Here is a 56000-nt window from a genome sequence, read left to right as displayed (position 1 = left end):
TGTCGGGCCTGACGTGTGTAGTAGCGGGGACAGGATTTGAACCTGCGACCTCTGGGTTATGAGCCCAGCGAGCTACCGAGCTGCTCCACCCCGCGTCGGGTGTTCACCACGCTACATGCCATCTCGGCAGTCTCCCAATCGCCAGGTCAGCCGCACGCTCTACCGTTCGGGTATGCCCATTGCGCTGTCTCCAGTCCTGACCTTCCCGCACGCCGCCGTCGCGCAGATCACGCTGAGCAACCCGCCGGTCAACGCGCTGACCCGTCCGGCGACGCGGCGACTGCGCGCCGTGCTTCTCGAGTTGGCCGACGACGCCGCGATTCGGGCGGTCGTTCTCACCGGCGACCGGGTGTTCAGCGCCGGCTCGGACATTTCCGAGATGCCCGAGATGCAGGACCGCGGTGACGTGCTCGCCCGCAAGAGCATTCTCGAGAACGCCACCCTCGAGATGCTCGACGATCTGCCGCTGCCGACGGTCGCGGCAATAGACGGATTCGCGTTGGGCGGCGGCCTCGAGCTGGCGCTGTGCTGCGACCTCGTCGTCGCCGACGCAGGGGCTCGACTCGGACTCCCGGAAATCGACCTCGGTGTGATCCCCAGCAGCGGCGGATCGATGCGTGCGCTGCGGCGGGTGGGTCAGGCGCGCGCCGCCGAACTGGTGTTGCTCGGCGAGCCGATCTCGGCCGAGACTGCACTGGAGTGGGGTCTGATCAATCGGGTCGCTCCACGCGGAGAGTCGTTGTCGGTGGCACTGGGCGTGGCGCAGGCGCTGGCGCACAAGTCCCGCTCTGCCGTTCGAGCGAACAAGCGTGCCCTCGCTCTCACGTTCGGCGAGTCCCCCGGCCTACCGGCGCAACGGGCATTGCCGGTGTTCGAGGAGGCGTTCGAGTCGGCGGACGGCAGGGAGGGCGTGCGCGCCTTTCTCGCCAAGGAGTCACCCGAGTTCGGGTAGGCGGCGCTTGACCAGAATCGTTGCGCCGGTGACGATCTCCCATCCGATGATGGTGTAGACCGAGATGCGCTCGAAGGTTCCGCCGCCGAGGATTCCGGTGTCGGCGAGAAACAGGGTCAGCCCCACCAGACCGGCCACGCCGGCAGTCGCACTGCCCACGGTGTACCAGCGCGGCGCGCCGACGCGGCCGCCGTACCGTCCTGCCGCCAGCAACACCAGGTTGCCGCCGACGATCGCCATGCCTGCACCCACCGCATGGGGCGTCGATGCCCCGTCCACCGAGGCGTGGGCGAGCCCGACGACGATGCTGCCGACACCGTGCACAACGGAGGTGCCGGCGACGATCCACCGCGCCCGGCCCTCGAAGAGCACCGACAGTCCCAGTCCCGCCAGGACGAACAACGTGCCGTCCACGACGAAGCCGGTGTTCATCACCGCGTGCAGCGGCGAGATGTCGGGGATTCCGAGATCGCTGATGTTGTTGCGGGCATAGCTGTACGGTCGGTCCGTCCAACCGAGTGCGGCGACGGCTTCGGCGGCCAGATAGGTCACCCCACCGACGAGGAAAGCCCCGGCGGCCAGGACGGTCGTTCTCTTCACAGCTGCACGTCCACTCCCGGAGCCCCGATGGGTCATTTCGCAGGCTCCACTCCCGGAGCCCCGATACACCTGGCGTGTACCGATTGGTACAGTACCGGCTCATGAGCGATCGCCACGACGTGGTGCCGATACTCGCAGGGGTGTTCCGCGACCATGGGTTCGACGGTTCCTCCCTCGCGGTCATCAGCAAACAGACCGGCCTGGGGAAAGGCAGTCTCTACCACTACTTTCCGCGCGGAAAGCAGGAGATGGCCGAAGCCGTCCTCGACGACGTGGAGCTGTGGTTCCACCACAACGTGTTCGAGCCGTTGCGACAGGGCACCGATCCCGCGTCGACGACGCATGAGATGTTCGAGCAGACCGCGCGATACTTCCGGTCCAATCGTCTGGTGTGCCTGTTCGGCGCATTCACACTCGGTCTCGAACGTGCTGTGTTCTCTGGACGCGTCGCAGCCCATTTCAGCCACTGGATCGACGCGCTCACCCCGGTACTGAGTCGCCTGGGACACGGCGAATCGGCAGCCGAACTGGCCGAGGAGATCGTGGCCGGAATTCAGGGCGCACTGGTGCTCTCACGCGCCTCGGACGATGCGACGCGGTTCGATCGATTGTTGGCGCGCCTGGAAGCCTCGGCGGCGCGCGTGCCGGTGGGGGTGCACGTATGAATCCCAAGCCCGCACCCCAGCTGAAGACGTTCGGAATACGAGAACTGCTGCGACTCATCGTCATCGGCACGGTATTGGCGTACTTCCAGATCGTCGCGGTCGGCCGCTGGGTGCGCGCGCCACGGCGCGGGTGGCCGCTGCACGCCTCGGAGGCCGTCGTCGACGCCTTCTTCGTTCTCGGCCCCACCTTCGTCAAGGTCGGGCAGCTGATGGGATCCTCGCCCGGGCTGTTCCCCAAGGTCCTCGCCGACACCTGCCTGCGCTGCCTCGACGAGGTGCCACCGTTTCCCGGGTCGCAGGCGCGAGCGGTGATCGAGGCCGATCTGGGCCGCGGAATCGACGACCTGTTCTCCTCGTTCGACGACGTGCCGCTCTCGTCCGCCTCGGTCGCTCAGGTGCATCTGTGCGTGCGCCGTGACGACGGCCGTGAAGTGGTCATGAAGGTACAGCGGCGAGGCATCTATCACCGCATGAAGATCGACCTTCGTATCGCGTACCTCATCGCCCGCGGACTGGAGAAGTTCATTCCGTTCTTCGCCACGGCCAACGCGTCGGCGATCATCGTCGACCTGCACGCCGCCACCTTCGCCGAACTCGACAGCGCCGTGGAAGCCAAGCGACAGGCCAGCTTTCGCGCGGCCATCGGCGCGTTCGGCGACAACGCCCACGTCACCGCGCCCGAGGTGTTCCTGGACTACTGCGGCGGCCGCGTCATCTGCATGGAACGCATGCACGGTTCTCCCCTCGACCGCTACGAGCCGGGAGAGCAGTCCGAGCTCATCGTCCGCCGCGCCGCCAAGGTCTGGATGGAAGCCCTTGTGCTGCATGGTCTCTTCCACGGCGACGTGCATGCGGGCAACGTGTGGGTACTCGACGACGGCAGGGTGGCGTTCCTCGACTTCGGAGTCATGGGCGAGGTGGACGAGCAGTGGCGCGCACTGCTGCTCGATCTGTTTCACGCCACCGTGATCGACGGCGACTTCACCCGACTGGCCGGTACCGTCAAGCGGCTGGGAATCGTTGCGCCGCAGATGGGTTCGGACGCCGAGGTCGGGGCGATCCTGCAGTCGGTGTTCGCTCCGATGCTCTCGGCAACGCTCGCGCACTTCAGCCTGGCCGACTTCATTCGAGCGCTGGTGAACATGGGCAAGCAGTACAAGACGTCGAGCCCGGAAGAATTGATCCTGGTGGCCAAGCAACTCGGCTACTTCGAGAGATACGCCATCGAACTGGCACCGAACTGGGCCCTGGGTACCGACCCGTTCGTGTTCAAGAACGTCTTTCCCGCCGAGATCGCGGCACTGGCCGAGGCGCGAGGCGTCGAACTGCCGGAGTGACCCGGCAGCTCGACCCAGCATCAGTGGGTGAAGTCCAGCACCACTTTGCCTGCCGCAGTACGGTTTTCCAGTGACGCAATGGCCGAGGCAGCGTCTGCGGCCGGGAACACCGACGGCTCCGGCGCACTGAGCGATCCGTCGGCGAGGAGCGGTTCGATCTCGGACCACTGGGTGGCGAGGTAACCCGGGCGCGTCATCCACCACGCACCCCAACCGACGCCGACGACGTCGACGTTGTTGAGCAGCAGTCGATTTACCTTGACCGTCGGGATCTCACCACCGGTGAAGCCCAGCACCAGGATTCGGCCCGAGGGCGCGAGCGAGCGAATGCTGTCGGTGAACCGGTCACCACCCACCGGATCGACGACGATGTCGACGCCACGGCCGCCGGTCAGTTCCTTCACCGCGTCCTTCCAGCCGTCGACGAGAACGACGTCGGTGGCTCCGGCGGATCGTGCGATGTCGGCCTTGGCCTCCGAGCTCACCACAGCGATCACGCGAGATGCCCCGAGCACCGGAGCCATTCGCAGCGCGGAGGTTCCGATGCCCCCTGCTGCGCCGTGCACCAGAACCGTCTCGCCCGGTGCCAACCGGCCACGTTCCCGGAGCGCGAAGTGCACCGTCAGGTCATTGAACAACAGCCCAGCGCCTGCGGAGAGCGACACCGACTCCGGCAGCGCGAACACCGTGTCCGGGGATACGACGGCGACCTCGGCCATACCGTCGCTCAGTCCCGTCAGGGCCGCTACTCGATCACCGGCGGAGAAGCCGGACTCCGGCGGAGCCGACCGAACGATGCCGGCGATCTCGCTGCCGGGGACGAACGGCAACTCGGGCTTGTACTGGTAGAGCCCGCGAGTGAGCAACGCATCGGGAAAGGCGACGCCGGCGGCATGGACCTCGATGACCACCGACCCGTCGCGCGCAGCAGGCTCGTCGATGTCCACCACACTCACCGAGTCGGGTCCGTCGAGGCTGGAGATCTGTACCGCGCGCATGAGTTGTCCTCTCGGTCGGGATCGTTCCCTGCACGCCACCGTACAAAACTGCAGCAATCACCGTCGCTACCGGCATGCGCGAAGTGCTGGCCTAATGGGTCGTTCCGCAGGCTCCACTCCTGCTGTGCTCCAATCGACGGATGAACACCACTCCCCTCACCGTCGTCCGTCCCGACGGGGATGCCCGCGGCGGCGTCATCGTCATCCAGGAAGCCTTCGGCGTCACCGATCACATCGTCGACGTCTGCAACCGGCTCGCCGCCGCCGGTTGGGTCGCGGTCGCACCGCACCTGTTCCACCGACAGGAGGGTGTGACCGTGTTGTCGTACTCGGACATGGATTCGGCGATGGCGGCAATCGGGCGGCTGCAGGCGGACGAGGTGGACTCCGACGTGGACGCGGCGGCGAGTGCGCTCGCCGAGCTCGGATTCGAGCCGTCGTCCGTCGCGATCGTCGGCTTCTGCATGGGCGGCACCGTCGCGTTCCACACCGCTGTTCGACGGCAACTCGGTGCGGCAGCGACGTTCTACGGCGGCGGAATCACCCAGGGCCGCTTCGGTTACCCCGCGATGGCGTCGGTGGGCGACGCACTGCAGACGCCCTGGCACGGCTTCTTCGGAGACCTGGACGAGGGCATCCCCTTCCAGGAGGTGGAAATGCTGCGCGAGATCACCGCAACGTCCCCGGTCGACACCGAGATAACCCGTTACGCCCACGGCAAGCACGGGTTCCACTGCGACGACCGCCCCGCCGTGTTCGACGCCGACGCCGCCGCCGACGCCTGGGGCAAGACGCTCGAGTGGTTCGACGCCCATGTCGCACGCTGAGCCACCCCGCTCCGACGCCGAACTCGCAGACGAGACCGAAGGCATCGTCGCTTTCTGGACCGAACTGTCGCTGCCGGGACTGTTCGACGTCCACACGCACTTCATGCCGAAGAACGTGATGGACAAGGTGTGGAGTTACTTCGACAGCGCCGGGCCGCTGACCGGCAGCGTCTGGCCCATCTCCTACCGGTTCGCCGAAGAGCAACGGCTCGAGGTCATTCGGGGGTTCGGAGTCCGGCACTTCACGTCGATGATCTACCCGCACAAGCCGGCGATGGCAGCCTGGCTCAATTCCTGGGCAGCAGATTTCGCGGCGCGCACCCCCGACTGCCTGCACACCGCGACCTTCTACCCCGAGGACGGTGCCACCGAGTACGTCGAGCAGGCGTTGACGAGCGGTGCCCGAATCTTCAAGTCGCACATTCAGGTCGGGAACTATTCGCCGAACGATTCCCTGCTCGACGGCGTCTGGGGCGCACTCTCGGACGCGCAGGTACCGGTGGTGATCCACTGCGGATCCGGACCGGCACCCGGCACCCATACCGGCCCGGAGCCCATTGCAGCACTGCTGCAACGGTTTCCCGAGCTCCCGTTGATCATCGCGCACATGGGCATGCCGGAGTACGGCGACTTCCTCGATCTGGCCGATCGCTACCGGAACGTGCGACTCGACACCACGATGTCGTTCACCGACTTCTCCGAGGCGAGCGCACCGTTTCCGAGACACGAACTGCCCCGGCTGGTCGACCTGCAGGATCGCATTCTGTTCGGCAGCGACTATCCGAACATCCCTTACCCGTATCTGCACGCCCTGCAGGCGGTGCGCCGACTGGACCTGGGAGACGACTGGGTTCGTGCAGTGTGCTGGGGTAACGGAGCTGCACTGTTCGGCTAGAGAGGTTCTCTAGACCCAGAACTCGGCAATACGCTCGGCGATGGCATTGCCCTGCGCCCGTCCGGCAACGGCCGCAGCCGATCGGACCGCGATGTCGGTGGCATCGGGGCCGATCGCGGCCGCCGAATCTGCGTCGGGGGCAATCACTTCCACCTTCGAGCCACCCTTGATCAGCCGCTCCCGTTCGATGTCGAACGGATCGTGCTCCAGGTCGAGTGCACCGACCCTGAACACCAGTACCTTCTCGAAACCGACTGCCAGATCCGCGTTTTCGCTGGCGCGGATACCACCGTCGACGTAACGATGATCACCGATCGTCACCGGCGGCCACATTCCCGGGATGGCGCAGCTCGCGGCCACCGCATCGACCAGCTGAACGCCCGAGCCACGATCGAGAACCCGATGCCGACCGCTCACCGCGTCGACCGTGACGATACGCAGATCGCGGTTCGGCCAGGAGTGCGACGGTAACCGTCGTTCGATGATGGCCCTGCGCTCACGCTCGCTGATCGTCGAGGCCGACAGCGCCTCGGTGCCGATACGCCTGCGCGTGTCGATGGCACTGCCGTCGGAGTTCTGGGCAGCCCGAGCCAACATGGAGACCAGTTCGTCGATGGTCGAGTCGGCATGCGGTTCGTGGTCCTGCTTCGCTTCGTCTGCCTGCCGCTCGAACAGCTCGGTCAAGGCGGCTCCGCTCGAGATCTGGGCTGCGACCGAGGACCCGGCCGAGGTCCCCAACAGCATCTCGGCGTCGCTGACGTCGGCTCCGGCTTCTGCCAATCCCAGTAGGACACCCGTCTGCCACGCAATGCCTGCGACTCCGCCGCCGCCCAATACGAGTGCTCGCCTGGTCATGGTCGTACCCCTTCTTCGAAAAGATCCGTCAGGAACTTACAGCGCCGGTGTGTACACGTGGACGCAGCCAGTCGATGAGATCGTCGAGTACGCGCTCCTTTTCCGGTTCGTTGAACACTTCGTGGAACAGCCCGTCGTACGTTTTCAGGGTCAGGTCGTCGGATCCGGCGAGCTCGGCGATGAGCTCACTGCCCGAGACGTCGGCCAAGCGGTCCGCCGTCCCGTGCTGGAGCAGCACGGGAATCGTCAGCGACGGCAGGCGAGCAGGGAACGCGTCCCCGACGCCCAGCATCGCCGCGGCCAGACCAGCCGAGACGCTGCCGTGGTAGCCCAACGGGTCGGCGACATAGGCGTCGACGACGTCCTTGTCGCGGGAGACGAGAGTGGGATCGAGCTTGAGCACAGGGGCGGCCGGTACGAAGCGTCCGAGGAGCTTACCGACCGCCACCAGTGCTTTCGGTTGCCCGACGCTGGGGACGACGGCAGGGCCGGACAGCATCAGACCGTCGAGATCGGCCTGATGGTCGAGGGCGTAGGACAGTGCGATGGCACCGCCCATGCTGTGGCCGAGCAGGAAGGTGCGCTGATTCGGATGCTCGGCAGCTGCGATGCCGAACAGCGTGTGCAGGTCGTCGGTGAAGTCGGACCACTTGTCCAGTGACACCCGTTTGCCACCGGATCGGCCGTGTCCGCGGTGGTCGGGCGCGTAGACGGCGAGGCCGAGCGCGCCCAGCCGTTCGATGACGTGCCGGTACCGACCCGCGTGCTCGGCCAGGCCGTGGGCGAGCACCACAATCCCGGTCGACGTGGTCTCGGGGGTCCAGACGTCGTAGACGATTCGGGTTCCGTGAACTCCGACGAACGACGACTCGACATGCTTCATCCGGTCACCGTACAAGGGCAGCGGGGCATTCGACGGCCCATCGGAGAACCTGCAAAATTTGCTTGGGTAACTATCCTGGTGGAACGGGCGATGTAGTTGTGACACGCCACTACCGTTTGTCCCCGCACCTCGGGGCACGGCACCGACCAGGACTCAGGAGTGAAGAATCCAGAATGCGTGATGAGTCCGCCACGAGCACGTCGCCGCGGTGGCGCGACCCCAAGCGCTACCTGTGGCCGCTGGGGCTGACGATTCCTCTCAGCCCGTTCCTGGCCTGGGGTCTGGTGACCCTTCTCGGCCCCGGTGCGTTCTGGACCCTCGGCCTGATGATCATGGGTGTCGCACTGCCACTGGTGGACAGGTTCGCCGGAGTGGACCGCAGCAATCCCCCGGACGAGGCGATCGCCGCGCTCGAGAAGGATCCGTACTACCGCTGGTGCGTCTATCTGTTCCTGCCGTTGCAGTACGCGGGACTCGTTGCGGCCTGCTATCTCTGGGCGCACGGCCCGCTGGGAGTTCCGGAGCGGATCGGCCTGGCCATCACCGTCGGCATCGTCGGTGGGGTCGGCATCAACGCCGCGCACGAGCTGGGCCACAAACGTGAGCGTCTGGAGCGATGGCTGTCGAAGGTGACACTGGCACAGTCCCTGTACGGCCACTTCTACGTCGAGCACAATCACGGCCACCACCTCCGCGTCGCCACCCCGGAGGATCCGGCGTCGGCGAAGTTCGGCGAGTCGTTCTGGAAGTTTTTGCCGCGCACGATCGTGCACGGCCTGCGCTCGGCCTGGGAGCTCGAGACTCGACGCCTCGCCCGCCAGGGCCTGTCTCCCTGGTCGTACCGAAACAACCTGTTCAATGCCGCGGCCATGAGCGTTGTGCTGTTCGGCGTGCTGATCGCCGTCTTCGGTGTGGTGACCGTGCCGTATCTGTTCCTGCAGGCTGCGATCGCGATCGTCCTCTACGAGGCAGCCAACTACCTCGAGCACTACGGGCTGCTGCGGCAGAAGCGCAAGAGCGGTCGATACGGCAAACCGACCCACCGCGACAGTTGGAACAGCGACCACCTGTGGAGCAACCTGTTTCTCTACCACCTGCAACGGCACAGCGACCATCACGCGAATCCGGTGCGCCGCTACCAGGCACTGCGCACCGTCGACGAGTCCCCGCAGCTACCGGCCGGCTATGCCGTGATGATCTTCTGCGCGCTGGTTCCGCCGTTGTGGCGCAAGGTGATGGATCAGCGACTGATCGACTTCTACGACGGTGACGCCGAGCTCGTCAACGTCGATCACTCCGACCCCAAGGCAGTGCGGAAACTCGAGCAACTGTGCGTCGAGCGCGCTGAGGCGTACCGATAGTTCACACCGTCGCAGGTTCGTCGGTCTGGGCCCGTAGGTAGCGACCGAAGTGCGGCACCGTGAACGCGATGGTGCCGCGCTCGGCCGAATAGATCAGACCCTTCTTGATCAGTCCGTCGCGGGCCGGGGACAGCGATGCCGGCTTGCGCTTCAGTTCGGTCGCCACGGCCGAGGTCGGCACCGAGCCGTCGTCCACGGACAGTTCGGCCATCGCACGCATGTATTCACGCTCGGCAGGCGTCGCACGTTCGTAGCGAGAACCGAAGAATCCGACGGCCAATTCCTCCTCCGCCGTCGGAGCGGCGACGCGCACGTCCTCGACGGTGATCGGGGTGTCGGCCGCGAGATCCCACGTCGCCTTGCCGTAGGCCTGCACGAAATACGGGTAGCCGTCGGCGGCCGCATACAGCGCGTCGAGGGCATCGGGGGTGAATTCGACGTCCTCGCGGTCGGCCGGAGCGATCAACGCGAGGTCGGCCGCCGCTCGTTCCAGTCGACCGATCCGGTGGTAACTGAACAGGCGCTCGGAGTAACTCTTGGATGCCGACAACACCGCAGGTAGGTGTGGCAGTCCGGCCCCGACGATGATCAGCGGCGCGGTGTCCTGACTGAGCTCGTGACAGGCCGCACACAACGCGGAGATGTCCGCGGCACCCAGATCCTGCATCTCGTCGATGAAGATGGCGATGCCCACGCCCACGTCGCCGGCCAGCGCGGAGGCGTCGAGCAGCAGTTCCACGAGGTCGATCTCGATGTCGCCGGAGTCGGCGCGGCCCGTCTTCGCCGGGACGTCGATGCCGGGCTGCCACCGCTCCCGCATGCCCTTGTCCGCGGTGGCGCGTAGGGCGAAGGCCTTGAGGACGCCGAGGAACTCGTCGACGCGTTCGGGATCGCGATGCGATGCCGCGATCCCGCGGACCGCCATGTGCAGCGCAGACGACAGCGGTCGACGCAATTCCTGGTCGGGCCGAGCCTCGATCTTGCCGGTGCCCCAGCCGCGGGCGATCGCCGCGGATCGGAGTTGGTTGAGCAATACCGTCTTCCCGACGCCTCGCAGCCCGGTGAGAACGACGCTGCGTTCCGGCCGGCCGCGGGTGATGCGTTCGAGTACGACGTCGAAGGCGTCGAGCTGCTTCTTTCGGCCTGCGAGCTCGGGTGGGCGCTGGCCGGCGCCGGGGGCGTAGGGGTTACGCACGGGGTCCATGGGGCCAAAGTTACAACGAATCGTGCGATATATGCGGACATCTAGTTCGTGTCCTAGAGATCTGTATTCACTCGATACTTGCGCGCGACTGCGACGGAGGACTACTTTCTGGGGTGTGAAGCGCATTCTCGTAGTACGCCGCCGTAGCGGGGTCTGATTCGGACCGACCCCTCGCTGCGGGTCGTTGTGCTCTCTCGGTCCTCCCTTCACATTCGCCAGGACCATCCTCATGAATGCATTTGCTTCCACTCTCGCCACAGATCCGTTCCACGCCCGTTTCGGTTGTGCCCTGCCGCGCACGATGCGCGACGAGATCACCTGGCAACACATGTCGTGGACGAACTTCACCGACCGCTTCTCGCCCAGCACCGGGCCTCTTCGGCTGGGGTCATGGACGGCCGACAGTGCAACTGGCGGGAGGACTGCTTTCGACGCGACCTTCGGCGTCGGCGATACGATCATCGCCTGTGCGGCAACGACTTACGGGCCGATCGAGGCATTGACGTCGATGCTCCACGACGCCGGATTCCGCATCGAGATCCTCTCGTTCCACCAGCAGATCATCGGCGACGAGACCGCCACCTTCGTCCTCGCCGAGCACGACGGTCGCCGCGAATGGTCGATGGGCATGGATCCCGACGCACACCTGTCGGCCGTGCGAGCCGTCGTCGCCGGAGCGAACATTCTGCATCGGTAGCGCTTTCTTCGGCGTTCTAGCGCGTATGCAAGACAGGCGAAGATCTCGCTAGCGAAACCAACACTCAGGTCGGAGGTTGCCCGTCGATCTCCGGCATGTATCGGCGCATGAATCGATCGAACTGGGGAACGGTGAACTTCGCGTAACCGTAATTCGGGGTGTACAGCAAACCCTTGTTGATCAACCGTGAGCGCAGCGGCGACACCTGTTCCGATTGCTTTTGCAGGAGGAGCGCCACGTCGACGGCCTTTTGTTCCTTCGGTCCAAGCTCGGCCATAGCCCGCAAATAGCGAAGCTCTTCCTTCGTACAGCGCTGAACACGTGTCCGGAAGAAGCTGTCGTCGAGTTCATCATCGACAAGATCGGCAGCAGCGACCGCGTCAGCTTCCGTGATCCTCGGACCCTCGGCCAAGTTCCACACTGCTCTCCCGAATTCCTGGATAAAGTAAGGATACCCTTCGGTGTAGTGCAGGATCTTGTCCATGGCTCCGACGTCGTACTCGACGCCTTCCAGCTTCGCTGGTTCGGTCAGGGCCGCGATCGCTTCCGGCCCGGGTAGCTCACCGATAGACGGGAATCGGAACAGCCGCTCAGCATAGGACTTGGCATCACCTGCCAAACCCGGAAGCTGCGGCAGACCGGCACCTGCAAAGGTGATCGGAAGCTCCCGCTGGACAGTTCTGTGGACGGCACCGATCAACGCTTCCAGCTCACCCTTCGACAGAAATTGAATCTCGTCGAAAAGGAATACCACCCCACTGTCGCTCTCCCGAGCGGCCAACCCGACTGCCTCGAAGACATCAGCGAGGTCGTCATTCAGGTTTCCCGTGTCGGCCTGTCCAGCAGCTGGATCGACGTCCAAACCAATATTCAGTGATCCATCCGGCTGGATCGACAGCGAGAACGACTTGAGCACCGCAGCCGATCTGTGAATACGGTCGTTCCACTTCGCCCTAGGTGACGTTTGCAACAAAGCGCGCCGGGCCAGGCTGGCAATCTGCGGACCGAATGCGGTGCTCTTCGATACCTCGGCTTCGACTGCAACCCAGCCCTCATCCTCAGCTATTTCGCGATACCGACCAAGCAAAACAGTCTTGCCGACGCCACGCAGGCCAGTGACGATCAGCGACTGCTCGGAATAGCCCCTCCGCAACCGATAGAGCAGGGTTCGAAAGTCATCGAGCTCCACCTCGCGACCCGCCAAATAACGCGGTGGCGCGCCAGCGTTGGGCGTATACGGGTTTCGCCGACGGTCCACTGTTCATCCCCCAAATAGACAACCTGAACCTACTTTAACAAATCTTGTTAAACTCTACATAGCTCGTAAAACTGGCCGTTTCGATCGAGAAGTCGCGCGGTTCGCTCAACCACATCGACATACGCCGCAGTCACCCACCTTCGGTGAACAGCAGTCCCTGGTCCGCGCGAACTAGGGCATCTCGATCGTCTCGGCGCGGCGCACCTCGGCCAGTGCGTACCGCAGATAGGTCTCGGCTCGGCCACGGCGCACCGCGAGCAGGTCTGCGACCACCAGCAACGCATGTGCGGGACGCGGCCTCACTCGCGACTGCTCTTCGACGTCGGACAACCCCAGCGCTCCGGTGAGCACCTCGACGAACCCGGCGATGTCCAGGTTCGGCAGCCAGTCCGCTCCTCGTACGGTTCGGCCGAGCACCTCCTGGACGTTCTCGCCGGTCAATCCATCGCTGTATACCTCTTCGAGCAACGTGCGTACCATTTCGGCATGCACGTGCCCGGCCTGCGCCGAGTCCGAGCGGCCCAACGATTCGACGGCATCGTCGAACGCGACCGAATCCTGCGAGGCGACAGCGGCCAGCGCATCGTTCGTGGCATCAGCGATGCGCCGAACTTCGGCGGGCCATTCGGCAGGCCAGGTGACGGGCATACGACTCGGGGGAGTCGACACGGGGGGGGAGTCGGTCATGACAGAAGTGTCTCATCGAATACCGTCACGGTTCCCTTTATGTGTTACCGATGTTTATACTAAGTCTCGCACTGTGGCATCGGCCACACCTGCGAACGTGGAGGAGGTGGCTCGATGAGCGAACGGAAGATCGTCGCATCGGATCCCGGTGAAGTGATGCTGCAAGCCAGAAACGTCAAGTTCGACTGGAGCGATCTGCCGATGCACTGGGTGCCGGGCGATCCGTACACCACGCACGTACTCAACGTGCTGCATCTACTGCTGCCCGCCGGCGAGCACTGGTTCGTCGACACGTTCAAAGAGGCCCTGCCGTACATCGACGACGAGAAGCTACGGGACGACGTCATCGGCTTCATCGGGCAAGAGGCAGTGCACGCCGAGGCGCATACCGGCGTCCTCGTCCACCTGCAGAACAACGGACTCGACCCAACCCCGTTCACCGATCAGATGGAATGGGCCTTCGGCAAAGTGCTCGGCTCCGATTCGGTGACGAGCCTGCGATCGAAGAACAACCTGGTCGAGCGGCTGGCATTGATCGCGGCCATCGAACACGTGACGGCATTCCTCGGCGACTGGGTGCTCAACGCCGACGGTCTCGACCGCGCGGGCATCCACCCCACCATGCTCGATCTGCTGCGCTGGCACGGTGCCGAAGAAGTCGAGCACCGCTCGGTCGCATACGACACGCTGCGCTACTTCGACAAGCGCGAGGTCCGTCGACTGCGCACATTCGTGGTGGTCGTGCCGTTGATGGCGTACATCTGGATGCGCGGGATCATCTTCCTGATGAAGAACGACCCCGAGCTGCAGAGTGCACCGAAGTCGGTGCGTAAGCCTCGGTCGGCTCTGTGGCGGAAGTCGGTCAAACGCGGCACCCTTCCCGCACTGACGCACGTCGGCCTCAGCATGTCGCGCTACCTCAAGAAGTCGTACCACCCCAGCCAGGAAGGCTCCACCGCCCAGGCGGTCCGGTACCTCGCGTCCTCGCCTGCCGCGCAGGCCGCGGCACGGTGAAGCTCAACTCACGACGCGTCCCGCGGCTGCTTCCCAAGGATGCGCCGCCCGATCTGCGCGGACGAGCACGTCCCGATCGCTCGATGCAGCTACTCGGCACGTTCCTCAACGGGTACATGCAGGCGGCGGCCGGAGCGGAATACAACGATGCCGTCGCAGGCCACAATCCCGATTCCGCGCTGAAATTGGTCGTCACCGAGCGCGAGATCGTCGCCGAGGACAACGACGTCGCCGCCCTCACCCTGGCGTCGCCGACGGGGGAGCAGTTGCCGATCTGGCATCCGGGTTGCCATCTCGACCTGCACTTGCCCTCGGGCCGCCGTCGGCAGTACTCACTGTGCGGCGATCCTTCCGACCGTAGTTGCTACCGCATCGCCGTACGCCGAATACCCACCGGCGCAGGTGGATCCATCGAGATGCACGGGCTCGAGCCAGGCACCGAGGTCACCGTTCGCGGCCCACGGAACGGCTTTCCCTTCGTCGGCGAGGGCAGTGCCCTGTTCATCGCGGGCGGGATCGGTATCACTCCCATCATCGCGATGGTCCGTGCTGCACGGATTCTCGGCATGGACTGGCAGTTCGTCTACTGCGGTCGATCCCGCGACACGATGCCCTTCCTCGAGGAGATCGAGAGCTGGGAATCGGACCGCGTGTTCGTCCGCACCGACGACGTGTACGGCTACCCGACCGAGGGGGAATTGCTCGAGCGTGCACCCGCAGGCGGTGCCGTCTACTGCTGCGGCCCCACCCCCATGCTCGACGCCGTCCGCCGCGACTTTCGCCGGTGCCCCTCCACCGCACTGCATTTCGAGCGATTCGGCCCGCCGCCGATTCTCGACGGCACGCCGTTCGAGGTGCAGTTGATCAGCACGGGCGCCGTGCTCGACGTCGCCGCCGACGCCTCCGTGCTGACAGCGGTCAAGGAGCAGAAACCCAACGTCGCGTACTCGTGCCAGCAGGGCTTCTGCGGTACCTGCAAGGTACGGGTGCTCTCCGGTGAGCCCGAGCACCTGGAAAACAGACTGACGCCGGAAGAGCAGCGCGATCACATGCTCATCTGCGTTTCGCGCGCACGCGGCGGGCGTCTCGTACTCGATCTATAGAACGGAAAATAGTTGAGCAGCAATGCGGTTCGTACGACGGTCGTCAACGAGGGCATCCGCCTGGCGGTGTTCGAGAGCGGCAATCCCGACGGCGATCCCATCGTCCTCGTGCACGGCTGGCCCGATACTCATGAGCTGTGGAGCCACATCGTGCCGCAGCTGGAGGACCGCTTCCGGGTGATCAGCTACGACTCCCGCGGCGCAGGCGAGAGCTCGGTCCCCGCCGAGCAGTCGGCGTACAAGCTGGCTCGGCTCGCCTCGGATTTCTATGCCGTCGCCGATGCCGTCAGCCCCGACGCCCCGGTTCATGTGCTCGCCCACGACTGGGGTGCCGTCGAGGTATGGGAGGCCGCAGCCCAGCCCCAGGCGAAGGACCGAATTCGTTCGTACACATCGATTTCTGGGCCGAACCTCGATCACCTCGGCAAGTGGTCGCAGTCCCGCCTGCGCAAACCTACCCTCACCGGCATCAAGCAGGTGCTCGCCCAGGTACGCGCGTCGTGGTACACCGTCACCTTCCACATCCCCGGCCTGTCCACGCTGCGCATCAAGCGGCAGTTCGCCAAGGGGTGGCCGGCGTTCCTCCAGGAGTTCTCGGGCGTCGACCCCAAGCTCGTCACCCAGAACCCCACACTGTGGTCGGATGCCACCAACGGCACCAAACTCTACCGGGCCAACATCATTCCGCTCCTCGGCAATCCACGCGAGCGGTACATCGACATCCCCGTGCACCTCATCGTCAACACCGAGGACGTCGCAGTGCGCCCGTACCACTACGACGACACCGGCAAGTGGGTGAAAGATTTGACCCGCAACGACATTCCAGCCGGACACTGGTCGCCGATCTCCCATGCCGACGACATCGCTCGATTGACAAGGGAATTCATCGACTCGTTGGACACTCGAGCCGGTCAGGGGACCAATATCAGTTTGTGACGGGTGAGTGGGGCTCGCTTCCACGCGCTCGCCACCTCGGCCAGCGGGACGTTCTCGTACTCCACGGTGATCTCGCCGGCCGCGGCCCAGTCGGTCAGGGTTCGATAGGCCTGCGAGGTGGCATCGGGCCCGTAGTGCAGCGGCATGAAACCGACGACGGTCGCCCCGAGCGATCGAAGAAGCTGCGCCAGTAGAGTGATTTCGGCACCGGCTCGATCGCCGATCTGCACCAGACGAACGAGTCGGTTTCCTGCGCGCAGTGCCGCCGAAGCGACTGTGCTCCAGGTGTAATCGAGTACGACGTCCGCGCCGGAGGATGCCTGCCGAATGGCCGAGCCGAGCTCGTCCACGCTCTTGTCTCCGATGGTGACCGTCGCCGTGGCCCCGAGTTCGCGGGTGGATTCGAGTGCGACCTCGTCGCGCCCGACCACGGTGATCGATCCCGCCCCGAGCAGCTTCGCGGCTTGCACTGCCAGGCGTCCGACGACCCCGGTGCCACCGAGGATCACAACGCTCTCCCCTTCCTTCACTCGACCACCGTGGGTCAGTGGCATCAGCGCCGCAAGGCCGGCATTGCCCAGCGTCGCGGCGGTCGAGAAGTCCAGCCCGTCGGGTAGCTCGATGAGCGACGCCGTCGGTACCAACGCCTGCTGAGCCATCGAACCGTACGGCGGGACCGGCGGGCAGAAATAGACTCGGCGACCGTCCTGCGTGGTGCCCGCGCCTTCGATACCGCTGACGGTGGGCAGCGACCGCGGGCTGAGGTAATGGGTTCCTGCGGCGATGGCTATGTCGACGGCATTGAGCGTCGCCGCCGCCACGTCGACCACCTCCATGCCATCGGCCGGTACCGGATGCCCGTGGTCGGCGTATCTCGGTATCCCGAATTCGGTCAGAACTGCTGCCTTCACAACGACTCCTTCGACGAATGAGCATTCACTGAATCGCGATTCAGTGTGTATCGTGACGGCAGAGGTGTCAACAGGCAGGAAGCAGAGATGGCCGCCACAACACGGGCGCAACAGGCCGGACGAACCCGGGTCGAACTGGAGAACGCCGCCCGCGTCGTGTTCGCCCGGTCCGGATACCTGAACACCAAGATCGTCGACATCACCCGCGAAGCCGGACGAGCGGCAGGCTCGTTCTACAACCACTACTCCAGCAAGGAGGAGCTGCTGCTCGCCCTCGCCGAGCAGATCGGTGAGGACGCCGACGTCATCGTCGCTACTCAGGACCCATCGGCGCGCGAGCACCCGACGATGCGTCCCCACGTGGAAGTGTTCTGGCAGTTGCTCACTCGGCACCGAGTGGTGATCGATGCCCTCCGCGATGCAGCTCTGGTCAATGCAGACTTCGCACTGCGAGTACAGCGATTCACGCAGGTTCAGTTCGAGCCGTGGGTCGTCCGCCTCGCGAATTTCGAGAAGGCAGGCGTCGAGCTACCGGCGTCCCCTGCCACCACCGCGATGCTGATCGGTGGTGCAGCAGAGAATTTCGCCCGGCTGTGGCAGGGCTCGCCCGACGACGGACTCGACGCTCTGGTGACGTTCGTCGATCGGGGGGTCTTCGGGCCTGCTCGGTGAGTCGGTGAATCGGTGAATCCGATCAGCGAGCCAGGTGCTCGCGCAGCGTCGACGCGGTATAGTCGGATCGAAAGACGCCGCGCTGCTGCAGGATCGGGACCAGATGGTCCACGAAGTCCTCGAGGGAGTCCGGATATCGCGGACACATCAGATTGAATCCGTCGGCACCACGGCCGATCCACGACTGCATCTCGTCTGCAATCGATTCCGGTGTGCCGATCATCGTGGCGTGGCCTCCGCCGGCCGCGAGGGTACCGAGCAATTCCCGCACGGTGGGAGCGTCCTTCTCGACGATCCGCAGGATTGTCTCGTAGCGGCCCTGCGGTCCGGTGAACTCCGATGCCGGCGGCAGTTTCGGTACCGGAGCATCGAGTTCCCAAGCAGCGCAGTCCTGCCCGGTGAACGTCGACAGCATCGCCAACGACTGCTCGGTGGGGAGCAGCCGATCCAGTTCCGCTTTCTTTCGGCGGGCTTCTTCCATGGTCGAGCCGATATAGGTCACCAGACCCGGCATGATCCCCACCGCCGCGCTGTCGCGACCCGCATGGCGGATTCGCGTCTTCACGTCCCCGTAATAGCTTTGCGCTGCAACGAGATCGTAGGCGACGGCGTAGATTGCCTCGGCGTATTTCGCCGCCAGTTGGCGACCCGGCCCCGACGCCCCGGCTTGGAACAGCACCGGCCTGCCCTGCGGCGACCGCGGTACCGTCAACGGGCCGTCGACCCGAAAATGTTTGCCGTCGTGGTCGATCGAGTGGACCTTGGCCGGGTCCGCATACTGTCCGCTTCGATCGAGCGTCAATGCGTCGGCATCCCACGAATCCCACAGCGCCAGAGCCGTATCGACGAACTCTTCGGCGCGCGCGTAGCGCTCCTCACGAGCGGGGATGACGTCCATTCCGTGATTGCGGGCCTCGGCGTCGAACATGGAGGTGACGACGTTCCAGCCTGCCCGGCCGCCGCTGATGTGATCGAGCGACGCCAGCATGCGTGCAGCATGGAACGGGGTGTAGAACGTCGACGACACCGTGGTGACCAGACCGATGTGCGTGGTCGCCCTGGCCATGGCCGACAGCGCGGTGATCGGCTCGAGGAACCACGTGCCGGCTCCGGCCGGGTCGTGCACCGAATGTCCGTCGGCGAAGAACACCGCATCGAACTTTCCCCGTTCGGCGAGCTGCGCGAGTTCCTCGTAGTAGGAGATGTCGCCGAGATCCTCCACTCGCGAACCGGGATGCCGCCACGCGGCGCTGTGGTGGCCGCAACCGTAGAGAAATGCGTTGAGGTGCATGTCAGTTCTTGACCAAGCCGCCGTCGACGACGAGATTCTGGCCGGTCACCGACCGCGCCCACGGCGAAGCGAAGAACAGCAGGGCATCGGCGAACTCCTCGGGCGTGGTGACGCGTTGCAGCGGAGTGGAGGCGGCGATGAAGTCGAACACCTCGACCGGGGTAGCGGCACTGGCGTCGGTGGTGCGCAGCAGTCCGCCCGAGACCATGTTGACGGTGATGTTGTCTGCACCGAGGTCCGCGGACAGAGTGCGGGTCAGCGAAAGCAGTGCGGCCTTGGAGGCGGTGTAGTCGTGGTACGGCACCACCGGATTCTGGAACAAGTTGGTGCCCACGTTGATGATTCGACCGAACCCGGCCTCGCGCATACCCGGCAGTGCCGCCTGGGTGGTGAGCAACGCCGCGCGGACGCTGCCACGCAATTGAGCGTCGAAGCGTTCCCAGGTGATGGTGTCGGCCTTGGGCCGGGCATCGCCGTCGAAGGAGAAATCGGCCAGCGCATTGTTGACGACGGTGGTGATCGGAGTGCCGAAATGCTCACGTGCCGAGTCGAACACCGTAGCCACTGCGCTCTCATCGGTCACGTCGCCCTGAACCGCGAAAGCATTTCCGCCGAGGCGATCAGCTAGCGCTTCGGCGGCCTCTTTGCTGTTGCGATAGTCGATCACCACGCGGGCACCCTGGCCGGCGAACGCCGCGGCGATCGCTGCTCCCAGTCCGCGTCCACCGCCGGTGACCAACACTGTCTGCTCGTCGAATTTCATGCGCCTCGCCTCTCGTTCGAGGTCGGGACCGTCACGAGGGGACAGGAATACCGCAACGCCACGACATTCCCTTCGCTGGTCCTAACCAGATCAGGTTCGACGGGTGTGTTCTCAGCCCTGACGGGCACCCCGTGTCGCGGTCGACTGTACCTGTAGCGGTTTCTCGCCGTGTCTTGTTTTCGCGCTAGAGAGGCGAATGGAACCGAATGCACGCGTTCAGCCGATGACGGCCCAGCCGTGCGGCGGGACACTAACCCGCCCGTCGTGCAGATCCGCTTCGCCTGCGAGCACCTCGTCGCCCTGAACCGGGTAGTCGATGGCGTCGTCACCGAGGTTGAGCGCGACCGTCAGCGATTCGCCGTCGGCGTGCGCACGATAGAGCAGTGCGGTGTTGGTGAGTTCGAGCGTCTCGGTGCGCGCGGAGTAGAGCCACGGGTTGCGACGCCGTAGTGCGATCAGCTCCTGATGCACTCGGTACACCGGCCAACCGTACGGGGCGAGATTCTCGGACGTGTCGGGGTACTCCGGACGCACCTCGTCGTCACCGCCGACTCGATCCTCCTTGATGCCGCGGAACGCCTGCTCGTCGCCGTAGTAGATCATCGGCATACCGCCCACGGTGAACAGAACCACCAACGCGTGCACCAGATGTCGCTCGTCCTCGATGACGCTGGCGATGCGATTGACGTCGTGATTTCCGACGAACGTGGCGGGGACGAAGGCGTCGAGCCACCCGTTGTGCCGCTCCAGCGCATGGGAGAGCTCGAAGAAATTCTTCTCGCTCAGACCGCTCCAGATTGCCTTCCACAGCTCGTACTGGGTGACCGAATCCAGCGTGGAGGCCGAGACGATTCGGTCGTAGTCGCCGTGGATGACCTCGCCGAGAAAGTATGCGTCCGGGTGCTTTTCCCGAACCTTCGGCAGCACCGCGGCCCAGAAGCGTGGCGATACCGCATAGGCCGCGTCGAGCCGCCAGCCGTCGACGCCACGTTCGAGCCAGTGCGAGAGCACGTCCACGACGTACTGCTGCACATCCGGGCTCTCGTGATTGAGTGCGACCAGTTCGTCGTGGCCCTCGAAGTTGCGATGCGTCGGCTTTTCACCGGACCAATCGAGGTGGAACCACCCCGCGGCCTCGGAGTCCGCACCCTCGGTCAGCGCTTCCTGAAACTTCGGAAAGCTCTGCGCCACATGGTTGAAGACGCCGTCGAACATGATCTTCAGGCCGCGGGAGTGCGCCGCGGCGATCAGGGAGTCGACATCTTCGTCGGTGCCGAGCCGGCCGTCGATGTGGAAGTAGTCGACAGTGTCGTAGCCGTGCTTCTCGGACTCGAAGATCGGACCGAGGGCGATGCCCGACGCACCGAGTTCGAGCGCGTAGTCGAGCCAGTTCTCGATTCTGTTCAGCCGGTGCAGATCCGCCTGGGATTCACCGTCCCAGCCGTGCACCGGCGCTCCGGTGAAGCCGAGCGGGTACAGGTGCCACCAGATGGCGTGCTTCGTCCACTCCATCAGGACTCCATGATCGAGTCGCGGCCCAGCTCGCCCGCACCGGTATGACCGGACAGGCTCGTCACCAGGTCGAATTCGGCCAGCAGACAACGCAATACGTGCGTGACGCCCTCTTGACCACCGAGCGCCAGGCCGTAGAGGAACGGGCGGCCGAGCAGCACCGCATCGGCTCCGAGAGCAAGAGCCTTGGCCATGTCGGCTCCGGTGCGTACTCCGGAGTCGAACAGGACTGTCAATTCCTCGCCCACCGCCTCGACGATGGACGGCAACGCGTCGAGTGACGCTCTGGCCCCGTCGATCTGACGGCCGCCGTGGTTGGAGACGACGATGCCGTCGACTCCGTGCGCGGCCGCCTCCCGGGCGTCGCCCACGGTGCAGATTCCCTTGAGCACGATCGGCCCACTCCAGTGCTCTCGGAGGAACGCCAGGTTCTTCCACGACAGACCGGGGTTGGGGAACATCTGCGCCCAATGCATCGCGGCGGCAACGGGATTCTCCTCGACCGACTGTCCTAGTCCGGCCTGGAACGCCGGATCGCTCAGGTAGTTCTCGATGCCGAGGTTGGCCAGGAACGGCAGGTAGCCGCGGTCCAGATCGGCAGGCCGCCAGCCCAGCAGCGTCGTGTCGAGCGTCAGTACCAGCGCGCTGAATCCGGAATCCTTCGCGCGCTGCAGGAAGCTCAGCAACACCGACTCGTCCGTCGGCCAGTAGAGCTGATACCAGCGCGGAGCGTCGCCACCCGCCTCGGCGATCTGCTCGAACGAGTGCGAGGCCTGGGTCGAATGTATGTACGGCACACCGAGTTCCGCGGCGGCGCGGACGGTGGCGAGTTCCCCCTCGGGGTGCGCGAGAGTCTGAATGCCCACGGGAGCGATCATGAGCGGTGCAGGCATATCGGTGCCGAGCACGGTGCACGCGTGATCGCGGGCAGCCGAGCTGCGCAGCATCCGCGGCGTGATGGCCCAACGGTCGAAGGCAGCCCGGTTCGCCCGAGCCGTCGAGCCACTGCCCGCGCTGGCGACGATGTAACCGAGGGCCTCGGGCGAGAGCGTCTCGGCAGCCTGGTCCTCCAACCTCGCCAGATTGGTGGTGATCGACGGTGTCTGCTGCGCGAACATCCCGGCGGCGTAGATGCCGAGTTGGTGATCGCTGAAGTTGCTGGGCCTGGCCTCGGTCATCGTTCGACCCTACCGGGGCACCGCCGAGGATCGGGCGAGAAATGCGTCGAGCAGAGCCGAGCAACGCACCCGAGCTGCAGGTTCGGCGTCGGCGATGGCTCGGCGGATCTCGTGCACATCCACCGCATGTTCGACGCCGTCGCGGTCCCACGCCGCGGCCCACGCGTCGTAGGTGTCGAGGTCGATCTCGGGGTGGAACTGCAATCCGAGGTGCGGCCCGAGTACGAAGGCCTGCTGCGCGGCTTCGTTGCGGGCGATCACTGTGGCCTGCGGGGGAGCGGTGAATGTGTCGCCGTGGAACTCCATCCACGGTCCGGGGGCGATGAGCTCGGGCTCGGACGTCTCGACGTCGACGAATCCGTACTCGGGATGCTCGGATTTGCGAACGGTGCCGCCGAGTACCCGAGCGAGCAACTGTCCGCCGAAGCAGACACCCAGGATCGGGACTCCTGTGTCGATCGCCTCCCGGACGTACGCGATCTCCGGCGCGAGCCAGGCCAGTGTGTCGTCGTACGCGGCGTCGGGCGAGCCCATGACGACCAGCACCTGTGCGCCGAACAGTGGCGGCGGCGCGAGGTCGGGGCTGTGGTCGAAGGAGTGCACGTCCAACTGGAAACCCCTGGTGCGTAACTCGGCGTCGAGAGTACCGATGTCGCGTCGCGCGAGAGCCGGGTCCTGATCGTGGACGAGCACTACGGCGCGCGGGTCGTTCGTGTGTGTCACAGGGCTCCTTTACGGTGTTCGTGCACACCGTACGACAGACTGGATCCGATGCCACCTCGTAGACGCACAGCCCGATCCACCACTGCCCGCACCGTCAAGGCCGGGCAGAGCAGTGCTGCGCGAAAGTTCGCGGCCGCCAAGAACGGTGAGCCTGCACCGAAAAAAGCTGCCCCGAAGAAGGCCGCGCCACGCAAGCGCGCAGCGCCGCGCAAGACGTCGCCTCGCAAGACTGCTGCCCCCGATCTGCGGGTGCCCGATCCCGGTGAGCGCGTCTGGGTGCTGGACGTGCCGTTCGAGGATCGGTCGGCGGCGGGCGCTGCCGGGGCGCGCTGGTATCCCGGACCGCGGGTGTTCGCGTACTACGGCACCGAGTTGCCCGAGTATCTGCAGCCGTACGAGTCGATGCCGTACAGCCTGCAACGGTGGCTCGAGGACGATGCCAACGAGAACTGGCGAGACGAGGTGGTGCGGGAGCGCGCGATGCAGCCGCGTGAGACCCAACTCGAATCCGTTCGACGCCATCTCGCCGCCCTCGACGCGGGATTCCCGTACTTCGCGCAGATGGATTCGACGGGTCTGGGCAAGACGTTGGCGGTGTGCGAGGCCGTTCGGCAGATGTCGGCGGCCGAGATCGGCACGGTGCTGGTGGTCGCACCCAAGGGCGCGCTGCCGGGATGGCGGCGCACCATTGCAGACAGCGAGGCCGATATCGAGCCCTCCGAGCGCAAGCGCTGGCTGCTGGTCACGTACCAGTCGACGAAGAAGCTCCTGTCCGTTCCGCCCGAGACCGACCTGGGCAAACGTAAACGGACACAGAACAAGCGGACCATCTCGCTCGGCGAGCTTCGATTCGACATCGACGTGGTGATCGCCGACGAATCGCATGCGCTGATGAACATCGAATCGCAGCAGTCGCAGATCCTCTGGCGATATCAGCAGGCAGCGCGCTCGGTGGTGTGGATGTCTGCCACGCCCGGTTATCAGCCCCTGCACTTCGCGTACATGGCTCGTGCGGTCGAGCGCAGCCGTGGGGTCGAGATCCTCGGCGACGAGGAGTATCTCGGCTACGCGGTGACGATGAAGTGGGCCGAGTTCCTCATCGAGTCGGGGTTCGCCGTCAAGGCAGGCAAGGCGACGACGGGATTGACGACGTGGCGGTGGGAGCCCGAGGACGCGGCCCGACGCGCCCGCGATATTGCGTCCGTACATGGGTGGCTGTCGGGAGGTGCTGTGCCGTGGTCGATTTCGCGTCCCTCGCCACCGACCCCACGCGAGCCGCTCGGCCAGGAACTCACCGCCGCGCAGAAGCGGCTGTACAACTCGGCGTGGGTGGACTACCGCAAGGAAGTCGGGCTACCGATCTGGAAGGCCGTCGGCGGCAAGCGCGTGCTGCAGAAGAACCCGAGCACCCGCGCCGCGACCCTGCGATTCCGCCAGAAGTGTTCGTACCTACGCATTCCCGCGTCCGCCGACCAGGTACGCACCTGGGTCAAGGCCGGCAACCAGGTGTTCGTCTCGATGTTCTACCGCGAGTCGGTCGCGGCGTTGGCGCAGACGCTTCGGGACGAGGGCCTCGAGGTCGCGGTCGTCGACGGGAGTATGAGCAGCCCGGATCAGGAGGCGTCGATCAGACGCTTTCAAACCGGTGACGCGTCGGTCATCGTCTCGACCACCACCAGTGCGATCAATTTGCACACCAACGAATTACTGCTCCCGGAGGGCACGGTCTCCACCCTCGCACCACGCGTGACGCTGATTCACGATCCACGGTGGACGCCCATCGACATTCGGCAGATCGAGGGCAGGGCCAACCGAATAGACAAGGACCACAACCACACGACGTCGACATGCTATTACGGCTACGCCGAGGGCACGGTCGAAGAAGAGATGGTGCTCACCGGTATCGAACGTATCGCTGACCTGGGATCGATCGTCGGGCAGGCGGATCTCATCGACCCCGAGGCGTTTCTCGCTGCGAAAGTGGACGCCGGAAAATAGCGACAATTGTGAGCGATCGTCCACGCGCCCGAGTAGGTTCGGTCCCATCGGCAATTCGTCGATAGCGGGCTCACAGTGGCACCAGGAGTAGTCATGATCGTTCTCGGAATCATCCTCGCCCTCATCGGCTATTTCGCCGGTATCTCGATCTTGACGACCATCGGCATCATTCTCGTGGTCGTCGGCGCGGTTCTGACGTTGCTCGGTTCGATGGGGCGCGCAGTCGGTGGCCGCAAGACGTGGTTTTGACCTACGAGTTAGAACACACGTTCGATTTCTGTTAGTCTGAGCGGGCCCCCGAAGTTGGCGATGCGGCCAGCGGAGCCACTTCGGGCGGTCCATATCGGACGGTAGACAGTGTCGAAGGCGGTTGCGCGCGATGGCATCCGACGAGCGCGACACCGACCCGGTTGCCGGATCGCTCTATCGCGTCGGCGATCGGTGGGCGGAACGAGCGCCTTCTCGCTGCACCAACGGCCATCCACTCGTCGCCGGTTCGGTGTTGGTGGGTTCACGTGCCTGTTCGTGCGACCGAGGACATCACCGCACCCATCAGTGCGAACGCTGTGGCGTCGTGCTGTTCACACCGGAGCTACGCAACTCGTGCAGTGACGCCAGCTTCGATTCCCGCGCTGCGCGAACACAGTCGCCCGTCGTGGACAATCAATGGCATGAACAACAGTGAGCCCGTCGTCGATCTGGGTCAACTGAGACAAGATTTCACGCGATTCATGATGAGCTACAAGTTCGGGATCGACGAGCTGATCACGAAGATCAACATCTTGAAGCAGGAATTCACCCACATTCACCGGTACAGCCCCATCGAGCACGTCTCGTCGAGGTTGAAGACTCCGGAGAGCATTTTCGAGAAGGCGCAGCGGAAGAAGTGCGCCCTGACGCTCGATGCGATTCGCGAGAACATCTTCGACGTCGCGGGTGTGCGCATCACCTGCAGCTTCATCTCCGACACCTATCGCATCGCCGACATGCTCAGCAGTCAGAGCGACGTGCGCGTCGTCGAGATCAAGGACTACATCGCGAACCCGAAAGCCAACGGCTACAAGAGCTTGCATCTGATCGTCGAGATTCCGGTGTTCATGTCCGATCGCGTCCAGCCGGTCCTCGTCGAACTGCAGATCAGAACCATCGCAATGGATTTCTGGGCGAGCCTCGAGCACAAGATCTTCTACAAGTATCGCGGGCAGATTCCGGAGACCCTGTTGGCGGAGCTGACCGAGGCGGCCGAGAGCGCCAACAAGCTCGACGAGAAGATGGAAAGCCTGCACGACGAGGTGGTCGAGCTGGGCGGCGAGGCGGAGAACTCCATCGCTCTCGGCGCGCTGCCTCCCATGGCTCTGCCTCCCGAGTTGCTGCACATGCTGCTCACGGCGCAGGCCGAGGCGATCGACCCCGATCGGGCTTGACGGCCACCACAACGAAAAACCCCGCTGCTCGACGGCCGAGCAGCGGGGTTCTCTTCTCGTATGCGCTAGCCGATGTGGACCGGAGTGTCCCCGACGGGCAGGTCGTCCTTCTTGGCACGGACCAGCACCAGCACGACCGGGCACACCAACGCGACCAGGATCGCGGCGGTTCCGAAGGCCCACGCGTAGCCCGACACCTCGGCTGCGAAAGCGTGATCGATGGTGGCGAGCACGAAGTTGCGGATCGGTTCCGGTAGCGCGGCCAGCATCTCGTCGCTGGGGATTTCCTGGCCGGCAAGAGCCTCCGCAGGAACTCCTGCGGGCGGCGTCGGTGCCGGGTTCTCGGCCAGGAACGTCGTCTTGGACGAGGTGTACACCGTGGTGAACACCGCTGCGCCGAGTGCGCCGCCGACCTGAAGCGTGGCGTTGATCAGCGCGGATGCAGCACCCGCATCGTGATCGGGGACGCCGATGAGAGCGACGTTCTGCATCGGCACCATCAGCAGGCCGAGACCGAGCCCGAGCAGTACGACTCCGGGGAGCACGTGCGTCCAGTACGAGGTGTCGACGCCGATCTGCGTGAGCAGCAGCAGGCCGATCGCCGAGACGACAGGGCCGACAGCCATCATCGGCTTGGGACCGATCTTGGGCACGAGCGCCGAGGCGATCGCGGCGGTGATCAGAATTCCGCCGGTCATGGGCAGTGACGCAACACCTGCGATGACCGGGCTCATCTGGAGCACTATCTGGAAGTAGAAGGTCAGATACAACGTGCCACCGAGTAGTGCTGCACCGATGACGGCGGACCCGATGTATGCGGCACCGCGGTCTCGGTCGAGCAGAACGCTCAGGGGGAGCAGCGGGTTGGCGGACTTGGATTCGACCACGACGAACGCGGCGAGCAGCGCGAGGCCGAGAGCGATGAAGGAGATGGTGGGTACCGTCGCCCAGCCGTCCTCGGCTTCGGTGAAGCCGTAGACCAGCGAGGCCAGTCCGAGTGCGACGAGGATCGCTCCGGGCAGGTCGTAGCGGGTGTCGCCGTGTGCCTTGCTCTCCTTGACCAGCGGGACTGCGGCGGCGATGGCAATGATGGCGACGGGGATGTTGACGAGCAGGCACCAGCGCCAGTTCGCGTACTCGGTGAGCACTCCGCCGAGGAGCAGTCCGACGGCTGCGCCGCCACCGGCGATCGCGCCGAACACGCCGAATGCCTTGGCGCGCTCCTTGGTGTCGGTGAACGTGACCGTCAGAATAGCCAGCGCTGCGGGTGCGAGCAGTGCCGCGAAGACGCCCTGACCTGCGCGTGCGATGAACAGCTGCCAGCCCTCCTGGGCGAGTCCGCCGACGGCGGAGGCAACGGCGAAGCCGGCCATGCCGACGATGAACGAGCGCTTGCGGCCCCAGTAGTCCGCGATTCGACCACCGAGCAGCAGCAGCGCGCCGAACGCCAGCGCGTATGCGGTGATCACCCAGGTGCGGCTGGTGTCGCTGATGCCGAGATCGATCTGCGCCTGCGGCAGGGCGATGTTGACGATGGTGCCGTCCAACACGATCGTGAGCTGCGTGATGGCGACGATGCAGAGCACCAACCAGCGGCGTTCGTAATTCGGATTCTCGGCCAGCGCCCCGTGTTCGGAGACCTGCGACATGTTTCTACCCCACTCGTACTCGTTGATTCTCTGGGCACGAAAAATGTCCCGACCGAAAAGGTAAGCGACGATGGACCGACTGTCAAACGAACTAGTTGGTTGGCGGTAGGGTGGCCGCCATGAAGCCTGACGCAAGCGCCACCCGCGCCCGCATCGTCGTCGCTGCCCGCGCAGAATTCTCCGAGCACGGCCTGGCCGGCGCGCGGGTCGACCGCATCGCGGTCTCGGCCAAGGCGAGCAAGGAACGCCTGTACGCATACTTCGGAGACAAGGAAGCACTGTTCCGGGCCGTCGTGGAAGACGGGTTCGCGCGCTTTCTGGAGTCGGTTCCCTTCACCGTCGACGATCTCGGGGGATACGCCGCGCGCGAGTATCTGCACCTCGCCGCGAATCCCCAGGAGCACCGACTGCTGCTGTGGACGCAACTTCAAGGCGGCACGGCGGTCGCCGCTGCCGACGACATTCATGCGGTGATCGCCGAGCGGCGAAACGCCATGGCGGCCGCACAGCAGGCCGGACTGATCTCCGACGCCTTCACCGTCGACGACCTGTTCACCATGATCTTCGGCATCACCTCCGCCTGGATGACCGCGCCCGGCAGCGACTGCGGACCCGTCGACGACGCCGAACACCAGCGTCGGGCGTCGAAAATCGAAGCAGCGGTCCGGCGACTCTGCGCTCCGTAGGGTTGTCTATCAATATCTAGCTTCGAGTGAAGAGTGACGAATAGTGGGGTAGCGGGCCGATTTTCCCGCAAACGCGCGCGCGTTCGCCATACGCGCGCGAATTCGACACCGATCCGTTGACGATTCCGAACGCGTCTGACAATTCCGCGCGCATCTGTTCCCTACGCGTACCCAGCCCAACTCACGTGAGCCCGCGGGCCGCCAGAATTGCCGCTTCACGGTCTGCCGAGAGCCCGACCGGTGGTCGCTCACTCCTCATCGGCGATCGACCTTTCAGCGATTGCAGCCACGTCCACGTGTCCGCGACGGTCTCCTGAATCGGTCGCGTCCGAAGCCTCGCGGCGAATGCCTTCGATACGTCGGATGCATGCAGCGAATCATGATCCGCGCCCGGCGGAATCCAGATCGGGAGCTCCGTCCACGGCTGCACACCTGCAGTGCGAAGCACGTCCGGCTCCACCCAGCACAAGCGTGCGTCGGACCGGGTGGCGGCGATGCAGCACTGCAGAAGCTCGCCGATCGTGGCGTGACCCGGCCGACTCACCACGTCGAATGCCCCGCCGAGACCCCGGGCGGCAGCGTCCAGACTCCAAGCGACCAGATCACGGGCATCGATGTACTGCAGTGCCAGATCGACCGGACCGGGCGCAAGCACATCCCCGGCGGGCTCGATTCTGTTCAGCCACCAGGGAAGTCGACCGATGTTTTCGTAGGGTCCCAGGATCAGACCGGCACGAACCAGCAACGCATCAGTTCCGAAGCCGGCGACTACGGCCTGCTCGCCGCCGAGCTTGCATCGCGCATAGTCCTCGCCAGACCCCTGCACCGTCGGCCAGGCCTCGGTAGCTCCCGCTTGCGGGGCGTCGTACACCGAACGGCTGGAGACATACACGTAACCACCGACTCGACCGGCGAGCAGCGCCGCCGACTGCGCCACCACGTCCGGCTCCCACGACCAGGTGTCGAAGACTATGTCCCAGTTACCTTCTCGGATCTCATTCAGTCCGTCGGGCGAGCGCCTGTCTCCCCGAAGTTGTGTGACACGAGGATCCGACGCGGTTGTGCCGCGATTGAGTACCGTGACGTCCCACTGCAGATCGAGAGCATGTTCGACGGCAGTTCGCCCCACGAAGTCGCTGCCACCGAGGACCAATAACTTCATGAATCCAGTGTGCCGGTGAGCAGTCCGTCCGTTCTGCCGAACGCCCGGTTCGGATCTCTGCTGACAGCAGAGCGGCTCGGGTTACACAGGAAGCTTGCTGTGTCCCGTCTCCTTGATGGTCAGTACCGTCGCTACACCGATGACGCACACGCCCATGACCCAGTACGCCGGTGACATGGCATTGCCGGTCGATTCGACCAATTGTGCTGCAACGTAGGGGGCAGTTCCGCCTGCCGCGATCGTTCCGATGTTGAAGCCCAACGACACTCCGGTGTAGCGAACCGCCCGAGGGAAGAGTTCGGTGAACAGCGGGAATGCCGGGACCTGCACCACACCGTTGAGCACCATGTAGACGAAGTAGACGACGCCGACGACGAGAATGCTCGACGTGGCACCGAGAATCATGAACACCGGCAGCGCAATGATCACGTAGGCCACATAGCCGAACAGCAGCACCGGTTTGCGGCCGAACCTGTCGGTGAGCATCCCACTCAGCGGGAATGTGGCGCAGGCCAATGCAATTGCCACAGCAGACGTCCAGTACACCGAATCTTTCGAGAAGCCGAGGTCGTTGATCAGATACACGCTGAAGTAGGTCAGTCCGATGTACCCGGATCCGTTCATGGCGATCGCAATGCCGACGACGCGGAGCACAGACCACGGTTGCTTCTTCACCACGTCGCTCAACGGGCTCTTGGCGACCTCGTTCTTGGCTGCCATTTCCTCGAACTCAGGGCTGTCCTCGAGCTTGAGCCGCACACGGAGGCATACGAAGGCCAGGGGCAGCGCCAGCAGGAACGGGATGCGCCATCCCCACGACGACATTTGTTCGTCGGTCGTGATCAGAGCCACGAGCCCGACGACGGCTGCGGCGACGGCGAAGCCGAGAGTCGATCCCACCGGCGTGAAGGACCCGAAGAATCCTCGACGGTTCGGCGGTGCCGACTCGGCGATGTAGGTTGCGGCACCGCCGATCTCACCACCTGCCGAGAATCCCTGGGCGAGCCTGATGATGACCAGCAGAACGGGGGCCAGCACCCCGACACTCGAGTGCGTCGGCAGCAGTCCGAGAATGCCGCAGGCAACACCCATGCACACCACGGTGATGACGAGGGCGTGCCGACGACCCTTGCGGTCTCCGAGCCGACCGAAGAAGATTCCGCCGAGCGGACGGGCGACATAGGCGACGCCGAACACGGCCAGGGTCGCGAGAATCGACACGCCTGGGCTGGTGGATGGGAAGAACAGCGGTGCGATGATGACGGCGAGGAAGCCGTAGACCGCGAAGTCGTAGTACTCGATGAGCGTACCGACACCTCCGGCCAGCGCAGCTCGACGCGCGGTCGTGGTGTCCGCCTTGGGCGGTGCAACTCCTGCGCGGGAGTGTTCGGTGTTCGTCATCGCGCTGATCCTTCTGTGAGTGGTTGCTTGCTTCGGTGTTCGGAGAGAAGAAGTTCGTACGAACCGCCCGCTTCGATGACGGCGACGGTTCGGGCATTCGGTGGATGGCCGGTGATCGTGGTGCCGTCCTGCTTCGACACCTCGGCCCGACGCCAGTCGAGTCTGACATCGTCGCCGACGGCCACCGCGTCGGATATCCCGGGAACGGTGATCAGGGGCATACCGTTGAAGGTCTCTCCACGCCAGAATCCAGGCGAGAACGATTCCGCCACAACGGCGCTGATGCCCAGGTTGCGCAGCGCGACCATCGGCGGATAGTGCGGATGTCCGTAGCCGAAGTTCCGCCCTCCGACGATGATGTCTCCGGGTCGAACTCGATCGACGAATGCCGGGTCGTACGCCGCCATGCAGACCGACCTCAAATGATCGGGGTCGTAGGACTTGATGTTCGCAACGCCCACGACCAGGTCGATATCGAAGTCGTCACCGAATATCCACGCGACCGCACCGTCGATGACGTCGGGCGGGGGCGGGTAGGCGCTCACGACCCCACCTGCGCGATCGTCCCGGCGAGGGCGCTGGCCGCGACGGTGAAGGGCGAACCCATGTAGATGTTGGCGTCGGAGCTACCCATTCGCCCGGAGATGTTGAGCACCCCGGTGGAAATGCAGTTCTCGCCGGCCGCGAGGGGCTTCTGGTATCCGAAGCAGAAATCGCAGCTCGACACCGCGATGTGTGCACCAGCTGACCGCAGGATGTCCAGCAGCCCTTCGCTTTCGGCTTGATCGTGCACCTTCTGGGAGGTCGGTACCACGTTCAACTCGACGCCGGGGGCGACGGTCCGCCCGTCGAGCACCAGTGCAGCAGCGCGCAGGTCCTCGATGCGGCCGCTGGCACAGGATCCGATGAACGCCTTCGTGATCGGGATTCCGGCCAGATCGGCAGCGGTGTGCGTGTTGGCTGCGCGAGCCGAACCAGGTTGCACCACCTGCGGAACGATTGTCGACAGGTCGATGGTGTGGCGGGCGGCGTAGGCGGCACCCTCGTCGGGGAGCACGGGGGTGAACGCCTGCCGGGCGACGTCGTGGGCGTAGGCGAGCGACAGTTCGTCGGGTTCGAAGATCGCCGAGACTGCGCCGGTGAACATCGCCATTCCGCACAAACCCTGGCGGTGGTCGATCTTCATCGACCGCGCTCCTGGACCACCGAACTCCATCACCTGGTGGGCACATCCGTCGGCACCGACCAGGTCGATGATCGTGTGAACGAGATCGCGACTGTCGACGCCGGCACCGAACTCACCCACGAGGTCGAACCGTGTGGTGGCCGGGATGTCGACGTACAGCTGTCCCGTCACCCAGGCCTCGATCAGATCCCGACGGATGCCCCAACCCAGTGCACCGAAGGCACCGATTCCGCTGATGTGCCCGTCGAAGTGGACGAGAAAGTCTCCTGGCGTCGCGAGTCCGAGTTCGGCAGTGAGCTGGTGGCCGATGCCTCGGCCCTCGTGCAGCTCGATGCCGTAGAACTCGCACCAGTCTCGCGTGACCTGATGCACCTCTTGCTCTTTGGCGTTCTTCTTGGTGAGCATGTGGTCGATGAAGACGACGTAGCGAGATGGGTCGTCGAGTTCGGTGATGCCGAAGTCCTCGCGCATCTGCCGGAACATCACGTCGGTGTAGCCGGGGAAATCGTAGGCAATCATGCGAGCGGGCCGGACTGCGTGATTCTCTCCAGCGTGCACCACATCGGCATCGCAGGTTCGGCCGAGGATCTTCTCGACCATCGTCAGTGCGTCGGAGCTCATACCGATCACACCTTCGCGTCGGCGGGAAGGTACTTGCGTTGTGCTGCTTCCACTTCCGGGAAGCCGATGAGATCGACGAACTCGTGGTGCTGCAACGCGTCGGCGCTCACGTCGGCCGGCGCTTCACCTCCGGCCAATCGGCGCAGAGCCTCACGAGCGGCTCCGGTGGCGGCCATCAGCACCTGGGTGGGCAGTAGTGCGAGTCGAACGCCGATCTGCCCGAGAACCTCGGGGGTGAAGTCACGCTCGGTCCAGGTCGACGCGGTCAACGTCGCCATCAGCGGAACGCCTACCGCGTCGTGACAGCGAGCCCACTCGTCGGCGGTCTCGAAAGTCTTCGTGACCGGCATGATCATGTCGGCACCCGCGTCGACGTACGCGGTGGCGCGTCGGATTGCGTCGTCGCCACGAGCATCGGTGCGGGCAATCATCAGGACGTGTTCCGGCAGCGAATCCCGGACGGCTCGAACCTTGCCCGACGCTTCCTCGATGCTGATGAGGTCCACCGGCTCGCCAACGCAGATCGGGCACTTCTTGGGTGAGAGCTGGTCTTCCATGAAGACGCCCTGCACGCCCGCGGCAGCGAATCGGCCCGCGGTCCGCGCCGCGTTGACGGCGTTGCCGTAGCCGGTGTCGATGTCCGCGACGAGCGGGAGGGAGGACGCTTCGCCGATCGTGCGCACCGCCTGGAGGTTCTCGGTCATCGTGTAGAGCTCCGCGTCGGGCAGCCCGAGGGCCGCCGACACGGCGAAGCCGGATGCACACAGGGCCGAGAACCCGGCCTGTTCGGCCAGCTTCGCCGTCAGGCCGTCCCACACGCCCGGGGCGTACACGAGGCCCTGTTCGGTCAGATCTTTGAGTGTCGCGGTCATGAGCACCATCCATTTCGTATTGCGGAACGCATTCCGAAACTAGAGTGGTGGCGATCACAAGTCAAGGGGGGTTCGTAGGATGGCGGCAGCACTTCCCAGTCCGATCGAAGGAGCACACGTGGCATCGCCCACCGAGTCCGACGACCACGCCGGCCGCGACATCGTGGGCGCGGTGGTCAAGGCCTGCACGCTGCTCGATCATTTCGATACGACGCACCCCGTGTGGACGCTCAACGAGCTGACGACGGCAAGTCGAATGAACAAGACGACAGTGCACAGACTGATGACCACACTGATCCACGCCGGCTGGGTGGACCGGACGGCCGAGGGCTCGTATCGAATCGGCATGCCCGTGTTCGAGATCGGGTCGTCGGCATTGACCCAACTCGACATCCGCGGTGCGGCACAACCGTACCTGTCGGAGATTGCGGAAAAGTTCGGCGACACTGCGTATCTCATGGTTCCCGCAGACGAGGGAGCCGTGTGCATCGATCGCCATGAAGGGAGCAATCCCCTTGTGGTCGCGGGTATTTCCATCGGTTCGGTTCTCCCGTATCACGCCACCGCAGGCCCGATGGCCATGCTGGCGTTCTCAGCTCGGATTCGCGACCGCTGGCTCACCCAGGATCTACCTGCCTTCACGGATCGAACACCGACGGCGCCGGACGAGTTGCTGGCACGCCTCGAACAGATCCGATCGAAGGGGTACGCACTGAGCAATTCGGACTACCTCACCGGCGTCGCGGCCGTCGGCGCACCGATACTCGGACGAGATGCCGCGGTAATTGCGTCGATCAGCGTTGGCGGCCGAGCGGAGACATTCGAGGGCGATGCCCTGAGCGCAAAGGTCGCGACGATTCTGGCCGCCGCAAAGGGTCTGTCTCGGGTTGCAGAGGCCCTACCTGCGCCAGGAGGAGAACATTGAAGTATCCGCATATCTATGAAATGGACTAGAGAGTCGAATACTCATCTACCGATTCGTTCGATCAGTTTCATTGCGTCGAAGGGTGCGTAGCCCTTGATGTCGTTGTCGAAGTACACATGGACGTCTCTGCCCGTGGCCGTCCAGTCCGAGATCTTCGCAGCCCATCGATCGAGCGCCGCATCCGTGTAGCCGCTGGCGTACAGCTCCTCGTCGCCGTGCAGGCGGGCGTACATGAAATCGGCTGTGGGGGTGTCGACGTACGGGTACTTGCCGGCGGTGTCGGCGACGACGAACGCAATATCGTTCTCTCGCAACAACTCCACTGCCGCGTCCGAGGCGAAACTCTGATGCCGCGCTTCCACGCAGTGCCGAAGCGGCCGCGACGACGAAGCAGGCAACAACACTCGATCCTCGGCCAATTTGTCGTCCCTCATGCCCGCCAACGAGACTGCAGCAGAGACCGTTCGGGGCAACATGGCAAAGAAATCCGACATCTTCCGCGCGTCGAATTCGAGGTTCGGCGGCAACTGCCACAGGAACGGTCCGAGCTTGTCGCCCAGCGTCAGCACCCCGGTGGCAAAGAAGTTCGCGAGTGCCGCCTCGACTCCGACGAGCCGCTTGATGTGGGTGACGTACCGACCACCCTTGATGGAGAACACGAAGTCGTCCGGCGTCTCGTCGTGCCACTTGGTGAAGCTCGATGGCTTCTGCATCGCATAGAACGTGCCGTTGATCTCGATCGATGTCAGATGTTCCGACGCGTACCCGAGTTCCTTGCGATGCGCCAAGCCCGCCGGATAGAAATCTCCTCGCCAGGGCGCGTACGTCCAACCGGAGATGCCGATCAGAACTCGGGGTCGACGCGACGCGGGCATGAGCAGACTGTAGACGGGCGCACAAGCAGGCACCGCAGGCCGTGATTGCCAACTAGCTGGCACCACCATCGCCACCGGACCATAATCGGTCTCTATGCGGTCGGGTGGACGAGCGGTGGTGTTGACGCTGGTCGCTGCCGGCGTGTGGCTCTTCGCGACGCCGTCGCTCGATCCCGGAACCGCGGACTTCGTCGCAACTCCGGCACCGGCCGTCGCACCCGTCGCCGAACCGCCACCCCTGACGCTCGAAGAGCTCACAGCTCGCGTCGATCCCACCGTTGTCACACTCTCGGCATCCGCAGGATTTTCCGGGGTCGCGGGCACGGGCTTCGTCGTCGCCCCCGACGGAATCGTGCTCACCAACTTCCACGTCGTCGAGAACGCCACCGACATCAGCGCAGTGCACATGGGCAACGGACTCATCTACGACGCCACCGTGTTGGGTTACGACAAATCTCGTGACGTGGCGGTCGTGCAGTTGATCACCGCGGCCGACCTGCCGGTGGTCGAGCTTGCCCCGGACCCACTTCCCGAGGTGGGTGATGCGGTGACCGCCGTCGGGAATGCCTCGGGTGCAGGGGTATTGGTTCCGGCGCCGGGAGCGGTGACCGCCCTCGATCAGCAGGTGCGTACGCGCAGTTCGGTGGACGGTTCGGGGAATACGTTGGAGCGAATGATTCGCGTCGATGCCGATGTGCGAGCGGGGGATTCGGGCGGGCCCCTCTTCGATGCCTGGGGCCGAGTGGTGGGCGTGAACACCGCGGGGTTGTCCGACGAGGCGCGCAACGGCACCGAGTTCACGCCGCCGCAGGCACCCGAGGCGTACGCCGTCCCCATCTCCGAGGCGGTCTCGGTACTCGACCAGGTCCTCGCGGGCCAGTCCGGTGGCACCGTACATGTCGGTCCCACACCGTATTTCGGAGTTTCGGTGCGCGATGTGTCGGTCTTCGAGAACAAGCCGGCGATCGGTGCGGCCGTGGTATCGGTGACCTTCGATTCTCCGGCGGAGGTCCTGGGACTGTCCGCGGGGGACATCATCGTGACGTTCGACGGCACGGAGATCGGATCCTCGTCGGACCTGTCGGAGGCGCTGCTCGGACGTCGCCCCGGCGAGCCCGCCGTCGTCGAATGGGTCGATGACGCAGGCGTAACCAGCTCCGGCACAATCACACTCGCCGCGGGAATGCCGACAGCCTGAGGGTCAGTCCTGCAGCACCGACAACACATTGCCCGCCGGGTCGGTGAACCAGGCGATCAGCGGTCCGCCATGGCGAAAGATTCCCTTCTCGTCGGTACCCATGGCAGGAGTGGAGCCTGCGGAACGACCCTGTATGTCCGGATACTGCGCGAAGACAACTCCTTTGGCGATCAGGGAGTCGACAGCGCTCTCGATATCGGTCACCGGAAAGTTCAGGATGGTGTACTGCGCGGGTACGTGCCCTGGACGCGGATAGATCAGCACGATCGCCCCGGTCCCGAGGTGCAGCTCGAGCATGCCCATCTCGTTCTCGGTGACCGTCAGTCCGAGCGTCTCGGCATAGAACGTGCGCGCCGCCTGCAGGTCGTTTACGCCGAATCCGGAGAACGGCTGCCTGGTCAGCTCCAAGAATGTCATCGTCGAATTATCGCGCTCCGGCACATGCCACGGGCCGATATCCGAGTAGCGTGGATCTCGTGACTATTCGCCTCGGTTACCAGATGCCCAACTTCAGCTACGACGGTTCGGTCGCAGAGCTCTTTCCCCAGGTCATCGCGCAGGCGCGCGAGGCCGAAGCGGCCGGGTTCGACACCGCATTCGTGATGGATCACTTCTACCAACTTCCCGGGATCGGCAAGCCCGACGAGCCCATGCTCGAGGCCTACTCTGCGCTGTCCGCGCTCGCGACGGCCACCGACACCATCCAGCTCTCCGCGCTGGTCACCGGCAACACCTACCGCAACCCGGCGATCCTCGCCAAGACCGTCACCACGTTGGACGTCGTCAGCGGCGGTCGCGCGATCCTCGGGATCGGAGCCGGCTGGTACGAACTCGAGCACCAGAGCTTCGGACTCGAGTTCGGCACGTTCACCGACCGTTTCGAGCGACTCGACGAGGCACTGCAGATCATCGAACCGATGCTCCGCGGCCAGCGTCCCACGTTCGACGGTCTCTGGTACCAGGTCGAGAACGCGATGAACGAGCCCCGCATCCGCGACGACCTGCCGATCATGCTCGGCGGCGGTGGCGAGAAGAAGACGTTCGGCTTGGCCGCACAGTTCGCCGATCACCTCAACATCATCTGCGACGCAAACGAATTGCCGCGCAAGATGGCTGCCGTCCAGGCCCGTTGCGAGGAGGTCGATCGCGACCCCAAGGACCTCGAGACGAGTTTCCTCGCGTTCGTCATCGTCGACGAGGACGGCGACAAGGCCAAGGAACTGCAGCGTGACTTCGTGCTCAAGCAGGGCCTCGACCTGACGAACCTGTCCGAGGAGGACGCAGCGAAGGCCACCGATCGGCACTTCTGCGGAACCCCCGACGACGTCGCCGAGCAGGTACAGAAGCGGGTCCTCGATCAGGGCATCGACGGCATCATCATCAACCTGATCACCAACGGACACCAGCCGGGAGCCGTCGAACTGGCAGGTAAAGCCCTGAAGCCGCTCGTCTAGAAATTTGCTCCAGCAGTAGCCGCGGGGGCGCGTGCGGTGGCATAGTTCCCCCGTGGCTCAGCTGAGGATGAACGGGCACCGCGTCTTGGTCGCCGACCTGACCGGCGACTCCCTGCGCGCGATGTCGGGCTCGATGGTGGCGTACGAGGGCGATGTCGCCTTCAAGAGCGCCGGTATGGGTGGCGGCGGCGGTTTTCGCGCCGCACTCAAACAGAAGGTGACGGGCGAGTCGCTGTCGCTGATGGACGTGTCCGGCAAGGGCACCGTCTACTTCGCCGTCGACGCTCAGGACATCACTCTCGTCGAGGTCCAGGGCGACAACCTGCACGTAGAGTCGTCCCAGTTGCTGGCTCTCACAGGGCAACTGAAGACCGACATCAAATTCTCCGGCTTGCGCGGTGCCAGTTCCGGCCAGGGACTGTTCACCACCGTCGTCAGCGGGTCCGGCACCGTGGCATTGCTGTCCAAAGGTGGGCCGATCATCGCCCTCGCCGTCGATCCGCAGTATCCACTCGTCGTCGATCCCGACGCGTTCGTCGCCCATCGCGGCCACCTGAACCAGAGCTTCGTCACCGACGTCACGTGGCGTTCCGCCATCGGCGGCGGTAGCGGCGAGGCGTTCTCCCTCCGCTTCGACGGCCAGGGCGTCGTCTACATCCAACCCGAGGAGCGCTGACGTGCCACTCGAACTGGTCAACAGCAAAGTCGTGAAATCCGTTCTGGCACCGAATCAGAACGTGCTCGCGCGTCGTGGAGCGATGCTCTACTACACCGGCGACGTCCGGTTCGTTCCGCACTCGATGGGCGGCGCGGGTGCCATGCCGGGCATGGGCGGCGTTGCCGGCATGACCGGGCGGATGATGGCAGGCGAGCACGTGGCGATGATGGCAGCCGAGGGGCAGGGCGAGGTCTTCTACGGTCATGCCGGGTTGTACATCGAGGTGATCCATCTCGACGGTTCGTCGATGCTCACAGTCGAAGCCGATCGACTGCTGGTGCACGACGGCTACCTCCAGAGTTCCATCGTGGCTCTGACCTCGCAGGGCGGAGTACGCGGAGCAGTGCGCGGCGCGATGACCGGACAGGGCTTGTTCACGACACAACTGACCGGCCAGGGCAGCGTCGCGGTTCTCTCGCACGGGGGCGCGACTCCGCTGCAGATCGGACCGGATCACCCCCAGGTGGTGGTCGATCCGCAGGCGTACGTTTGCCACATCGGCAACATCAACGTCGACATCTCTGCGAACGTCGGGTGGCGCGACGCCGTCGGCAAGGGCAGCGGCGAGGCGATCCAATTGAAGATGACCGGCATGGGCACCGTATGGGTGCAGGCGTCCGAGCAGAAGTTCTAGGGAGCACTGTCGTGGAAATACACACCCCGTACACCCTCCCGGTCAACGACAACGTTCCCGGCAACGACTATGCGTTCTGCGTCGAACTCGCAGGCCAGCCGTGGTTCACGTCGAAGGGCGCGATGATCGCGTACTACGGCAACGTTCGCTTCGAGCCGCTCGGGCAGACGTCCATGCCCGCCATCGTCGCGGCGCGGTTCTCGTCTCCGTTGTACTCGAACGACTGGGTACTCGCGCAGGGTCAGGGCAAGCTGATCCTCGGCGATCGCGGTTTCAATATCAACAGCTACGACCTCGACGACGGCAACCTCACCATCCGGGCGGCGAACCTCCTTGCGTTCGAGCCGACTCTGGATCTCAAGCAGTCCATCGTCCCGGGATTCCTGACCCTGTTGGGTACCGGCAAGTTCCTGGCCTCGTCCAACGGCCCCGTCATGTTCGCCGAGCCGCCACTGCGTATCGACCCGGAAGCCCTTGTCGGATGGGCGGATTGCCCCTCGCCGTCGCATCACTTCGACGCCGACTGGATGCAGAACTTCCTCGGTGCAGCCCGCGGATTCCTCGGGGCGAACAGCGGCGAGGAGCGTCAGTTCGACTTCACCGGGGCCGGCACTGTGCTGATCCAGTCGAGCGAGAAGGTGCTCGACGATTCACACCTGTTGCGCTACATCGAATCGCAGACGGTCTCGCTGGGCCAGAACTCGCTGCGGGCGCTGCACAACACCATCGGGGCTCGGCTACAGCAGTAGCCCGCCTCGCAGCACCTCGACGGTGAACACGGCGGCTGTTCGGCGAGAACGCGCATACTGGAGTTTCACCTAGGAGGTACAGCCATGGCCAACCAAGGACCGTTCGGATTCGGATCCGACGACTTCGACAAGTTCGCCCGTGAGGCAACCGAGGGACTACGCGAGGTGGTCGGATCGCTGTTCGCCTCCAACACCGGGGCACCCAAAGCTCCGCCGGAGCCCGAAACCACAGGTCAGAAGGGGGACGGAGTCTGGGCGATCTACAGCGTCGACGACGCCGGATCACCCCAGATCGACCAGCTCTACGCCACCGAACTCGATGCCCTGCGTGCGCACAAGGACAACACCGACCCGCGCCGACGCGTCCGCTTCCTGCCCTACGGCGTGAGCGTCAGCGTTCTGGAGGACTGAATCGGGTGCACTGGACCGCGCTCCGCGCGGCTGGCTGCACCGGATTTGCTGTAGATGGAGTCGATTCTCATGACCGCACACACAGAGTCCGTCTCGATCCCGCTAGGACAACCCGTGTTCGTGCATGCGCTCAGGTACACAGCGTTGTTCGATCGGAAGCCGTTCTCCGAGGCCCTACTGATCTACACCGACAACGGCGCGTACAAGATCGTGTCACCGGGCGAGGATCACTACGGCAGCTACGTCTCGTACACCGACGTCGCCGAGGGCCCGCAGCATGTGATCTTCCTGTCGTGGCCGTCGGAGGATTGGGACCGGAACGTCGCGTCTCACACCCTGACGTTCAATCCCGATTCTGCGGCGTTCAGACAGGTGCTCGTCCTGCCCGGCAATCCTGTGCCACGCTCCCAATACGGTTACGCGCTGCCGATTCCCGATCCGCACAGCGTGGACATGACGGCATCCTGGGATCGGGTTCGCGAGACCTGCGCCGAGACGTTCACGCAGCTGGAGCTCCTGGCCGCAGCTCGACAGCCGTGACGTCGAGCTAGTTCTGGAACTGCTCGATCGCATCGGCCGCCTGTTCGACGCCACCGTGTGCTCGCACCTGGGCACTCATTGCCGCTGCGCGCGGTGCCAATTGGCGAGCTTGGGCAACTGCGTCGACCAGGCTCGAAGCCGTGACCTTCTCGAATTCCAGGTGCACGCCGACGCCGAGTTCGGCGAGCATCGCCGCATTGCCGAATTGATCGACGGCCTGGGGGATGGCCACGGTCGGGACACCGAACCACAGCGCCTCGGTACAACCACCCATCCCGGCATGAGTGACGAAAACGGTCGCAACATCGAGCACCGCGAGCTGCGGAACATGTTCGTGTACCTGGACATTCGCTGGTAGCTCACCGAGCACGGCCGGGTCGACGCGTCGGCCGATCGAGATCACCAGATGCCAGTCGGTGTTCGCGAAGGTCTCGATGCACAGTCGGTAGAACTCTGGTCGCTCGTTGTAGCCCGTACCGAAGGAGATGTACAGGATCTGCGCGTCGGGTGCCGTCCAGCTGCGATCACTCAGACGTACCGGATCGAGGCACGGCCCGACGAACCGCACCGATTCCGGTACCCGATCCGCATTGGGCTGCATCACTTTCGGGATGAGCGACAGACAGTGCTGCGGGTAGGTGATCCACTCCCAGGGATCGGCGTCGATGTCGTTGTCTCGCAACCACGCCGTGTACGAAGCGTGGTACCGCAGACCACCAGCGGATTCACGCATCGGCGTCAGTACATCGGAAAGATCCTCGGCGTACCCATCCCACGCCACGTACGTCGGTGAGAGTTGCACGGCCGTCACTCCGTATCGCACTCCGAGAACCGGTGCTGTCATGCCGCCGATGTCGTACAGAAACAGATCCGGCTGATCGTCGTCGTAGAACGCGGTGAGCACCGGATACGACGCGATCGCCTCGTCGAGGAAGACCTGCATGGCCGCGGCCGGGTCATCCGGCCACGACGCCTCCCCGTCAGGAAGTATCGAGGTGAACGGCACCACCTCGACGCCCGCGGGTTCGACCACGTGTCGCAGAGAATCACCGACGGCATAGGTGACGCGGTGTCCTCGCCGGACCAGCTCGGCAATCACGGCCAGCGATGGATAGATGTGGCTGGGAGCCGTCGTGCCGATCATGGCGATGTGCATGATCCCCACCGTAGGGCGCATCACGCGCCGCGAGCCAGCGAATTTCGTCGGCGATCAGATCAATCAGTAACGGTAGCGAGACCGTGATGGTTGCCTGCAGTGATATCGCCTTCACCGAGGTGATTGCCCTAGTACTCGTGGCCGTCACCGCAGCGCTGATCGTCATGCTTTCCCGGACGGGCAGATCCGACGTATCGTCGGCGAATGTCCTTTCTGCAACCGGTGACCCTCACTGACGATCTCGTGACCCTGGAGCCGCTGAGCCACGATCACCTCGAAGGTCTGTGCGATGCCGCCCGAGACGGGGAGCTGTGGAATCTCTGGTACACCAGTGTTCCGAAGCCCGAGGACATGGCGGCCGAGATCGACCGTCGACTCGGATTGCTCGACGCAGGCACGATGCTTCCGTTCACGCTGCGCCGCAACGACACCGGGCAGATCATCGGAGCGACAACGTTCTGCAACGCCGACGCCACCAACCGTCGCGTCGAAATCGGATACACGTGGAATGCCCGCTCCGCGCACGGAACCGGCACCAATCCCGCGAGCAAACTGCTGTTGCTGACGCATGCATTCGAGGAACTGGGATGCATCGCCGTCGAATTTCGTACCCATTGGATGAACCTGCAGTCGCGGACGGCGATCGCGAAACTGGGTGCGAAGCAGGACGGGATTCTGCGCAATCATCAACGCATGTCCGACGGTTCGTTGCGCGACACCGTCGTGTTCTCGATCATCGAATCCGAATGGCCCACCGTCCGCAACGAACTCCGCAGGCGTACCGCACGGTAGGTTGACCCCATGCGTGTGGATGGGCGGGACGTTCCCGTAGCGGGGAACCTGCTTCAGCCGCTGGTGCGCAGAACCAGCGACATCATTCGGGTCGTATCGGCCGCGGCGCTACTGGGTGTGGTGATCGCCGGTTCGCTGATCACCAGAAATCAGTGGGACGCGCTCGAGCAATCGGTGTCGAACATCGTCGGCGTGCTCAGCCCCGACCAATCCAATGCCGTCTACATCGTCTACGGCGTCGCAATTCTCGCGCTCCCGTTCGGCGTCCTGATCGGACTGATCGCGGGCCGCAAATGGAAACTGCTCGCCGGGTACGCGGCCGCGGCACTGCTGGCCGCGCTGGCGTTGTCGATCACCGGGACCGGGATCTCCACTCCCACCTGGGACCTCGACGTTCCCGAGCGACTCGACACGTTCCTCTCGCAATTCCTCGACGATTCGCGCTGGATCGCCATGTTGGCCGCGGCCTTGACGGTGTCCGGCCCGGGCCTGCCCGCACGATGGCGTCGGGCATGGTGGACGCTGTTGCTCGCGTTCGTGCCGATACATCTGGTCGTCTCCACCGTGGTCCCGGCTCGCTCGATGCTCGGACTGGCGGTCGGCTGGCTCGTCGGAGCCGTCATCGTGTTGCTCGTCGGCACGCCCGCGCTGGAGGTTCCGCTCGACGCGGCGGTTCGCCTGTTCCACAGCCGCGGTGTCACCGTTCGCAGCTTCACCGTCGTCCGCCCGGCTGGCCCCGGCCCGTTGGTGTTGAACGCACACACTCCCGACGCCGATGTGGTGGTCGAGTTGTACGGGCAGAATCAGCGCAGCGGTGGTGCCCTACGCCAGTCCTGGCGGTGGATCACACTGCGTGGCAGCGAAACTGCGCCACTGCACGCGTCGATGCGCCGGGCCGTCGAGCATCGCGCCCTGATGGGCCTTGCCATCAAGGGGTTGGGTGCGGCGGGAAGTCACCCACTGGCGGTGGCCGCGCTCGACAGAGGATGGACCCTATACGCGCACAGCCTTCCCATCGGTGATCCGATCGAGGCGGAGCACGACGACGCCACCCTCGGCGCTCTGTGGTCGGCCCTGCACACTCTGCACGAGAACCAGATCTCCCACGGCGACCTGCACCGAAACGAACTCCGGATTCACGACGGCAAGGCCCTCTTCTGCGGTTTCGGTCATGCCGAACTGGGTGCCTCGGATTCCCAGATGCAATCCGACGTCGCGCAGTTGTTGCTCACCACCGCAGACCTGTTCGGCTCCCAGCGCGCCGTCGCGACCGCCATCGACGTACTCGGCTTCGAGACCGTGGTTGCGGCCTCGGGTCGCTTGACCAAGTCCGCCATCCCGCCGCGCATTCGCCAATCGGTTCGCGACGCCGACAAGACGATGAAGGCAGTCCGGCTCGAGGTTCTCGAGCAGACCGGTGCGGCCAAGATCGAGGCCGAGCAGGTCACCCGATTCAGCCGCAACCAGATCATCTCGCTCGTGCTGTTGATCGGATTGGTCTACGTCGCATACCCGTTCATCAGTGCGGTGCCCGCGTTCGTCACCGAACTCGGTTCGGCGAACTGGTGGTGGGCTCTGCTCGGTCTGGCGGTGTCCGCGCTGACGTACGTCGGTGCCGGAGCCGCGTTGTGGGCGTGCGCGCTGGGCAAGGTCAGCTTCTGGAATCTGACGGTGATGCAGGTCGCCAACACCTTCGCGGCGACGACGACACCCGCCGGCGTCGGCGGACTGGCCCTGAGCGTGCGATTCCTGCAGAAGGGTGGGTTGGGAACGGTTCGCGCGACGGCGGCTGTGGCGCTGCAACAATCGGTCCAGGTGATCACGCACGTGAGCCTGCTGATCTTCTTCAGCGTCGTCGCAGGCACCTCGTCCGGTCTGTCGAACATGGTGCCGGGCAACACCGTGCTGTATCTCATCGCAGGTGCCGCTTTCGGCGTCGTCGGGACGTTCATGTTCGTACCCAAGCTGCGACGCTGGCTGCGGGTAGCCGTTCGTCCGCAGATCAAGGAAGTCCTCGGCGAACTGGGCGAACTCGCCCGCGACCCCAAACGGTTCTCGATCATCATCCTCGGCTGCGCGGCCACGACGTTGGGTGCCGCGCTTGCACTGTGGGCGAGCATCGAGGCCTTCGGCGGCGGCACCACGTTCGTCACCGTGACGGTGGTGACGATGATCGGCGGAACTCTGGCCTCGGCCGCGCCGACGCCGGGCGGTGTGGGTGCCGTGGAGGCCGCACTCATCGGCGGTCTGGCCGCCTTCGGAGTGCCCGCCTCCATCGCCGTGCCGTCGGTCTTGCTCTATCGCGTCCTGACCTGCTGGTTGCCGGTGTTTCTCGGGTGGCCGACACTACGGTGGCTCACCAAGCGAGACATGGTCTGACGCACTGCAGACAGCGTGTATGCCCGATTCCGGCACAGCTCCACGTGGCGCTGGTAGCGTTCAGCCGGCCGGGGATCTGCCCATGAGAGGTATGCCCATTTCCAGACCGGGGATTGCGGTGACGGCCGAGGGCCGTACGCGATACAGGCCTGGGCTCCACGCCACGCGCGCGAGAGTCGACGACGACTACACGTACTTCGCGAACACAGCGCGCGAGCGTTGGGTGCGGTATTTCGTCGGAACCCTGACACTGTTGTTCGGCCTGTCCGGGATCCTGATGGTTCCCACCGGCATCCACTACGACGGCCTGGCGGTATTCGTCCTCCTCGGGGCGTTGACGACGATACCGGTGGCGATCGCGTGGTTCCTCGGACCATGGCCGTCACCGCGTCTGGCCAATGCCTTCGTGTTCTACGCAGACGTCGGCATCGTGGGCATCTTGTTCAGCAGCACCGACCGTTATGTGCCACTGGCCGGATGCATGATGTTCACGATCGTGGCTGTCTTCACCGTCATTGCAAGCTCGTTCCGAGTGATGTGGATTCACCTGGCGGTCTCGGTGGCGACGGTACTTGCACTCGGCATACTTGCGGTCGGTCAGGGAAAGAACCCGTGGCTGGTGGCCGCGACCGCAGTCACCGTCGTCACGTTGTACCTCACCCCCTTGATGATGCGGGCGTACATCCGGCATCTACGTTCTCGGGCATCGGGAGCCGTCATCGATTCGCTGACGGGCCTGTACAACCGGCGCGGATTGCTCGAGGCAATCGATGACGTCGGTACCGCCTCCACCGACAGCCCCTCGGATCGAACCATCGGGGTCACCGTTCTCGACATCGATCGGTTCAAGGACATCAACGACCGATTCGGTCACCCCACCGGCGATGCAGTACTGATCGAGATCGCCTCACGGCTCACCGCCGCGGTACCGCAGACATCGGTGGTCTCGCGCCTGAGCGGAGACGAGTTCGTCATCGTGCACATCGGTTCGCCCGGCGAGATCGAATCGGCCGACCACAGGATCCGGATCGGTCTCGACGAAAGCTTCTCCGGACCGCCTTTCACCGCCAGTGTCGGTTCTGCCTCGGAACTACTCGGCGGCGAACCCGTCACCCCTACCGTCGTGCGCAAACTGATCGCATCGGCCGATATCGAGATGTATCGCAACAAGTCTCGACTCTCCGAGGACGACGGCAGCGCCCGCGGCACCAGCACCGGAACGCGAGCGGACATCCGCACGCGCATCGAGACCTTGATCTCGCGAGGCGGGCCCGACGTGGTGTTCCAACCTATCTGCGACACGGTCACCACAAGGGTCGTCGGTTACGAGGCACTGTCTCGTTTTCCTTTCGGCTACGGCTCGCCGACGATGTGGTTCCGCGACGCCACCAATGCGGGAATCGGACCCCTTCTCGAAGCCGCCGCCATCGACCGCGCGCTGGCCGCGTCCGCGTCACTTCCCCGCGGAATCTTCGTTTCACTCAACGCGTCTGCCGACACCATTCGTTCCACCGACCTGGCCGCCGTACTGAAGCCGTTCCAGAAGAACCGACAGTTCCACATCGAAATCACCGAACACGAGCGGGTCCACGACTACCGCGCGGTCGCCCGAACCATCGAATCCATGCGCGGAGCAGGCATATCCATCTCCGTCGACGACGTAGGTGCCGGCTTCGCCGGACTTCGCCAGGTGGTCGAACTGCGCCCCGACACCCTGAAGATCGACTACGCACTGGTGCACGGAATCGACACCGACCCGATCCGAAGGGCCGCCGCTGCATCGGTGATCGGATTTGCACACGAGATCGGGTCGACGGTCATCATGGAAGGCGTCGAAACCGAAGCGGAACTCCGAGTGGCCGCCGAACTCGGAGCAGACATGGTGCAGGGCTTTCTCACCGGACGACCACTACCGCTGTCGGACATCACCGGGTAGTGCTGCGCGGCCCCTCCAGCCGATCAGATCGACGAGTCGACCGTGAACTTCGTCAGTGTCGGAGCGGCAGCAAGCATCGGCGGCAGTTCGGTGATCTGGCCGGGACCGGCGCGGAACTCGCGGTACTTCGCATCGGCCTCGGCCGACTCCCACGTCTCGTAGGCCACCACGTGGGCTTCGTTCTCCTCGTCGACCCACACGTCGACGCCGAGGCAACCCTCGAACGCGCGGGTTTCGGCCAGCACCGTGCGCAGCAGTGCTCGCGCGTCGGCAAGAGACTCGGGCTTGAACGTCAGATCCAGTGTTGCAATGAGAGCCATGGCTCCAGGGTAGACCGCGACGGGTCACCGCAGCCGTAGTGCCAAGTAGAACTCGATCCTGTCCTCCAGTCGCGACAGATCGCGGCCGGTCAGTTCCTCGATGCGCTGGATGCGATATCGGACGGAATTGACGTGCATGTGCAGTTGTTCGGCACATCGCGTCCAGGCTCCGTTGGTGTCGAGGTACACCGACAGTGTCTCGACGAGATCACTGTTGTGCAGGTCGTCGTAGTCGACCAGGGGAGTCAGCAGTCTCGAGGTGAACATGCGTCGCACGTCGTCGGGAACGTTGGCGAGAAGTATTGTCAGCGTGGCCAATTCGTCGTGCCCGACGACACTGCAGTCCGAGCCACGACGCTCGGCGAGTCTGCGGGCGTAGCGCGCTTCCTCGATCGCGCTTCGGATGTCGGCGGGCGCGGTCGGAGCACTGACACCGATCGAGGTGCCGCTACCGATCAGTCCCGGTGCCAACGTGTGGACCGCTCGCCGAACGGAATCGGTTCGGTCGGTTCGCGCCTCCACCAACGCGATGGCCTCACCGTCGACGATTCCGAGGGTGATCTCCAACGGTGCCAGCACTTCTCGTAACAGCGGGCGTAGCTCGCCGAGCCGCAACGTCTCCCCGGACGTGGCCACAGCCACTGCAGCATAACGTGTTTCGATGTCGAGCCCGATGACGTGCATCTGGGCGAGGATGTCAGCGGCCGTCGCACCGCCGACGATCGTGCGCACGAATTCCTGCGCCAGAATTCCCGACCCGGACAGGCGATCGTCGACGCGACTGCGTTCCACCGCCACGATCGACGCCAGCTGTCCGGCCAGGGAAAGTCTCGGCGCATCCCATGTCTGCCAATCGCTTTCGAAGGCCACGAACCAATCCACGACCCGCGGTGCGGACTCACCGTCGACGGCGAACACCGAGACTCGCTGCTCCGGGCAATAGCGCGGCAGCCGTACCGAGCTCATGAAGTCCTGCGCCACCGCTTCGGTGTCCGGCGGATTTTCGGATCCGGCGAGTACCCGCCCCGACGACGTGACCACCCAGCAGTTCATACCCAGATCGGAGCTGACCATCTCCAGCAGCGGACCGAGGCCCCCACCGGGACCCGCGCTCGCGACCAGGCGTCGGTGCCGATCGAGCACCAGGCTCAGGTCCGAGGCCCGGGCCGTGGACAGCTGCCGGACGACGCTCTCGGTCACCGTGGCGAAAGCGATGTCGGCGGGGACCCGAAAGAGCGGCAGGCCGTGCTCGAGGCAGGCGTCGACCAGATCGTCGGGCACCACGCCGTCGTCGGATGCCGCCAGCGCCGAGATTCCGGCCTTGGACACCGCCCGGACGAACGTCCTCGAGTCCTCGGGGCCCGTCCGCCACATCAGACCGGTCAGCACCAGCTCTCCGCCGCTGAGGTAGCGACTCGGATCGAGCATGTCGGTGGTCACGACCCATCGGATGGTCGGATCGAAGTGCTCGGGAGTGACGATCGGCTGCAGTTTCAGGTCGGGGAGATCGGCCAGATCACGCAGTCTCACGGTGCATCGACCTCCTCTTCGTAGGATCCTCCAAAACCTACACTGTGATCGGCGTCATACTTCGTCGTTCCTGTCTCTCGTTCGCATGGCCTCCGACGGTTGTACTGGGTGAACACGACCGAAAGACACGTGAGCGGAGAACAGCACGATGGAATTTCTACGACCACAGACCTGGGGCGACGCGTTGGCCGCGAAGGCCGACAACGTCGACGTGGTGCCCATCCAGGGCGGCACCGACGTCATGGTCGAGATGAACTTCGACCTGCACCGGCCGGGCGCATTGCTGGATCTGAACCCGATCACCGAACTCACCGAGTGGAAGCGGCTTCCCGACGGGACGCTGCGGGTCGGCGCAGGCGTGCCGTACGTCCGCATCATCGCCGAGCTCGGAGACATGCTTCCCGGCATCTCCCAGGCCTCCCGCACCGTCGGCTCACCGCAGATCCGCAATCGCGGGACCGTCGGCGGCAACCTCGGCGGCGCGTCGCCAGCAGGCGATCTGCACGCGCCTCTGCTCGCAGCGGGCGCGACCGTCGAGGTCGAATCGGCCGAGCGCGGAGTACGCATGATCCCCGCCACCGAGTTCTACCTCGGCGTCAAGCGCAATTCCTGCCTGCCCGACGAACTCATCCGCGCCTTTCACGTGGCACCGGCAGCGGGACCGCAGTACTTCTCCAAGATCGGCACCCGCAACGCGATGGTCATCGCAGTCTGCTCGTTCTCGATCGCACTGTTTCCGCAGGAGGGTCGTGTGGGTACCGGGCTCGGCTCCGCTGCGCCGACGCCGCGCCGGGCTTACGATGCCGAGAACTACCTCGCGGCCGAACTCGAGTGGGACGGTGCCCTCGATCCGCGGGTATCGGAGGAATTCGGCCGATTGGTCAGTGCGGCAGCAAGTCCCATCGACGACGTACGAGGCACTGCCGATTACCGCAAGCACGCCCTGTCCGTGATGGCCCGGCGAACACTGGGCTGGGCATGGCGAGACCTCACAGCCGCACGGAAGGTGGCCTGAACATGCGAGTCAACTGCACCATCAACGGAAAAGACATGGAAGCCGACGACGTCTGGGAGGGCGAGAGTCTGCTCTACCTGCTGCGTGAACGCATGGGACTCCCCGGATCCAAGAATGCCTGCGAGCAAGGTGAATGCGGTTCGTGCACCGTCTATCTCGACGGCGTCCCCGCATGCGCCTGCCTGGTGGCCGCCGGTCAGGTCGAGGGCCGCGAGATCCGTACCGTCGAAGGCCTCGCCGAAGGCGACAAGCTCGATCCGATGCAGGAGGCGTTCGTCGAATGCGGAGCCGTCCAATGCGGCTTCTGCACCCCCGGGCTCGTGGTGCAAGCACACGATCTGATCGAGCGCGTTCCCAATCCGTCGGACGTCGAGATCCGTGAATCCCTCGCCGGAAACCTCTGCCGCTGCACTGGATACGAGAAGATCCTGGACGCCGTGCGGCTTGCAGCAACTCGAAAGGCCGAAGCCAAATGACCACTGTCATCTCGGGTGCCTACATCGCGCCCATCGTCGGCGACGAGATCCCCGACGGCTACCTCGTCGTCGAGGGCACGATGATCACCGCCATCGGATCGGGTCCCGCCCCGATCATCCCCGGCGCCGAGACGATCGACGCGTCCGGCTGCCTCGTCACCCCCGGCCTGGTGAACACACACCACCACCTATACCAGTGGGCGTCCCAGGGCCTCGCCAAGGACAACACTCTCTTCGAATGGCTTGTCGCGCTGTACAAGCCGTGGTCCAAGATGGATGCCGAGGTCGTCGGCGGTGCTGCCGCGGCCGGGCTCGGATGGCTGGCCAAATCGGGATGCACCACGAGCACCGATCATCACTACATCTTCCCCCAGGGCCGAGGCGATCTGTTCGCCGCCGAGATCGACGCGGCGCAACGCATCGGAGTCCGCTTCCAGCCGTGCCGAGGCTCGATGGACCGGGGTATGTCCGACGGCGGCCTGCCACCGGACGAGGTGGTCGAATCACTCGACGACATCCTCACGGCCACCGCCGAGGCCATCGACACCTATCACGACGCCTCCTTCGGTTCCATGCTCCGCATCGCGGTAGCGCCCTGTTCACCGTTCTCCATCAGTAAAGAGCTACTCGTCGAGTCCGCAGGGCTTGCTCGCGCCAAAGGCGTTCGGCTGCACACTCATCTGGCCGAAACCCTGGACGAAGAAGAGCACTGCCTCGCTCAGATGAACTGCACGCCGGTCGAGTACATGGAGCAGGTCGGCTGGTTGGGCGACGACGTGTGGTTCGCACACGCAGTGCACCTGCACGATTCCGACATCGCGAAGATGGCGGCCACCGGTACCGGTACCGCCCATTGCCCGAGTTCCAATGCTCGGCTCGGCGCGGGTATCGCCCGGATCTCGGACCTGCTCGCCGCCGGCGCACCCGTCGGCCTGGGGGTCGACGGTTCCGCCTCGGCCGAAATGGTGCCCCTGGCAGGCGAGGTCCGTCAGGCCATGTACATGCAGCGGGCCAAGTACGGACCGACAGCACTGACCGCGCGTCAGGCACTCGAGCTCGGAACACTGGGCGGCGCAACGGTACTGGGTCGTCAGAGCGAGGTCGGTTCGCTCGAGGTCGGCAAACTGGCCGACATCGCGATCTGGCGCACCGACGGGTTCTACTCGGCGGTGGACGATCCGGTCGTCGCGTTCGCGTACGGGCAGACACCACCGCTCGCGCGCTTGATGGTGGGAGGCCGGACGATCGTCGAGAACGATGTCTTGACCAGCGCACCGCAGGACGAAATAGGCCGCGCCGGAGCCGATGCGCACCGTCGCCTGATGAAACTCGCGGAGGACGTGCTGTGAGCGCCCCGACCACCACACCCCGGCAAGCTCCCGCCGACATCCCCGCCCCGGGTCGCGGTCGCGTCGGCGACAGCCCGCTGCGACCCGACGGCACGCTGAAGGTCAAGGGCGAGTTCGCCTACTCATCGGATCTGTTCATCGACGGGATGCTTTGGGGTGCAACCCTTCGTAGCCCGCATCCCCGCGCGAGGATCGTCTCTGTCGACATCTCGAAGGCGCTGGCAACTCCCGGCGTCGAGGCGGTACTCACCCACGAGGACGTGCCGGGGCGCAAGTGCTTCGGGCTCGACCACACGTGGGATCAGCCCGTGCTGGCCTTCGACGAGGTGCGGCACGAGGGCGAACCGATCGCGTTGATCGCAGCCGACCATCCCGAAACCGCCCGGCGCGCAATGGAAAAGATCGTCGTGGTCTACGACGTGCTCGAGCCTCTCACCGATGCCCGACGCGCAGCCCTGGATCCGGACTACCCGAAGGTGCAGGAACGCGGCGGAGTGGCGCGACATCAGCCGGTGCGCGTCGGCAACGTCGCCGCCGCACGGGCCACCGCGGATGTCATCGTCAGCAGCGACTTCGCCGTCGGCATCCAGGATCAAGCGTTCCTCGGACCCGAGTCCGGCTTGGCCGTTCCCGCCGAGGACGGCGGCGTGGATCTCTATGTCGCGACCCAGTGGATGCACAACGATCTGGCGCAGATCGGGCCGTGTCTCGGCCTGCCCGAGGAGAAGATCCGAATGACGCTGGCCGGCGTCGGCGGTGCATTCGGTGGCCGTGAGGACCTGTCGATGCAGATCCACGCGGCGATGCTCGCCATGCACACCGGCAAGCCCGTCAAGATCGTCTACAACCGGTACGAGTCGTTCTTCGGCCACGTACACCGCCACCCCGCGCAGATGCACTACGAGTACGGTGCCACCCGCGACGGCAAGCTCGTGTTCGCCGATGTCGAGATCATCCTCGACGGCGGTGCGTACACCTCGGCCACCCTCAACGTGGTCGGCAACGCGGCCTCGCTCGGTGTCGGACCGTACGTCATCCCCAACATCGAGATCGACGCGTACGGGGTGTACACGAACAATCCACCGTGCGGCGCGATGCGTGGATTCGGCGCAGTGCAAGCATGTTTCGCGTACGAGTCTATGATGGACAAGCTCGGCGAGGCCTGCGGTATCGGGCCGGTGGCGATTCGCCAGATCAACGCCGTCAGCCAAGGTTCCATCCTCGCGACGGGCCAGGTCATCGAAGCACCTGCCCCACTGGCCGAGATGCTCGCCCGAGCCGAGGCGATGGAACTACCTGCCCCGCTGGACGCGTCGGACATTCGGAATCTGCCGGGTGGGGCATCGCAGACCACCCACGGCGAAGGCGTCGTACGTGGGATCGGTTACGGCGTCGGCATCAAGAACATCTGCTTCTCCGAGAACTACGACGACTACTCCACTGCTCGCGTCCGGCTGGAGGTGATCGGCGGCGAGGCAACGGCATTGGTGCACACGGCTGCTGCCGAGGTGGGGCAGGGACTGGTGACGTTGGAGGCGCAGATCGCGCGCACCGAACTCGGCGTCACCAAGGTCGTCATCCATCCCGCCGACACCAAGGTCGGTAATGCCGGTTCATCGTCCGCGTCACGCCAGTCGTACATGACCGGTGGCGCAGTCAAGACCGCGTGCGAGGCCGTGCGCGAGGCGGTGTTCGTCCTGGCCGGCCTGTACCTGGGCCGCGCGGTGGCCGACCTCAGCCTCGACGGCGGCAAGATCGTCTCGGCAACCGACGGTGTGCTGGCCACGATCGAGGACGTACTCGGCGATCGCGTCATCGAGCAAACGCGTGAATTCCACCATCGCCCCACCAGCGGAATGGATCCGGTCACCGGACAGGGCGCGAGCCACACGCAGCTCGCCCTCTGTGTCCATCGCGCAGTGGTGGACGTCGACGTCGAACTCGGACTCGTCAAGGTCGTCGAGATGGCGGCCGTGCAGGACGTCGGCAAGATCCTCAACCGGCTTTCACTCGAAGGCCAGATCCACGGCGGCACAGCGCAGGGCCTCGGCCTCGCGGTGATGGAAGAAATCGTCGTCGTGGACGGTCTGGTGAAGAACCCGTCGTTCACCGACTATCTGATTCCGACCATTCTCGACATGCCGCCCATGAAGCTGGACATCCTCGAGAACCCGGATCCCCTGGCACCGTACGGCCTTCGTGGTGCCGGCGAGCCACCCACCCTCTCGTCGACGCCCGCCGTCGTCGCAGCCATCCGTAACGCCACCGGACTCGCGTTGACCCGCGTACCCGTTCGACCCGAACACATCATCAACAGCTGATCCGAGTTCCATCCCCATTCGACGAAACCTTCTCCGGCACAACCGTACCGACTCCAACTCCCCCGGCATGTCGGCCCGGCCCGACGCTCGACGAGGTTGATCACGCCCTGGGAGGGCCGATCATGACCGACGTACACACATCCAGCACTCGCCAAAGCGGACGAGGTCGATCCCAGATCGACAAGTTCTTCGACATCACTGGCCGCGGTTCGACGCTGTCACGCGAAATTCGCGGTGGTGTCACCACATTCGTGGCCATGGCCTACCTGATCGTTCTCATCCCTCTGATCATCGGTGATGCACGCGATGTCACCGGTGCCACGCTCGATCCGGCTCAGCTGTCGACCATGGTGGCACTGTCCGCCGGGCTGACGACCATCCTGATGGGGGTCGTCGGAAACGCGCCCCTCGCGATGGCAGCCGGCCTCGGGGTGACGCCGATCGTGGTGTTCCAGGCGGCCCCGTACATGACCTGGCCGCAGGCGATGGGTCTGGTGGTTCTCGAGGGCGTCGTCATCGTCGTCTTCGCTCTCACCGGCATTCGGCAACTCATCATGGATGCCATACCACTGGTACTCAAGCAGGCGATCGGCGTCGGAATCGGTGCATTCATCGCGCTGATCGGCCTGGTCGATGCCGGGTTCGTCGGGCACCACGAGTCGGCAGCAACCGCCGTCACCCTCGGCACCTTCGGCAAGCTCGCCGGCTGGCCGGTGTTCGTGTTCTGCGTCGGGCTCATCCTGATGATCATGCTGTTCGTTCGGAAGGTGCCGGGCGCGATGCTGATCGGCATCTTCGTGGCCACCAACTTGGCGATCATCCTGAACTCGGTGTTCGACATCGAGCCGGAGGCGTGGGGACCGGTCGTACCGAAGGTGCCCGACTCCATCGTCGCCACACC

At 64.7% G+C, this 56000-nt stretch carries 56 protein-coding genes, 1 tRNA gene and 1 riboswitch (1 of these 58 only partly in view); of the genes, 32 read left to right on the top strand and 25 right to left on the bottom strand.

All coding sequences use genetic code 11. From position 1 onward, the window contains the following. Positions 1–21: 21 nt before the first annotated feature. Positions 22–95: transfer RNA gene (locus CH283_RS14235), tRNA-Met, on the bottom strand. Positions 96–172: 77 nt separating this feature from the next. On the opposite strand from CH283_RS14235, the gene CH283_RS14230 reads away from it, so the two are divergent. After that, positions 173–952, top strand: coding sequence for an enoyl-CoA hydratase/isomerase family protein (locus CH283_RS14230; protein ID WP_176460337.1), 780 nt, complete (start codon positions 173–175; stop codon positions 950–952). Here CH283_RS14230 and CH283_RS14225 read toward each other — a convergent pair. After that, positions 935–1552: a DUF998 domain-containing protein gene (locus CH283_RS14225; RefSeq protein WP_068048609.1), complete on the bottom strand. Its 618-nt coding sequence runs from the start codon at positions 1550–1552 to the stop codon at positions 935–937. The two genes, CH283_RS14230 and CH283_RS14225, sit on opposite strands and share 18 nt — an antisense overlap. Before the next feature lie 101 nt (positions 1553–1653). Here CH283_RS14225 and CH283_RS14220 point away from each other — a divergent pair, with 101 nt between their 5' ends. After that, the gene (locus tag CH283_RS14220) at positions 1654–2217 is read left to right on the top strand and encodes a TetR/AcrR family transcriptional regulator (protein ID WP_176460338.1); all 564 of its coding nucleotides are present in this window, start codon (positions 1654–1656) and stop codon (positions 2215–2217) included. Next, positions 2214–3554: an ABC1 kinase family protein gene (locus CH283_RS14215; protein WP_094640539.1), complete on the top strand. Its 1341-nt coding sequence runs from the start codon at positions 2214–2216 to the stop codon at positions 3552–3554. Before CH283_RS14220 ends, CH283_RS14215 begins: the two co-directional genes overlap by 4 nt. Positions 3555–3574: 20 nt before the next feature. Here CH283_RS14215 and CH283_RS14210 read toward each other — a convergent pair whose 3' ends face one another. Further along, positions 3575–4552 carry an NADPH:quinone oxidoreductase family protein gene (locus CH283_RS14210; protein WP_094640538.1) on the bottom strand — a complete coding sequence of 326 codons (978 nt, stop codon included), beginning with the start codon at positions 4550–4552 and terminating at the stop codon, positions 3575–3577. 140 nt (positions 4553–4692) lie between these two features. Between CH283_RS14210 and CH283_RS14205 the strand changes: the two genes are divergently transcribed. Next, complete coding sequence (locus CH283_RS14205) at positions 4693–5379, top strand: dienelactone hydrolase family protein (RefSeq protein WP_094640537.1); 687 nt, start codon at positions 4693–4695, stop codon at positions 5377–5379. Then, positions 5366–6274 carry an amidohydrolase family protein gene (locus tag CH283_RS14200; protein ID WP_094640536.1) on the top strand — a complete coding sequence of 303 codons (909 nt, stop codon included), beginning with the start codon at positions 5366–5368 and terminating at the stop codon, positions 6272–6274. Before CH283_RS14205 ends, CH283_RS14200 begins: the two co-directional genes overlap by 14 nt. 9 nt (positions 6275–6283) lie before the next feature. Here the strand turns inward: CH283_RS14200 and CH283_RS14195 are convergent, their stop codons facing one another. Together CH283_RS14195 and CH283_RS14190 are read right to left on the bottom strand one after the other, a co-directional pair. Next, the gene (locus tag CH283_RS14195) at positions 6284–7129 is read right to left on the bottom strand and encodes a patatin-like phospholipase family protein (RefSeq protein WP_094640535.1); all 846 of its coding nucleotides are present in this window, start codon (positions 7127–7129) and stop codon (positions 6284–6286) included. A gap of 28 nt (positions 7130–7157) precedes the next feature. Beyond that, positions 7158–8012: an alpha/beta hydrolase gene (locus CH283_RS14190; RefSeq protein ID WP_068048590.1), complete on the bottom strand. Its 855-nt coding sequence runs from the start codon at positions 8010–8012 to the stop codon at positions 7158–7160. Between the two features lie 173 nt (positions 8013–8185). Here CH283_RS14190 and CH283_RS14185 point away from each other — a divergent pair, with 173 nt between their 5' ends. After that, the gene (locus CH283_RS14185) at positions 8186–9373 is read left to right on the top strand and encodes an alkane 1-monooxygenase (RefSeq protein WP_094640534.1); all 1188 of its coding nucleotides are present in this window, start codon (positions 8186–8188) and stop codon (positions 9371–9373) included. Between the two features lies 1 nt (position 9374). Here CH283_RS14185 and CH283_RS14180 read toward each other — a convergent pair whose 3' ends face one another. Beyond that, positions 9375–10577, bottom strand: a complete 1203-nt coding sequence (locus CH283_RS14180; RefSeq protein WP_094640533.1) for an ATP-binding protein — start codon at positions 10575–10577, stop codon at positions 9375–9377. 229 nt (positions 10578–10806) lie between these two features. On the opposite strand from CH283_RS14180, the gene CH283_RS14175 reads away from it, so the two are divergent. Continuing rightward, a complete protein-coding gene (locus CH283_RS14175; protein ID WP_094640532.1) occupies positions 10807–11274 on the top strand; it encodes an alpha-isopropylmalate synthase regulatory domain-containing protein in 468 nt (155 codons plus the stop codon). Between the two features lie 64 nt (positions 11275–11338). Here CH283_RS14175 and CH283_RS14170 read toward each other — a convergent pair whose 3' ends face one another. Together CH283_RS14170 and CH283_RS14165 are read right to left on the bottom strand one after the other, a co-directional pair. Beyond that, a complete protein-coding gene (locus CH283_RS14170) occupies positions 11339–12532 on the bottom strand; it encodes an ATP-binding protein (RefSeq protein ID WP_094640531.1) in 1194 nt (397 codons plus the stop codon). 171 nt (positions 12533–12703) lie between these two features. After that, positions 12704–13219, bottom strand: coding sequence for a hypothetical protein (locus CH283_RS14165; RefSeq protein WP_094640530.1), 516 nt, complete (start codon positions 13217–13219; stop codon positions 12704–12706). A gap of 114 nt (positions 13220–13333) precedes the next feature. Between CH283_RS14165 and CH283_RS14160 the strand changes: the two genes are divergently transcribed. The 3 genes from CH283_RS14160 to CH283_RS14150 all read left to right on the top strand — a co-directional run bounded on the left by CH283_RS14160 (position 13334) and on the right by CH283_RS14150 (position 16272). After that, positions 13334–14233, top strand: a complete 900-nt coding sequence (locus tag CH283_RS14160; RefSeq protein ID WP_094640529.1) for a metal-dependent hydrolase — start codon at positions 13334–13336, stop codon at positions 14231–14233. Positions 14234–14316: 83 nt separating this feature from the next. Next, entirely contained in the window at positions 14317–15336 is a 1020-nt protein-coding gene (locus CH283_RS14155) for a PDR/VanB family oxidoreductase (RefSeq protein WP_255183225.1), read from the top strand. A gap of 12 nt (positions 15337–15348) precedes the next feature. Next, entirely contained in the window at positions 15349–16272 is a 924-nt protein-coding gene (locus CH283_RS14150; RefSeq protein WP_094640527.1) for an alpha/beta fold hydrolase, read from the top strand. Here the strand turns inward: CH283_RS14150 and CH283_RS14145 are convergent. Continuing rightward, a complete protein-coding gene (locus CH283_RS14145) occupies positions 16248–17183 on the bottom strand; it encodes a quinone oxidoreductase family protein (protein ID WP_094640526.1) in 936 nt (311 codons plus the stop codon). The two genes, CH283_RS14150 and CH283_RS14145, sit on opposite strands and share 25 nt — an antisense overlap. Before the next feature lie 87 nt (positions 17184–17270). On the opposite strand from CH283_RS14145, the gene CH283_RS14140 reads away from it, so the two are divergent. Continuing rightward, entirely contained in the window at positions 17271–17855 is a 585-nt protein-coding gene (locus CH283_RS14140; protein WP_068048631.1) for a TetR/AcrR family transcriptional regulator, read from the top strand. Positions 17856–17877: 22 nt separating this feature from the next. On the opposite strand, the gene CH283_RS14135 is transcribed toward CH283_RS14140, so the two are convergent. The 5 genes from CH283_RS14135 to CH283_RS14115 all read right to left on the bottom strand — a co-directional run bounded on the left by CH283_RS14135 (position 17878) and on the right by CH283_RS14115 (position 23322). Next, the gene (locus CH283_RS14135) at positions 17878–19146 is read right to left on the bottom strand and encodes an LLM class flavin-dependent oxidoreductase (RefSeq protein ID WP_094640525.1); all 1269 of its coding nucleotides are present in this window, start codon (positions 19144–19146) and stop codon (positions 17878–17880) included. A gap of 1 nt (position 19147) precedes the next feature. Further along, on the bottom strand, positions 19148–19909 hold the full coding sequence (locus tag CH283_RS14130; RefSeq protein ID WP_094640524.1) for a 3-oxoacyl-ACP reductase: 762 nt from the start codon (positions 19907–19909) through the stop codon (positions 19148–19150). 49 nt (positions 19910–19958) lie between these two features. Continuing rightward, positions 19959–20051, bottom strand: a riboswitch (TPP riboswitch). A 74-nt stretch (positions 20052–20125) separates the two neighbouring features. Then, positions 20126–21421: an alpha-amylase family glycosyl hydrolase gene (locus CH283_RS14125; protein WP_094640523.1), complete on the bottom strand. Its 1296-nt coding sequence runs from the start codon at positions 21419–21421 to the stop codon at positions 20126–20128. After that, positions 21421–22599 (bottom strand): alpha-hydroxy-acid oxidizing protein, encoded by a 1179-nt coding sequence (locus tag CH283_RS14120; RefSeq protein ID WP_094640522.1) that lies wholly within the window; start codon positions 22597–22599, stop codon positions 21421–21423. Before CH283_RS14120 ends, CH283_RS14125 begins: the two co-directional genes overlap by 1 nt. 9 nt (positions 22600–22608) lie before the next feature. Next, complete coding sequence (locus CH283_RS14115) at positions 22609–23322, bottom strand: type 1 glutamine amidotransferase (protein WP_068048557.1); 714 nt, start codon at positions 23320–23322, stop codon at positions 22609–22611. A gap of 48 nt (positions 23323–23370) precedes the next feature. Here CH283_RS14115 and CH283_RS14110 point away from each other — a divergent pair, with 48 nt between their 5' ends. The 4 genes from CH283_RS14110 to CH283_RS14095 all read left to right on the top strand — a co-directional run bounded on the left by CH283_RS14110 (position 23371) and on the right by CH283_RS14095 (position 26744). Continuing rightward, complete coding sequence (locus CH283_RS14110) at positions 23371–25320, top strand: helicase-related protein (protein ID WP_255183210.1); 1950 nt, start codon at positions 23371–23373, stop codon at positions 25318–25320. A 93-nt stretch (positions 25321–25413) separates the two neighbouring features. Then, the gene (locus tag CH283_RS28305) at positions 25414–25569 is read left to right on the top strand and encodes a DUF6131 family protein (RefSeq protein WP_094611554.1); all 156 of its coding nucleotides are present in this window, start codon (positions 25414–25416) and stop codon (positions 25567–25569) included. Positions 25570–25699: 130 nt separating this feature from the next. Then, positions 25700–26005, top strand: a complete 306-nt coding sequence (locus CH283_RS28300) for a hypothetical protein (protein WP_094640521.1) — start codon at positions 25700–25702, stop codon at positions 26003–26005. Continuing rightward, complete coding sequence (locus CH283_RS14095) at positions 25992–26744, top strand: GTP pyrophosphokinase (protein ID WP_068282717.1); 753 nt, start codon at positions 25992–25994, stop codon at positions 26742–26744. Before CH283_RS28300 ends, CH283_RS14095 begins: the two co-directional genes overlap by 14 nt. A gap of 65 nt (positions 26745–26809) precedes the next feature. On the opposite strand, the gene CH283_RS14090 is transcribed toward CH283_RS14095, so the two are convergent. Then, positions 26810–28393 (bottom strand): MFS transporter, encoded by a 1584-nt coding sequence (locus tag CH283_RS14090; protein WP_094640520.1) that lies wholly within the window; start codon positions 28391–28393, stop codon positions 26810–26812. A gap of 119 nt (positions 28394–28512) precedes the next feature. Between CH283_RS14090 and CH283_RS14085 the strand changes: the two genes are divergently transcribed. Further along, positions 28513–29079, top strand: a complete 567-nt coding sequence (locus tag CH283_RS14085) for a TetR family transcriptional regulator (protein WP_094648551.1) — start codon at positions 28513–28515, stop codon at positions 29077–29079. 181 nt (positions 29080–29260) lie between these two features. On the opposite strand, the gene CH283_RS14080 is transcribed toward CH283_RS14085, so the two are convergent. The 5 genes from CH283_RS14080 to CH283_RS14060 form a co-directional block, all read right to left on the bottom strand. Beyond that, complete coding sequence (locus tag CH283_RS14080) at positions 29261–30241, bottom strand: NAD-dependent epimerase/dehydratase family protein (RefSeq protein WP_094640518.1); 981 nt, start codon at positions 30239–30241, stop codon at positions 29261–29263. An 81-nt stretch (positions 30242–30322) separates the two neighbouring features. After that, positions 30323–31642, bottom strand: a complete 1320-nt coding sequence (locus CH283_RS14075) for an MFS transporter (protein ID WP_068048531.1) — start codon at positions 31640–31642, stop codon at positions 30323–30325. Further along, positions 31639–32187, bottom strand: coding sequence for a 3-isopropylmalate dehydratase (locus CH283_RS14070; RefSeq protein ID WP_094640517.1), 549 nt, complete (start codon positions 32185–32187; stop codon positions 31639–31641). Before CH283_RS14070 ends, CH283_RS14075 begins: the two co-directional genes overlap by 4 nt. After that, a complete protein-coding gene (locus tag CH283_RS14065; protein ID WP_373557649.1) occupies positions 32184–33449 on the bottom strand; it encodes a 3-isopropylmalate dehydratase large subunit in 1266 nt (421 codons plus the stop codon). The genes CH283_RS14070 and CH283_RS14065 overlap by 4 nt, the downstream gene beginning before the upstream one ends. Positions 33450–33454: 5 nt before the next feature. Next, positions 33455–34330, bottom strand: coding sequence for an isocitrate lyase/PEP mutase family protein (locus CH283_RS14060; RefSeq protein WP_094640516.1), 876 nt, complete (start codon positions 34328–34330; stop codon positions 33455–33457). A gap of 109 nt (positions 34331–34439) precedes the next feature. On the opposite strand from CH283_RS14060, the gene CH283_RS14055 reads away from it, so the two are divergent. Beyond that, positions 34440–35246: an IclR family transcriptional regulator gene (locus CH283_RS14055; protein WP_094640589.1), complete on the top strand. Its 807-nt coding sequence runs from the start codon at positions 34440–34442 to the stop codon at positions 35244–35246. Between the two features lie 41 nt (positions 35247–35287). Here CH283_RS14055 and CH283_RS14050 read toward each other — a convergent pair whose 3' ends face one another. Beyond that, complete coding sequence (locus CH283_RS14050) at positions 35288–36121, bottom strand: DUF72 domain-containing protein (RefSeq protein ID WP_094640515.1); 834 nt, start codon at positions 36119–36121, stop codon at positions 35288–35290. A gap of 94 nt (positions 36122–36215) precedes the next feature. On the opposite strand from CH283_RS14050, the gene CH283_RS14045 reads away from it, so the two are divergent. Next, positions 36216–37319, top strand: coding sequence for a S1C family serine protease (locus tag CH283_RS14045; protein ID WP_094640514.1), 1104 nt, complete (start codon positions 36216–36218; stop codon positions 37317–37319). A gap of 3 nt (positions 37320–37322) precedes the next feature. Here CH283_RS14045 and CH283_RS14040 read toward each other — a convergent pair whose 3' ends face one another. Continuing rightward, positions 37323–37736 carry a VOC family protein gene (locus CH283_RS14040; RefSeq protein WP_094640513.1) on the bottom strand — a complete coding sequence of 138 codons (414 nt, stop codon included), beginning with the start codon at positions 37734–37736 and terminating at the stop codon, positions 37323–37325. 59 nt (positions 37737–37795) lie between these two features. On the opposite strand from CH283_RS14040, the gene CH283_RS14035 reads away from it, so the two are divergent. From CH283_RS14035 to CH283_RS14010, 6 genes are all read left to right on the top strand, one after another. Next, a complete protein-coding gene (locus CH283_RS14035) occupies positions 37796–38773 on the top strand; it encodes an LLM class F420-dependent oxidoreductase (protein ID WP_176460341.1) in 978 nt (325 codons plus the stop codon). Between the two features lie 67 nt (positions 38774–38840). Further along, complete coding sequence (locus CH283_RS14030) at positions 38841–39449, top strand: AIM24 family protein (protein WP_094640512.1); 609 nt, start codon at positions 38841–38843, stop codon at positions 39447–39449. Position 39450: 1 nt separating this feature from the next. Then, positions 39451–40125 (top strand): AIM24 family protein, encoded by a 675-nt coding sequence (locus tag CH283_RS14025; RefSeq protein ID WP_094640511.1) that lies wholly within the window; start codon positions 39451–39453, stop codon positions 40123–40125. Next, the gene (locus CH283_RS14020) at positions 40095–40874 is read left to right on the top strand and encodes an AIM24 family protein (RefSeq protein WP_094640510.1); all 780 of its coding nucleotides are present in this window, start codon (positions 40095–40097) and stop codon (positions 40872–40874) included. Before CH283_RS14025 ends, CH283_RS14020 begins: the two co-directional genes overlap by 31 nt. A gap of 84 nt (positions 40875–40958) precedes the next feature. Further along, the gene (locus CH283_RS14015) at positions 40959–41285 is read left to right on the top strand and encodes a hypothetical protein (protein ID WP_094640509.1); all 327 of its coding nucleotides are present in this window, start codon (positions 40959–40961) and stop codon (positions 41283–41285) included. Positions 41286–41354: 69 nt separating this feature from the next. Next, positions 41355–41825: a hypothetical protein gene (locus CH283_RS14010; protein WP_094640587.1), complete on the top strand. Its 471-nt coding sequence runs from the start codon at positions 41355–41357 to the stop codon at positions 41823–41825. 7 nt (positions 41826–41832) lie between these two features. Here CH283_RS14010 and CH283_RS14005 read toward each other — a convergent pair whose 3' ends face one another. Further along, the gene (locus CH283_RS14005) at positions 41833–42981 is read right to left on the bottom strand and encodes a macrolide family glycosyltransferase (protein WP_094640586.1); all 1149 of its coding nucleotides are present in this window, start codon (positions 42979–42981) and stop codon (positions 41833–41835) included. A 204-nt stretch (positions 42982–43185) separates the two neighbouring features. Here CH283_RS14005 and CH283_RS14000 point away from each other — a divergent pair, with 204 nt between their 5' ends. The 3 genes from CH283_RS14000 (at position 43186) to CH283_RS13990 (ending at position 48088) form a co-directional block, all read left to right on the top strand. Next, positions 43186–43773 (top strand): GNAT family N-acetyltransferase, encoded by a 588-nt coding sequence (locus tag CH283_RS14000; protein WP_068048498.1) that lies wholly within the window; start codon positions 43186–43188, stop codon positions 43771–43773. Between the two features lie 9 nt (positions 43774–43782). Continuing rightward, positions 43783–46152 carry a lysylphosphatidylglycerol synthase transmembrane domain-containing protein gene (locus CH283_RS13995; protein WP_068048496.1) on the top strand — a complete coding sequence of 790 codons (2370 nt, stop codon included), beginning with the start codon at positions 43783–43785 and terminating at the stop codon, positions 46150–46152. A gap of 91 nt (positions 46153–46243) precedes the next feature. Beyond that, positions 46244–48088 carry a bifunctional diguanylate cyclase/phosphodiesterase gene (locus tag CH283_RS13990; RefSeq protein ID WP_231893754.1) on the top strand — a complete coding sequence of 615 codons (1845 nt, stop codon included), beginning with the start codon at positions 46244–46246 and terminating at the stop codon, positions 48086–48088. A gap of 23 nt (positions 48089–48111) precedes the next feature. Here the strand turns inward: CH283_RS13990 and CH283_RS13985 are convergent, their stop codons facing one another. Further along, positions 48112–48408 carry a putative quinol monooxygenase gene (locus CH283_RS13985; RefSeq protein ID WP_068048495.1) on the bottom strand — a complete coding sequence of 99 codons (297 nt, stop codon included), beginning with the start codon at positions 48406–48408 and terminating at the stop codon, positions 48112–48114. A gap of 24 nt (positions 48409–48432) precedes the next feature. Next, positions 48433–49938: a PucR family transcriptional regulator gene (locus tag CH283_RS13980; protein WP_255183208.1), complete on the bottom strand. Its 1506-nt coding sequence runs from the start codon at positions 49936–49938 to the stop codon at positions 48433–48435. Positions 49939–50086: 148 nt separating this feature from the next. On the opposite strand from CH283_RS13980, the gene CH283_RS13975 reads away from it, so the two are divergent. The 5 genes from CH283_RS13975 to CH283_RS13955 form a co-directional block, all read left to right on the top strand. Further along, positions 50087–50953: an FAD binding domain-containing protein gene (locus tag CH283_RS13975; protein ID WP_094640508.1), complete on the top strand. Its 867-nt coding sequence runs from the start codon at positions 50087–50089 to the stop codon at positions 50951–50953. A gap of 2 nt (positions 50954–50955) precedes the next feature. Next, positions 50956–51429, top strand: coding sequence for a (2Fe-2S)-binding protein (locus tag CH283_RS13970; RefSeq protein ID WP_068048485.1), 474 nt, complete (start codon positions 50956–50958; stop codon positions 51427–51429). Further along, on the top strand, positions 51426–52778 hold the full coding sequence (locus CH283_RS13965; protein ID WP_094640507.1) for an 8-oxoguanine deaminase: 1353 nt from the start codon (positions 51426–51428) through the stop codon (positions 52776–52778). Before CH283_RS13970 ends, CH283_RS13965 begins: the two co-directional genes overlap by 4 nt. Further along, the gene (locus CH283_RS13960) at positions 52775–55099 is read left to right on the top strand and encodes a xanthine dehydrogenase family protein molybdopterin-binding subunit (protein WP_255183207.1); all 2325 of its coding nucleotides are present in this window, start codon (positions 52775–52777) and stop codon (positions 55097–55099) included. The genes CH283_RS13965 and CH283_RS13960 overlap by 4 nt, the downstream gene beginning before the upstream one ends. Positions 55100–55221: 122 nt before the next feature. After that, positions 55222–56000: the 5' portion of an NCS2 family permease gene (locus tag CH283_RS13955; protein ID WP_068048478.1), read on the top strand. Its footprint extends 664 nt past the window's final position; the window shows 779 of its 1443 coding nt (coding positions 1–779); its start codon is at positions 55222–55224; its stop codon lies off the right edge, out of view.

The sequence above is a fragment of the Rhodococcus sp. 05-2254-2 genome (genome assembly GCF_002259095.1).
In the GTDB taxonomy this organism is placed as follows: Bacteria; Actinomycetota; Actinomycetes; order Mycobacteriales; family Mycobacteriaceae; genus Rhodococcoides.
This window is presented reverse-complemented; position numbering and strand designations above follow the sequence as displayed.

What these genes read in the sequence shown, in the direction of transcription:
- CH283_RS13975 (WP_094640508.1), top strand. Translation starts at nt 50,087, where the DNA reads ATGGAATTTCTACGACCACAGACCTGGGGCGACGCGTTGGCCGCGAAG.
- CH283_RS13990 (WP_231893754.1), top strand. Translation starts at nt 46,244, where the DNA reads ATGCCCATTTCCAGACCGGGGATTGCGGTGACGGCCGAGGGCCGTACG.
- CH283_RS14195 (WP_094640535.1), bottom strand. Translation starts at nt 7,129, where the DNA reads ATGACCAGGCGAGCACTCGTATTGGGCGGCGGCGGAGTCGCAGGCATT.
- CH283_RS14030 (WP_094640512.1), top strand. Translation starts at nt 38,841, where the DNA reads ATGAACGGGCACCGCGTCTTGGTCGCCGACCTGACCGGCGACTCCCTG.
- CH283_RS14060 (WP_094640516.1), bottom strand. Translation starts at nt 34,330, where the DNA reads ATGGTGCTCATGACCGCGACACTCAAAGATCTGACCGAACAGGGCCTC.
- CH283_RS14140 (WP_068048631.1), top strand. Translation starts at nt 17,271, where the DNA reads ATGGCCGCCACAACACGGGCGCAACAGGCCGGACGAACCCGGGTCGAA.
- CH283_RS14180 (WP_094640533.1), bottom strand. Translation starts at nt 10,577, where the DNA reads ATGGACCCCGTGCGTAACCCCTACGCCCCCGGCGCCGGCCAGCGCCCA.
- CH283_RS14230 (WP_176460337.1), top strand. Translation starts at nt 173, where the DNA reads ATGCCCATTGCGCTGTCTCCAGTCCTGACCTTCCCGCACGCCGCCGTC.
- CH283_RS14005 (WP_094640586.1), bottom strand. Translation starts at nt 42,981, where the DNA reads ATGCACATCGCCATGATCGGCACGACGGCTCCCAGCCACATCTATCCA.
- CH283_RS14000 (WP_068048498.1), top strand. Translation starts at nt 43,186, where the DNA reads ATGTCCTTTCTGCAACCGGTGACCCTCACTGACGATCTCGTGACCCTG.
- CH283_RS14155 (WP_255183225.1), top strand. Translation starts at nt 14,317, where the DNA reads ATGCAGCTACTCGGCACGTTCCTCAACGGGTACATGCAGGCGGCGGCC.
- CH283_RS14200 (WP_094640536.1), top strand. Translation starts at nt 5,366, where the DNA reads ATGTCGCACGCTGAGCCACCCCGCTCCGACGCCGAACTCGCAGACGAG.
- CH283_RS28305 (WP_094611554.1), top strand. Translation starts at nt 25,414, where the DNA reads ATGATCGTTCTCGGAATCATCCTCGCCCTCATCGGCTATTTCGCCGGT.
- CH283_RS14125 (WP_094640523.1), bottom strand. Translation starts at nt 21,421, where the DNA reads ATGGAGTGGACGAAGCACGCCATCTGGTGGCACCTGTACCCGCTCGGC.
- CH283_RS14090 (WP_094640520.1), bottom strand. Translation starts at nt 28,393, where the DNA reads ATGTCGCAGGTCTCCGAACACGGGGCGCTGGCCGAGAATCCGAATTAC.
- CH283_RS14120 (WP_094640522.1), bottom strand. Translation starts at nt 22,599, where the DNA reads ATGACCGAGGCCAGGCCCAGCAACTTCAGCGATCACCAACTCGGCATC.
- CH283_RS14010 (WP_094640587.1), top strand. Translation starts at nt 41,355, where the DNA reads ATGACCGCACACACAGAGTCCGTCTCGATCCCGCTAGGACAACCCGTG.
- CH283_RS14190 (WP_068048590.1), bottom strand. Translation starts at nt 8,012, where the DNA reads ATGAAGCATGTCGAGTCGTCGTTCGTCGGAGTTCACGGAACCCGAATC.
- CH283_RS13965 (WP_094640507.1), top strand. Translation starts at nt 51,426, where the DNA reads ATGACCACTGTCATCTCGGGTGCCTACATCGCGCCCATCGTCGGCGAC.
- CH283_RS14215 (WP_094640539.1), top strand. Translation starts at nt 2,214, where the DNA reads ATGAATCCCAAGCCCGCACCCCAGCTGAAGACGTTCGGAATACGAGAA.
- CH283_RS14065 (WP_373557649.1), bottom strand. Translation starts at nt 33,449, where the DNA reads ATGAGCTCCGACGCACTGACGATGGTCGAGAAGATCCTCGGCCGAACC.
- CH283_RS14080 (WP_094640518.1), bottom strand. Translation starts at nt 30,241, where the DNA reads ATGAAGTTATTGGTCCTCGGTGGCAGCGACTTCGTGGGGCGAACTGCC.
- CH283_RS14185 (WP_094640534.1), top strand. Translation starts at nt 8,186, where the DNA reads ATGCGTGATGAGTCCGCCACGAGCACGTCGCCGCGGTGGCGCGACCCC.
- CH283_RS14015 (WP_094640509.1), top strand. Translation starts at nt 40,959, where the DNA reads ATGGCCAACCAAGGACCGTTCGGATTCGGATCCGACGACTTCGACAAG.
- CH283_RS13985 (WP_068048495.1), bottom strand. Translation starts at nt 48,408, where the DNA reads ATGGCTCTCATTGCAACACTGGATCTGACGTTCAAGCCCGAGTCTCTT.
- CH283_RS14160 (WP_094640529.1), top strand. Translation starts at nt 13,334, where the DNA reads ATGAGCGAACGGAAGATCGTCGCATCGGATCCCGGTGAAGTGATGCTG.
- CH283_RS13995 (WP_068048496.1), top strand. Translation starts at nt 43,783, where the DNA reads ATGCGTGTGGATGGGCGGGACGTTCCCGTAGCGGGGAACCTGCTTCAG.
- CH283_RS14085 (WP_094648551.1), top strand. Translation starts at nt 28,513, where the DNA reads ATGAAGCCTGACGCAAGCGCCACCCGCGCCCGCATCGTCGTCGCTGCC.
- CH283_RS13970 (WP_068048485.1), top strand. Translation starts at nt 50,956, where the DNA reads ATGCGAGTCAACTGCACCATCAACGGAAAAGACATGGAAGCCGACGAC.
- CH283_RS14210 (WP_094640538.1), bottom strand. Translation starts at nt 4,552, where the DNA reads ATGCGCGCGGTACAGATCTCCAGCCTCGACGGACCCGACTCGGTGAGT.
- CH283_RS14165 (WP_094640530.1), bottom strand. Translation starts at nt 13,219, where the DNA reads ATGACCGACTCCCCCCCCGTGTCGACTCCCCCGAGTCGTATGCCCGTC.
- CH283_RS28300 (WP_094640521.1), top strand. Translation starts at nt 25,700, where the DNA reads ATGGCATCCGACGAGCGCGACACCGACCCGGTTGCCGGATCGCTCTAT.
- CH283_RS14130 (WP_094640524.1), bottom strand. Translation starts at nt 19,909, where the DNA reads ATGAAATTCGACGAGCAGACAGTGTTGGTCACCGGCGGTGGACGCGGA.
- CH283_RS14050 (WP_094640515.1), bottom strand. Translation starts at nt 36,121, where the DNA reads ATGCCCGCGTCGCGTCGACCCCGAGTTCTGATCGGCATCTCCGGTTGG.
- CH283_RS14110 (WP_255183210.1), top strand. Translation starts at nt 23,371, where the DNA reads ATGCCACCTCGTAGACGCACAGCCCGATCCACCACTGCCCGCACCGTC.
- CH283_RS14040 (WP_094640513.1), bottom strand. Translation starts at nt 37,736, where the DNA reads ATGACATTCTTGGAGCTGACCAGGCAGCCGTTCTCCGGATTCGGCGTA.
- CH283_RS14175 (WP_094640532.1), top strand. Translation starts at nt 10,807, where the DNA reads ATGAATGCATTTGCTTCCACTCTCGCCACAGATCCGTTCCACGCCCGT.
- CH283_RS14095 (WP_068282717.1), top strand. Translation starts at nt 25,992, where the DNA reads ATGAACAACAGTGAGCCCGTCGTCGATCTGGGTCAACTGAGACAAGAT.
- CH283_RS14205 (WP_094640537.1), top strand. Translation starts at nt 4,693, where the DNA reads ATGAACACCACTCCCCTCACCGTCGTCCGTCCCGACGGGGATGCCCGC.
- CH283_RS14045 (WP_094640514.1), top strand. Translation starts at nt 36,216, where the DNA reads ATGCGGTCGGGTGGACGAGCGGTGGTGTTGACGCTGGTCGCTGCCGGC.
- CH283_RS14020 (WP_094640510.1), top strand. Translation starts at nt 40,095, where the DNA reads ATGGGTGCAGGCGTCCGAGCAGAAGTTCTAGGGAGCACTGTCGTGGAA.
- CH283_RS14220 (WP_176460338.1), top strand. Translation starts at nt 1,654, where the DNA reads ATGAGCGATCGCCACGACGTGGTGCCGATACTCGCAGGGGTGTTCCGC.
- CH283_RS14075 (WP_068048531.1), bottom strand. Translation starts at nt 31,642, where the DNA reads ATGACGAACACCGAACACTCCCGCGCAGGAGTTGCACCGCCCAAGGCG.
- CH283_RS14135 (WP_094640525.1), bottom strand. Translation starts at nt 19,146, where the DNA reads ATGCACCTCAACGCATTTCTCTACGGTTGCGGCCACCACAGCGCCGCG.